Here is a 41,765-nt window from a genome sequence, read left to right on the forward strand (position 1 = left end):
AAAAAATTATGTATATCCGTTTTTACTCATATCGCTGTAATATTAGCAATAATGAGCCTTTCGAAAAGTTTGTCACCAAAATATCTTCGGTTTAGCTTATAGATAAACTCGTTGAGATATAGTTGAAGGTACTTTCTTTTGATTTTATGATAATTTCCTAATAGATTTCTTTTGGCGTTACTGATGGTAATATGAACCCATTTTAAGGTTTCATTGGTGGTTTCTTTATCAGATTTTTCCGTGATGTGTAGCTCAACAAAATCAGAAATATCAACGTAAGACGTGCTTTTATCTGTGAAAACAATGCTTTGATTATCAATCGATTCTTTGACGGTTTCGTTAATTTCCAAAGAAAGATGCGTTTCCAAAACCTTCGCCTTAAAATACCTGCAGGATTTTGATTTTTCACCTGTTTCCAGATTTTCCAAAGGAACTGATTCTGCCATTACCGCTACATTTTGCTTCCCTGCAGCACCTCTTCCGCGAAGACCTTTTTCTTGTTCTACCTCGCTGGATTCTACCGTAAAGTAGCCTTCATCAAACTCAATCATACCTTCCAGAGTATATTTTTCATCACGTGTTCCCATTGCTTTTCTTAGTTTATGAACCATTGCCCACACCGGTTCATAGCGCTTCAAACCCAATTGTTTCTGAATCTCCTTTGAAGAAAATCCTTTCTTGGTAACACTCATCAGAAACATCGTTTTGTACCAGATTAAAAAAGAAAGATTGGAGTTTTGCATGATTGTTCCGCTTTTCAAAGAGGTTCTGCTGCGGCATTTCTTGCATTCGTAAGTCCAAATGCTTTTAATCCAGAAATGCTCCTTGTGGCCGCATTTGCAAAATACTCCGATTTTGTCTCTCTGAGCCTTAAAATGAATTCTGCAATCTTCTTCTGTCCCAAAATGAGCCGTAAAACTAAATATATCCATATAATTACCTAAATTACAGTCAAATATAGTGAATTATTCCTAATTACGGATATTCATAAAAAAATTCCAAAAAAATCGTTTGGATTCATAATGATTTACGGAAAACGCACTTTCACAACTATACCGATGAAGAGATTCGGAAATTTTTCGGTTTTGATAAAATTTTGGTGATTTCTGAACAAATTAAAGCCGATTTTGAAAATTTAGCCCAAAATGAAGACCAAAAATCGCGAATTGTTCGAATTTACAATCCTTTAGACACGGAAGAAGTTATTTCTAAAAGTCAGGAAGTGGGAAGCGGGAAGTTGGAAGACCAACAACCCTTAACCAACAACGATCAACCGACTTTTGTTTCGGTGGGAACTGTTTTTCCGCAAAAGGGTTTTGATCGGTTGTTGAAAGTTCACAAACGTCTTCTGGAGGAAGGTTTTCAACATAAAATACAAATCGTTGGCGATGGTTACGATTTTGAAAACATCAAAAAATTACGATCGGAATTAGGCGTAGAAAACACTGCTGAAATGATTGGCTTTACCGATAATCCTTACCCTTATTTCAAAAATGCGGATTTTTATGTTTTGAGTTCGAGATATGAAGGTTTCCCGACGGTTTTGTTTGAAGCGATTACTTTAAAAAAGAAAATTATCGCGACAGAAGTTTCGGGAGTTGGTGAAATGCTGGAATACGGAAAATTGGGTCTCATGGTAGAAAATTCCGAAGAAGGAATTTATTCCGGAATGAAAAAAGCGCTTGAAAACCCTGAATTTTTCGAAAAATACAACCATAATTTGAATGATTACGAAATGCCATTTAATCTTGAAAATTCGGTAAAATCTATCCGAAAAATCATTGATAATCTTTAAATTTGTGTCATGCAAGGAAACCAATCGATCATCCAAAAAGATTTTTACCGGGAAAGCGGAAAATGGCTGTCTCCTGCACAAATTTGGGCAAAATGCATCAACCCGAACTTGCATTTTATTTATATTTTAAGAAAGGCTCAACAATACCGAAAAAACTCTATTTTGGGAGGATTTTGGCGACTGGTTTTGCGACATCATCAAATTAAATACGGTTTTCAAATCTATCCGGAAACGGAAATTGGGGAAGGTTTTTATTTGGGACATTGGGGAAGCGTCGTCATCAACCCGAAAGCGAAAATCGGGAAAAACTGCAATATCGCACAAGGCGTGACGATTGCGCAAGCCAACCGCGGAAAAAATGAAGGAGTTCCAGTGATTGGTGATGAAGTTTGGATCGGCACAAACGCGGTGTTGGTGGGAAAAATATCAATTGGCAACAATGTTCTGATCGCACCGAACGCTTATGTGAATTTCGATGTTCCTGATCATTCTGTGGTTATCGGCAATCCCGCAAGCATCAGTAGCAATACCAATGCTACAATGGGATACATTAATAATAAAATTTAATATTAAAATCTGTTAAATATTCGGGATTTAAATTTCTATACTTTACATTTGCAAAATAATTGATACCATCTATTGCTTTTGCAAATAACAACTACAAAATAGTATAATCCCACAAAAATTAAGCTATGAAAAAATCGTATGAAGTTATTTTCGAAAATAATAAAAAGTGGGTGGAATCTAAATTGGCCGAAAATCCAGATTTTTTCAAAATCCTTTCAGCCTCGCAAACTCCGGAATATCTGTACATCGGTTGCTCCGACAGCAGAGTATCGGCAGAGGAAATGATGGGAATGAAACCCGGCGAAGTTTTTGTAACCCGCAACGTAGCAAATGTTGTTAACACTTTGGACATGAGTTCAACTGCGGTGATTCAATATGCAGTGGAACATTTAAAGGTGAAACACATCATCGTTTGTGGACATTACGGTTGCGGTGGGGTAAAAGCAGCGATGACTGCAGAAGATTTTGGTTTGCTGAATCCTTGGCTAAGAACGATTCGGGATGTGTATAGATTGCACCAAGCCGAACTCGATGCAATAGAAGATGAAAATCTGCGCTACGAAAGGCTTGTAGAGCTAAATGTTCAGGAACAATGCATCAACGTGATTAAAATGGCCGTAGTGCAGGAACAATATTTGCTAGACGAATATCCGATTGTTCACGGTTGGGTTTTCGATTTGAAAACTGGAAAAATTATCGATCTAGAAATAGATTTTGAAAATATTTTGAAAGATATTCAGAAAATTTATAATCTGACGAACTCAAATTGGGTGATGAGCAGAAAAAACAATAAAAACTTCATTTGATAAAATGAAACTTTGGAGCATTATTACATTAACGGTATTTTTAAATTTCATGGCTTTACCAAGTATTGCCACGATTTTTAATTGGGATCTGCCCACCACCAATGTAATGATTTCCGAAGAAGAAACCCAACATTCGCCTTTGGTAATCAATGAAAAAACGATTCCGAAGACCCTATGTGTTCACGATTTTATCAAATTTCTTGATAGCGATCCGCTCAGCGCATCGTTTGTATTGACGGATGATTCTATTCATCTGACCCCTTTTCTTACCATATTTTCTCCGCCTCCAGAAGCTTAATTTTTTTAACGAAAATTAAAGTGCGATTCAACATGATATCTAATATCCTGTTGCTACGACTTTGTTTAAAAAAAATTACTTTTCACTTGCTTATTAAGTTGCTCGCCGAATTGTGCAATCCTAATATTTGGATTGTATGTAATCGCTTGGCTTGCAATTTAGCAGCACTATTTTTAATAAAAAAAAATGAAAAAAGCAATCTCATTATTTGGAGGAATTAAAGAAAATTTCCCTTCAGGACTTGTGGTATTTTTAGTGGCACTTCCATTATGTTTAGGAATTGCACTCGCATCGGGAGCTCCACCATTATCAGGAATTATCGCCGGAATCATCGGTGGTTTGGTGGTCGGTTTTTTAAGCAACTCCCATATTTCAGTTTCCGGACCGGCTGCCGGTTTAACCGCCATTGTACTCACCGCGATTACCGATCTTGGCGCATTCGAGCTATTTCTATGTGCCGGAATTATCGCCGGATTGCTTCAGTTAATTTTAGGATTTCTCCGTGCGGGAAGCATTTCAAACTACTTCCCGACTAACGTTATCGAAGGGATGCTTGCCGGAATTGGAATCATTATTATCTTAACCCAAATCCCTCACGCATTAGGTTATGACAAAGATTTTGAAGGAAACGAAACGCTGTTTGCCAACGGTTTTAACCCGAATTATTTCACTGAATTATTTTCCGCAATTCATCCGGGAGCTGTTATCGTAACTTTAGTTTCGGTGGCGATTCTTATCGCTTGGGACAAAGTTCCTGCGCTGAAAAAAATCAAAATGATTCCCGGTGCTTTAGTTGCGGTGGTAGCCGGAATTTCACTCAATTATATTTTTAAAATCACAGGAAGTTCACTGGAAATTGGCCCAGATCACTTGGTTTCTTTACCCGTGCCGCAAAGTGTAAATGATTTCAAAAATATGATCGTATTCCCTGATCTTCAAGGATTTTTAAACCCAAAAGTTTGGATAGTGGGAGCAACGATCGCCATTGTCGCTTCCATTGAAACCCTCCTTTGTATTGAAGCTTCGGACCGATTGGATTCTCACAGAAGAATTACCGATACCAACCTCGAACTTCGCGCTCAAGGAATTGGAAACCTCATCAGCTCAGCAATCGGTGGCTTACCGATGACTTCCGTAGTGGTGAGAAGTTCCGCCAACGCAAATTCAGGAGCAACGTCCAAACTTTCAACAATGATTCATGGTGCGCTTCTATTAATCTGTGTGCTTACTATTCCTTTTATTTTAAATTTAATTCCACTAGCTACTTTGGCTGCAGTGCTGATTTTAGTAGGGTATAAACTTGCGAAACCTGCTACCATTATGCATTTTTGGCATAAAGGGAAGTATCAATTTATTCCATTTATCGCTACCATAATTGCAGTAGTTTCATTGGATTTATTAAAAGGAGTTGGAATCGGATTACTGATTTCGGTATTCTATATACTTCAGGGAAATATGAAACGTGCATATTATTTAAGCCGCGAGGACTTAGATGATGCGGACGATATCACCATCAAGCTGTCCGAAGAAGTTTCCTTCCTGAACAAAGCCGCCATTAAGAAAACACTTAAAAACGTGAAACCTAACTCCAAAGTTTGTATTGATGCGAGCTCCACTTCTTATATCGCAACCGATATTTTGGAAATGATTCAGGATTTTGCAAATATTAGAGCCAAAGAAGATGATATCGAGGTACAACTAATTGGCTTCAAAACTTCCTACAAAGAATTTGATGAGGACAGTGATTCTCACATCATCGTTGCGCACCGACGTGCGATTTAATTAAAAAATTATTAAGAAAAGAAAATGAAAGCACATACTTTAGAAACTCAATCGACCACAACTCCCGAAAAAGCCCTTCAATTTTTACAGGAAGGCAATCAAAGATTTGTACATAATTTAAAAGTAAACAGAAATTTATTAGAACAAGTAAACGATACCAGAAGCGGACAGTGGCCTTTTGCAGTAATATTAAGCTGCATCGACAGTAGAACATCTGCCGAACTGATATTTGACCAAGGTTTGGGCGATATTTTCAGCGTGAGAATTGCAGGAAACTTCGTCAACCAAGATATTTTAGGATCGATGGAATTCGGATGTAACGTTGCCGGAGCAAAATTGGTCGTCGTTTTGGGACATTCGAAATGTGGAGCGCTGAAAGGTGGACTGGATGCAGCGAAGATAGAAAACCTGGGAATGGAAAATCTCAATCACCTGATCGGGAGATTCGATAATTGCATCAATCATGTGATCAAAGAAGATGAAGAAAGATCCTCATCAAACGAAGATTTGCTCGAAAGACTGAATATCTGCAACATCCAAAACGCCATTTCGGAAATTCGCAAACAAAGTTCCACTTTGAGCAAAATGGAAGAAGAGGGCAAAATAAAAATTGTTGGTGCCAATTACTGCGTTGAAAGCGGCGTGGTAACCTGGTTATAGGAGTTCTATTTCCCATTGAACCCTGTCATGGCATTTTGAATTCCCGCGAAAACAAAAGAAAGACATGCCTTAGAAAACTTCTCGATTCTTTCGGGAAGTTTTTCTTTTTCTACCTCATTCCATTTTCCTAAAACATAATCTACTTGTTTCCCTTCTGGAAATTCGGCGGAAATCCCAAATCGTAAACGTGGATAATTCTGCGTTTGTAATTGTTCCTGAATACTTTTCAGCCCATTATGTCCCGCATCGGAACCTTTCATTTTCATCCTTAATGTTCCAAATGGCAACGAAAGATCATCAGTGACAATCATTAAATTTTCCACCGGAATATTCTCTTTTTGAAGCCAGAATTTCACCGCATTTCCTGAAAGATTCATGTACGTATCGGGCTTCAAAACAAACACTTTTCGTCCTTTATATTTCCCTTCTGCTACAAGACCAAAATTGGCGGGTTTAAAAGAAACTTCCAACGTTTCCGCAATTTTATCCGCAATTTTAAAACCAATATTGTGGCGCGTTTCCGCATATTCATCTCCTTTATTTCCTAAACCTACAATCAGGTATTTCATGACAATAATTTATTTAATGTTAAAGTTCCAAAAATTATCCTTTTTGGGAATTTTCAAAGTAATTTGATGGCAAAATCCTGTTTTTACCGTTTAATTTGAGCAAAAGTAATCTTTTTCCGAAAACCGATTTTCCTAAAATTACTTGGTTAAAATTCGCTCCAAAACGGCATTCACTTCATCTACATGTTGCACATTTTCTTTTCTCATCATCAGTTGGCTGCCTTCCGCGGAATGTTTTTCTTTCAAAGTAGCCTCTTTCGGATTCTGGCTTAAATAAGAAATAAGATGTTTAAACTTATCGCTTTGGTAGAATTTATCCTGCGGATTTGGCGGGAAATACCCAAGGAAAATCCCGTTTTTCACCACAATTTTATCGAATCCAATTTCTGCGGCAATCCATTTTAATTCTACACTTTTCAAGAGGTTTCGCGCTTCAGCCGGAAGTTTTCCAAAACGGTCTTCCAATTCATTTTCAAACTTCTTCAGATCTTCTTTACTTTGAATTTCGGCCAGTTTTTGGTATAGCGAAAGTCTTTCTTCAATGCTTTGAACATAAAAATCAGGCAGCATCAACTCCAAATCGGTATCAATATTCACTTCTTTGGTCGATTTAAAGAGCTTTTTGCGGTCTTCTTCATTATCAAATAAATCAGAGAAATCATCATCATTTTGAAGTTCTTCCAACGCTTCCTGCATGATTTTTTGGTAAGTATCAAATCCCATTTCGTTGATGAAACCACTTTGTTCGCCACCCAACAAATCGCCTGCTCCACGGATTTCCAAGTCCTTCATCGCAATCTGGAAACCGCTTCCCAAATCTGAAAATTGCTCAATTGCTTCCAATCTTTTTCTCGCATCCGACGTCATCATATCAAAAGGTGGCGTAATCAAATAACAAAACGCTTTCCTATTACTACGCCCAACTCTACCGCGCATTTGGTGCAGATCCGCCATCCCGAAACGTTGTGCATCATTAATGAAAATGGTATTCGCATTCGGAACATCTACTCCACTTTCCACAATCGTTGTCGAAACCAAAACATCGTATTTGCCTTCCATAAAATCGAGGACATTTCGTTCCAATTGCTTTCCTTCCATTTGTCCGTGACCGGTAATTACTCTTGCATCAGGAACCAATCTTTGGATCAAACCAGCGATATCTTTCAGGTTTTCAATTCGATTATTGATGAAATAAACCTGTCCATCACGCTGAAGTTCGTAAGAAACTGCATCTCTGATGATTTCCTCATTAAAACCTATAATACTCGTATCAACGGGTTGCCTGTTTGGTGGTGGTGTTTTAATCACCGATAAATCCCGTGCGGCCATCAAAGAGAATTGTAACGTTCTCGGAATCGGTGTTGCAGTAAGGGTTAACGTATCAATATTATTTTTTAAAGTTTTGAGCTTGTCTTTTACGGAAACTCCGAATTTATGCTCTTCATCGATGATTAAAAGTCCGAGGTCTTTAAATTTCACACTATTTCCAACCAACTGATGCGTTCCGATGACAATGTCGATTTTCCCTTCTTCAAGGCCTTTCAAGGTTTCGTTTTTCTGTTTTGCTGTTCGAAAACGATTCAAATAAGAGATATTCACCGGGAAATCTTTCAAACGCTCCTTAAAACTTCGGTAATGCTGAAAAGCCAAAATGGTGGTCGGCACCAAAATCGCAACTTGCTTACCGTCTGTGGCGGCTTTAAAAGCGGCTCTCACTGCAATTTCAGTTTTCCCGAAACCTACATCACCGCAGATCAAACGATCCATCACGGTATCGTTTTCCATGTCTTTTTTTACGTCCAACGTCGCTTTTTCCTGATCCGGAGTGTCTTCATAAAGAAAACTCGCTTCCAACTCATTTTGTAGATAAGAATCGGGAGCGAAGGCAAAACCTTGCGCCGTTTTTCTTTGTGCATAAAGCTTGATGAGGTCAAAAGCAATTTGCTTAACCTTCGCTTTGGTTTTTTGTTTTAAATTTTTCCAAGCCGGAGAACCGAGTTTACTGAGCACAATTTCGCGTCCGTCGGGGCCGTTGTATTTGGAAATTTTATGAAGGGAATGAATCGAAACATACAGCAAATCACCGTTTTTGTAAACCAATTTGAAACATTCCTGAACTTTTCCGTTGTTGTTCACTTTCACCAAACCCATGAATTTTCCGATGCCGTGATCGATGTGGGTAATGAAATCGCCAACTTTCATTTGCATTAAATCTTTCAGCGTAAGTTGTTCGGATTTTGCAAACGTATTTTTAGCTTTAAATCTTTGGTAACGGTCGAAAATCTGATGATCCGTATACACCGAAATGCGGTGATGATGATCTACAAAACCCTCATGAAGTTCAGATTTAAAAGATTTAAAAGGAATTTTTTGATCCTCACCAAAAGCTCCAATTTCCTCAAAAATCGCTTTCAAGCGCTCTTTTTGTTTCTCGGTAGAAAAGGAAATCCAAAGATCAAAACCGGCATCTTTTTTCTCGTTCAAATCTTCAATCAGCAACTCGAAATTTTTATGAAAACTCGGTTGTTGCGTTTGTGGAATCTCTATTTCATAAATATTTAAATCATTAAATTTCAAAGGATTAATGGTAAAATCAATGCTTTTGAATTTCCGATAATCCGCCATCAAAACTTCTTCCGAAAGAAACAATTCTTCCGGTTTTCTATGACTGATTTCTTTGCTTAATGTTTCAAATTTTTCGCAGGCTTTTTCATAAAAATCTTTCGTTTTCCGAAATCCGAGAAATGCGTTTTTGGAAACCACCAAACTGTCTTTTGGCAACAAATCGAAGAAAGAAACTTTGCTTCCGGAAGCCGCAAAATTCATATTAGAAACCAACTGAAATTCGTTTACTTTTCCATTGGTAAGCTGCGTCTCAATATTAAAAGTTTTGATGCTTTCAATTTCATTTCCGAAAAAAGTAATCCGGTAAGGCTCTTCATTAGAATACGAAAAAACATCGACAATTCCGCCTCGAACCGAGAATTCGCCCGGCTCGGAAACAAAATCCGTCAAGCTAAATCCAAACTGTTGCAAAAGTTCTTCCGTGAAATCGAAATCCAAACTTTCGCCGACTTTTATTCGATGAGAAATTGCTTTAAAATCTTCCTTTTTCAATACTTTTTCCGTCAAAGCGGAAAATCCTGCCACGATAACTTTCGGTTTTTTTCCGGAGTTTAACTTATTGAGAACTTCTGTTCTTAAAACAAGATTTGCGTTTTGAGTTTTCTCGATTTGATAAGGCTCCAGATGAGTTGCCGGAAAATACAGCACGTTTTCTTTTCCTAGCAAATCCTCCATTTCAGCGGTAATATAGAGCGCCTCTTCCTTGTCTTCAATAAGAAAAAGAATCGTTTTTTGTTGAGACAGAAACAATTCGGCAGTAAAAACCGAAGGTGCAGATCCTGCAAAACCTTTCACCGATATATGCGAATGTTGATCTAAGTTATTGAAGATTTCTTTTCCGAATTCGTTGCGCAACGTATCGGGAAGAAATGTCTCATTGATGGGCTTTAACTGCATTTTTTATCATTAAATATAAACAACAAAAGCGATTTCGGGATAATTCCGAAACCGTTTTTCTGATCACAAATTTACGCATTATTTTCGAGTTTTGTTTTTTATTATGAATTGCATAAAACATAAATAATACACCCCTTTTTTAAACATTAATCTTTCATAATCACAAATAAGCATAATAAATGTTAAAACAAACCCATTATGATTTCGTGGCACAATGTTTGAAAAACTCCATCCTATCAACTTTAGTTGAAAAAAAAATATTATGAAATCTATTCTTCAAAAAAAACAAACCCGAAATTCAATTTTCAAAGGAACCGCAAAATTAATCGCATTATTCCTTTTAGTATTTTCTGTGTTTTCACTAAGTTCTTGCAGCCGTGACGATGATCCTGCTGACAACGATTTCTTCGCCGGAACTTACAAAGGAAGCATTAGTTACAACGACGGAACCAACTCGATCAGCAAAGACAACGGAAGTGTTTTCGTAACTAAAATCGCGAGCGGAACCAAATACAACTTCAGATTTTCCGATTCAATTCCTGATCTTAATGGAATAGAATTCGAAAAAAACGGTGACAACGTTTTGGTAATGGTGGGTTCTACCGCAACTTCTTATATTAGAATCGACAACAATGAGTTGAAGATTTTATACATCGCAGATGGAAAAACTTGGACTGCAAACGCAACCAGATAATCTCAATTCATTTAAAAAGAAAAAACTGTTTCAGCGATCTGAAGCAGTTTTTTTGTATTTTTAGAAAAAATTATTTGATGAATTTCTCTTTAAAATTAATAACATTCTTGGTGTTGATTTTTGCCATAACAAGCTGCAGAAGCGACTCCCAAGAAAATTCACGAGCTTATGCGGAAGGAAAAATTATCTTCAACAACATCGATTTGCAAAATTATCGACTGAAAATTACCGTTCAAGACAAAATTGTTGCCGAAACCATGATCGATGCAGACGGAAGCTTCAAACTTTCGGGACCGATTTCTGGCGAAGGATTTTCCATTGTTTCAACAGAGAAAATTAGGTCTTTTAATACAGATAAAACCGGACTAACTTTATCGGCAGATTCCTTTAAAATAAATGTTCCGAAAGGAATTACTTACCTGAAGTTTAACGAAATTGTACTGGAGAAATGAGAAAATTTGCTGCTTTATTTTTATTTTTTTCGTTGATGGTTTTTTCTCAAAGGAACAAAAACAAACTCGACGTGGTTTCTAATATCGATGTGAAAGTAATCGCGATGAAACCTCTTGGAAACAATTCTTTGGCTAAAGATCTGCAGCCTTTTTACGGATTTAGTTTCGGTGGAAATCTGATGACGCCGATTAATTTTGGAATTGGGATTGATTACAGCGAACTTTTCTCGAATGTGCAATATGGTCATCAAAATATTTATGGAAACATCGGATCGCCTAGACTGAGCCAGTTTGAGGTTTTCCTCACTCATCGGGAAAATATTTCTGAAGAATTTATGGTCGAAGAAATGGCGGGTTTCAGCTACTACCGTTTTTCGAATACTTTCATCAATCAACAAATGGAAAAACACAAGGATCAAGCAATGGGCTTCAACCTTGGTGGTAAAGCGATTTATGTTTTAGATGGGCCACAACAGGTTTTCGTAGCCGGAAAAATCAATTTTTATAACGGTAATGTTTACAATGAAAATCCGGAAATTGAGAAATATTATAACCGATCAACTTTCTTGAGTTTGAGTTTGGGTTATCGTTATCAATTTTAAAATTTAAACTTCAATAGAAATATTTCCAAAAACCTTTAAATTTGCTTCATGCTAAATTTCATTAAGAAAAAAATCGCTTTAATCTGGGCAAAAAAGCACGTGAAAGAAGCCGAAATATACAAACAAAACGCCGTTGAAGATCAAGAAAAACTCTTGTTATCTTTAGTAAAAACTGCGGAAAAAACCTTGTTCGGAAGAGAACATCAATTTGAAAATATTCAGGATGTTCAGGATTTTCAAAAACAGGTGAACATTGCCGATTATGAAGAACTGAAACCCTACATCGAACGCGTAAAAAAAGGACAACGAAACATCTTCTGGACCGAAACTCCCGAGTATTTTGCGAAAACTTCGGGAACTACTTCCGGCGCGAAATACATCCCGATTTCTAAAGAAGGAATGCCTTACCAAATTGCGGCAGCGCAAAGTGCGATTTTTCATTATATCAATCAGAAAAACAATTCTGATTTTGTTTCCGGGAAAATGATTTTCTTGCAAGGAAGTCCGGAATTAGAAGAAATCAACGGCATCAAAACGGGAAGACTTTCCGGAATTGTGGCACATCATGTCCCGAATTATCTTCAAAAAAACCGTTTACCAAGTCTGAAAACCAACCTCATCGAAGATTGGGAAACCAAAGTGGACGAAATTGTCAAGGAAACCGAAAAGGAAAACATGACGCTGATTTCGGGAATTCCACCTTGGTTGATCATGTACTTCGAAAAACTCATCGAAAGAAATGGAAAAAAAATCACCGAACTTTTCCCAAATCTTCAACTCATCATCACCGGCGGCGTGAATTTCGAACCTTACCGCGAAAAAATGAACGAACTTTTGGGAAAACCCGTGGATACGATTCAAACTTTTCCGGCGAGTGAAGGATTTTTTGCATTCCAAGATGATTACCAAAAAGAAGGTTTACAACTTTTGACCAATCACGGAATTTTCTACGAATTTGTTCCTTTGGAAGAATACGGAAAACCGGATGCGAAAAGATTGACTTTAAAAGACATCGAACTTCACAAAGATTACGCATTGATTTTAACGACTAATTCCGGACTTTGGGCGTATTCGATCGGCGATGTGGTACGTTTTATTTCAAAAAAACCGTATCGAATCGTAGTTTCAGGGCGCACAAAACATTTTACATCAGCTTTTGGTGAACATGTAATTGCGTTTGAAGTCGAGGAGGCGATGAAAGCTACGGTGGAAAAATTTCCGGCGCAAATCACAGAGTTTCATTTGGCTCCGCAGGTGAATCCACAAGAAGGTTTGCCTTATCATGAATGGTTTATCGAGTTTGAAAAAGAACCGGAAAATTTGGAAGATTTCCGCCAAAACCTGGATGCTGAAATGCGAAAAAGAAATGTGTATTATGATGATTTAATAACCGGAAATATTTTGCAAGTATTGAAAATCACCAGATTACAGAAAAACGCTTTTCAGGATTACGCAAAATCGGAAGGAAAACTCGGGGGACAAAACAAAATTCCAAGATTAGCAAATGATCGAAAAATTGGGGATTTTTTGGAGACACGATCTTATTTAGATTTTAAATAATTTTCTATCTTTGATCAATATTCCATTAAAATGAATTTAGATATTAACATAGAAACCAAAAAATTGGCACTTATTCAGTGGTTAACTTCATTGAACGATGTTTCTATGATTGATAAGATCATGGAACTCAAACAAGAAGAAACGAAAGATTGGTGGAACGAAATTTCTGATGAAGAAAAAGAATCGATTGAAAAAGGCTTATCAGATGCTGAATCTGGAAAGCTAACACCGCATTCTGAAATAATAAAAAAGTATGAAAAGTGGTTATAGAATTTTTTGGACTGAACATGCATCCTCTGAATTAGATCAAACCATTCAATATTTACAAACAGAATTTTCTGCTAAAGAAATTTCAAAACTTTTAATTAAATTAGAAGAAACTTTAGAACTAATTTCTATTAATCCTAAAATATTTCCCATTTCTGATAAAAAAGGAATTCGCAAAGCAATCCTGCTTAAATACAATTCCATCTATTACCGCGAAATCAATAATACTGTAGAAATTTTATCTTTCTTCTCTAACAGACAAAATCCTACAAAGAGAAAAATTTAATTATGCACTCACAAACTTTAGTCCGACAACGGAAGCAATTAAAGTACACACGAAAAAAATTCGCCAAAAAGTAGCAGGTTCATTAAAAATAAATATTCCTGCTAAAACACCGCCAACAGCGCCAATTCCTGTCCAAACCGCATACGCAGTTCCTATCGGAATAGGATTGTGGCCAATGGAAATCGCTTTGCACATCAAATACATACTGATGAAAAGCGAAAGCACAAAACCGCCCCACCAGAAATAACTTTCGCGGCCGGTGGTTTCCTGCGCTTTACCAAGACAAGTCGCAAAACCGGTTTCAAATAAACCTGCGATGATGAGGATAATCCAATTCATGCTTCAAAGATAAGTTTTTAAAAAATTCCCAAAAACTCTTCGTCAAGATTTACTTAGATTAATTCTGAAAAATTACATTTGCAAAATGATTTCACTCACGCCCGTACAAACGTTAAAGATACCAGAATTTCGAAACTTAATGTCCGGAAGATTTTTCCTGGTTCTTTCGTTCAGAATGCTTGCAACATTGATGGGATGGTGGATTTATCAACTCACCAAAGATCCTTTTGCTATCGGGCTTATCGGCTTGTCGGAGGTTATTCCTGCAGTTTCAACCGCTTTGTACGCCGGACACGTGATTGATAATTCGGAGAAAAAGAAATTGCTGTTAATCTGCAATTACGCTTATGTATTCCTGATCAGTTTATTGATTATTCCGGCATTTTTTGGTAATGAATTATTACATTTCGACAATAAAGAAATTTCGTATTTCATTTATGCAGTCATCTTTTTCACCGGATTTTGCAGGGCTTTTTTAGGACCAATTATCCCCTCGATGATCCCCAAAATCGTATCCAAAGATGTTCTTCCGAATGCCATTACCTTAAATCAAGGAACTTTTCTTACGGCATCGGTAGTTGGTCATGCTTTGGGCGGTTTTCTAATTCATTGGATTGATATTTCCGGAACCATTTTGGTGGTGGTGGGTTTAATGATTTTTTCATCGGTTTTCTTTTGGATGATCAAAAAACACCCATCAGAAAATACTCAGAAAGAAATTGGGGTGATGCAAAGTATGCGAGAAGGAATTACCTATATTTATAAAACGAAAGAAATTCTAGGCGCACTTTGTCTGGATATGTTTGCGGTACTTTTTGGTGGTGCTGTGGCAATGATTCCTGTTTTTGCAACAGATATTTTGAAAGTCGGTGCAGAAGGTTTCGGTTTGCTGAATGCGGCATCAGATATTGGTTCAATGTGCATTATTGCGTTTCTGGCTTTTGTTCCTTTAAAGAAAAACCAAGGTAAAATTCTTTTGGCTGCAGTTGCAGGATTTGGGTTGTGCATCATTGGTTTCGGACTGTCAAAATGGTATTGGCTTTCCTTCTTTTTTTTGGTTTGCAGCGGAATGCTCGATGGTATTTCTGTGGTCATCCGTGGTACTATTGTGCAGCTGAAAACACCAGATTATATCCGCGGAAGGGTTTTAAGCGTGAATTCAATTTTTATTATGTCGAGCAACGAAATGGGCCAGTTTGAAAGTGGACTCGCAGCGAAGCTTTTGGGCGTCGTACGATCGGTAGTTTTCGGTGGAAGCATGACGATTTTAATCGCTTTACTCGTAGGAATCACCGTTCCAAAGCTCAGAAAAATGCAATATTAAACCGAACTTTTTCTTGACTTTTATTTTTCTTTTCCTTAAATTCTTCTTGATTTATCAACATTGTAAATTATTGATAATTAAATATTTAATTACTTAAAAAAGAGAATTGTTGATTACTATCTGATTTTAATTTTTTAAAAAAACTATCTTTGCCCTATGGCACAAAAGGAAACATTATCTTCACTCATTCACGGCAATTTCGCAAAAGAACTCTCTATTTCGGATGGTAAAATGCCACCGAACGCTGTAGAATTCGAGAAATTGGTAATCGGTACCTTCTTGATCGACAAGAAAGGTCTCGATTATTCCATCGATCTCCTTACGGCCGATGTATTCTATGATCCTCGTCATCAGGAAATCTTCAAAGCCATCCTCAAATTATACGAAGGAAACCATCCTGTAGATTTGATGACCGTTATTCAGGAACTCAAAAAAACCGAAAGATTGAGCTCTGCTGGTGGCGATCATTACATTATTGATTTAACGATGGGTGTTTCTTCCAGCGCTCACATTGAATATCATGTTCGTGTAATTCTTGAAAAATTTATTTTAAGAAGTTTAATTAATGTTTCTGCCAACGTTATCGACAGTTCTTACAAAGAATCTACCGATGTTTTTGAACTTCTCGACAAAGCGGAACAATCGTTTTTCGAAATCACAAACGGAACCATCAAAAAAGGTTTCGACACAGCAAATACTTTGGTAAAACAAGCAATTGAAACCATAAAATCTTTAAAAGACAAAGAAGGAATCTCCGGAATCCCATCTGGCTTCAGAGATATCGACAAAGAAACAGGTGGTTGGCAAAAATCGGATCTCATCATCATAGCGGCGCGTCCTGCGATGGGGAAAACTGCATTTTTGCTTTCTATGGCGAGAAACATCGCTGTTCAGCACAAAATTCCATTGGCTTTATTTTCATTGGAGATGGCGTCGGTACAATTAATCACCCGGATGATTGCTTCCGAAACCGGAATTTCATCGGAAAAATTAAGAAAAGGACAAATGACCGATGAAGAGTGGCAAAGGCTTTTCAGCAACGTATCCGAACTCGAAAACGCGCCTTTGTATATCGACGAAACGCCTTCGCTTTCTGTTTTTGATTTCAGAGCAAAATGCCGAAGATTAGTGATGCAACATGGGGTAAAAATCATCATGGTTGATTACCTTCAACTGATGACTGCGAACAGCGGAAAAGGCGCCGGAAACCGGGAACAGGAAATTGCAACCATTTCTCGTTCCTTAAAAGCCATCGCAAAAGAACTTGATGTTCCTGTAATTGCGCTCTCGCAACTTTCCAGAAGTGTGGAAACGCGTCCCGGAAAAAGACCGATGTTATCCGACCTTCGTGAATCCGGAGCAATTGAGCAGGATGCGGATATCGTGTCTTTTATTTTCCGTCCGGAATATTATAAAATCACTACTTGGGACAACGATGAAGACGGGGCAGAAACTTCTACCGAAAATCAAGCCGAGTTGATTATCGCAAAACACCGAAATGGTGCTACAGCAGACGTGAGAATGTCTTTCTTTAAAAATATTGCAAAATTCGCCGACCTCGATTTATTCGGAAACAATTTCGGTTATCAATCATCGAATTTCGGACAACAGGATCAACCAAGCGGTTTTGAAAAAATAAAAGCAACCATCGATCCGGGAGCAGCTTTCGACCTTCCAAATAATCAAAATTTGTCGGGTTCCGCCATGAATGATGACGATGATTCTGATGAGTTTCTTTATTAAAATTTAATCGATTTCATTTTCATTATAACTCACCACTTTTTTTATTAAATCTAAAACATCAACTCAATTGAGGATAGAAATCTTTACAGATGGTGCCTGCAGCGGAAATCCAGGAAAAGGAGGGTACGGAATCGTGATGAAAGTTCCTGAAAAAAACTATGAAAAAAGATATTCTAAGGGTTTTCGGCACACCACCAATAACCGGATGGAACTTTTGGCTGTAATTACCGCTTTGGAAAAACTGAAATCAACCGAACACGATATCCATATTTACACCGATAGCAAATACGTTTCCGATGCCATCAACCAGAAATGGATTTTTGGTTGGATAAAAAAAGGATTTAAAAATGTAAAAAACCCTGATCTGTGGAAAAGGCTAATTCCGTTATTAAAAGCCCATAAAATTACTTTTCACTGGGTGAAAGGCCACGCCGGACATCCCGAAAACGAAATCTGCGACCGGCTCGCCGTGGAAGCCGCGCAATCCTCTGACCTCGAAATTGATGCATATTTCGAACGTCCAACGGATGAAGGGTTGTTCTAAAATTACAACATCGCGCTTCCGTCTTCCTACTTTTTTCTATCTTTGAAATATGAATTACATCGAGGCGTTGCAGAAACGGTATTCTGTAAAAAAGTTTAACAAAGAGATGAAAATTTCAACGGAAGTTTTACAAAATATCCTTGTCGCCGGTCAACTTTCGGCAAGTTCCCTGGGACTTCAACCGTACAAAATTTTTGTAGTTGAAAGCGAAGAGATTAAAGAAAAACTGGTTCCGGCATTCAGAAATACCTCTCAGATTTCCACTTGTTCACATTTAATCGTACTGGTTTCTAAAAAAAGCATCGAAGAAAAATATTTGGACGGATATTTCAAACATATCACCGAAGTACGTTCTGTTCCCCTCGAAAGCCTTGATCTTTTCCGAAAAAGCATCGATTTTTATATTAATTCTCTTTCGCAAGAAGAGCAACTACAGTGGAACGAAAAACAAGCCTATATTGTTTTGGGACAGCTGATGTTTGCGGCGGCATTGGAAGAAGTTGATAGTTGCCCAATGGAAGGTTTCGACGAAAATATCATGAATGAGATTTTGAATCTCGATTTCGCTACAGAAACTGCTACTGTAACATTGGCTTTGGGATACCGCGCTGAAGACGACCATTTTCAAAATTTAATAAAAGTGAGAAAACCGAACGAAAAACTTTTCAAGTTTTTGTAACTTTATTCTTTCACAAATTTAAGGCACATAAAAAATGATAAAATCTGATGTATTGGTAATAGGTTCGGGAATCTCTGGGTTGTCTTACGCCATCAAAATTTCTGAACAGATGCCCGATGCCAAAATCATCATCGTTACGAAAGCCGATGAAGACGAAAGCAACACCAAATATGCGCAAGGCGGATTAGCAGTGGTAACAGACTTCGATAAAGACAATTTCCAAAAGCATATCGACGACACCATGCGTGCCGGGGACGGTGAGAACAACCGCGAGATTGTAGAAATGGTGATCAAGGAAGGACCTGCGAGATTCCAAGAGTTGGTGGAATGGGGAACACAATTTGATAAAGAAAAAGACGGCGACTTCAAACTCGGGCGCGAAGGCGGACATACCGAAAACCGCATTGTCCACCACAAGGACATCACCGGTGCAGAAATTGAACGCGCATTATTGGAGACCATCCGAAAATCCGAAAACATTGAAATGCTCGCCCACCATTATGTGATTGATCTAATTACCCAACACCATGTTCCGGGAAAAGAACTCAACACCGATGACATTTCCTGCTACGGTGCATATATCTTGGATGAAAAATCGAGAAAGATTAAAAAAATTACCGCAAAAATCACCTTGGTAGCAACGGGTGGAGCCGGACACGTTTACAAAAACACCACCAATCCCATTATCGCTACAGGAGACGGAATTGCCTTTGTACATCGTGCTCGCGGAAAGGTTTCTAATATGCAATATTATCAGTTTCACCCTACGGCACTGTATTCCAAAAGAGATGGTATGCTTTTCCTGATTTCTGAGGCGGTTCGTGGTGATGGAGCAAAACTTCGCCTGAAAAATGGTAAAAAATTCATGCATAAATATGATGAACGCGAGGAACTGGCTTCCCGCGACATTGTAGCAAGAGCAATAGACAACGAACTGAAAATCAGCGGTGATGAATTTGTAGGACTCGATTGTCGCGAGATGAATCAGGAAAAATTCAAGGAGCATTTCCCAAATATCTACCAAAAATGCCTGGACGAAGGAATTGATCCGTTTAAACAACTGATTCCGGTAGTTCCTGCTTGCCACTACCTTATGGGCGGTATAGAAACCGACCGCAATGGACAAAGTTCCATAAAAAATCTCTTTGCAGTAGGCGAATGCACCAATTCCGGACTTCATGGAGCGAACCGACTGGCGTCCAATTCACTATTGGAAGGATTGGTTTTCGGACATAACGCAGCCATGAAAACGGTGGAACTGTTGAATATTAATGATTTTAATTTTGACGATCTAAAAGCCGTACCGGAATGGAACGAAGAAGGTATGAAAATGATGGACGAAATGGTGATGGTTTCCTATCTCCGCAGACAGCTTCAGGAAATGATGAGCGACTTAGTAGCCATCGTACGGAGTAACGCCCGTTTGGAACTGGCACAAAAAAAACAGCGTGAAATATACGAAGCCGTAACAGAACTCTACAACTATTCCATCATGTCCCCACAGCTTTCTGAACTTCGTAACCTAGTGAATGTAAGTTATTTAATTATAAAACATTCCCTTCAAATGAAAGAAAATAAAGGAAGTTTTTATAATAAAGATTTGGCACAAAAGCCGTTGACTATTTCAAATTTATAACGACCAGTTCCACCAAACTAATAGATAATAGACTTCCGTACCTATAATTTACAAATATGAAAAGACCATCTTACGCAACCGATAAAGCTTTAAAACAATTTATAAAATCTGCACTGGAAGAAGACATCCGCGATGGCGACCACTCTACCCTTTCCACAATTCCTGCGGATTTGGAGCAGCAGGCAAAACTTTTGGTAAAGCAAGACTGCATCCTTGCGGGAGTTGAACTGGCAGAAATAATCTTCAAAACTTTCGATAAAAATATGAAGGTTGAAGGATTTATTAAAGATGGCGAACCTGCGAAAGTGGGCGATATCGCTTTCATTGTCAGCGGTAAAGCTCAATCGATACTCCAAACCGAGCGCTTGGTGCTGAACTGCATGCAACGAATGAGCGGAATTGCGACTCTTACCCACGACTGGGATTCTAGACTTTTAGGAACCAAAACCAAACTTTTAGACACACGCAAAACCACTCCCAATTTCCGTATCTGTGAAAAATGGGCAGTTGCAATAGGTGGCGGAACCAACCATCGATATGGGCTTTACGACATGATTATGCTGAAAGACAACCACATCGACTACAACGGAAGTATTACCAATGCCGTAAAAATGACAAAAGAATACATTAAAAAAAATAAATTGAAACTGAAAATAGAGGTCGAAACCAGAAATCTAGAAGAGGTAAAAGAGGCTATTGATGCTAAAGTGGATCGCATTATGCTCGACAACATGGATGTTCAAACCATGAAAAAAGCAGTGGAAATTATTGGTGGAAAATGCGAAAGCGAGGCTTCAGGAGGAATCACAAGAGACATGCTCAAAGATGTTGCTTCTACTGGAGTAACCTACATTTCCGCAGGAGCACTTACTCATTCGGCAGAAAACATGGATTTAAGCTTAAAAGCAATGAAATAAGCGATATTATTTTCTGCATAATTTGTAATTTTTAGCATTTTTTTTTAAAATATTTATTGTTCATAAATTTTTGATTAAAGCAAGATAACGAGAGCAACCTATTGTATAGTAATAATTTAGGTGATTACAAAACGCAATTTCAAAATTTAACAATTTGTTAATCAATGTTAAATTTATTTATCATATTTTTGCGCCATCAAAGAAAATTTATAAACTAATCTATAATCAAAAAAATGAATTTCAAACCTTTGAAAAAATCGATGCTTACGGTAGTACTTACACTATCTACAGCAAGTGTTTATTATGCACAATCTGCTAAAGACACTGTGAGCAGAGAAAAAGACATTGAGCAGGTTGTTTTAACGGGTGTTGCAGACCTCGCGAAGGACAGAAAAACTCCGGTTGCTGTTTCTACAATCAAAGAAGCCCAAATCATTGAAAAACTAGGAAATCAGGAATTCCCTGAAATCCTTAACACTACACCTTCTGTATATGCTACTAAAGGCGGTGGGGGATTCGGAGATTCCAGAATCAACGTAAGAGGATTTGATCAGGTGAATACTGCAGTTCTAATCAATGGGGTTCCTGTAAACGATATGGAAAACGGAGCTGTTTATTGGTCTAACTGGGCAGGACTTTCTGATGTAACTTCAGCAATGCAAGTACAAAGAGGTCTTGGTTCTTCTAAGTTAGCGATCGCTTCTGTTGGTGGAACAATTAACGTTTTAACAAGAGCAGCTGACAAGAAAAAACAAGGAAACGTAACTGTTGGTATTGGTAACGATGGCTATCACAAGTCATTATTTTCTTATAACACCGGGAAATCAGACAAAGGTTGGTCTTCTTCATTCTTAATGAGTAGAACCGCTGGATCAATGTATGCTGATGGAACTGAATTCGAAGGGTATAACTACTACTTCGCTTTAGGTTTCAATCCTAATGCTAAACATGATTTACAATTTACTATTACCGGTGCGCCTCAATGGCACCACCAAAGATCTTATTCTCCAACAATTGCAGAATATTTGAAATATGGTGAAGACGGGGAACCTAACAGAAAATATAACTTAAACTGGGGATATTTAAACGGGAACGAGTATTCTTTCGCTAGAAACTATTACCACAAACCAGTAATGTCTTTGAACTGGGATTGGAAAATGTCTGATGCATCTAAATTATCAACCGTTGTTTATGCTTCTTTCGGTAGAGGTGGTGGAACTGGTACTTTGGGTAGAGTAAACAACAAAACAGAAAACGGCTTTAGAACGGCTGAAGGCTACATCGATTTTGATCAAATCGTAAGAGAAAATGCTGCAATTGCAACTCCTGGTTCTGGTGCTAATTCTGTTTTTACAAGAAGAGCATCGATCAACTCTCACAACTGGGTTGGTTTAATCTCTAGTTTCAACCACAAGATCAATGACAAATTGAATTTCTCTGTTGGGGTAGACGGAAGATATTACAAAGGTATCCACTATAGAGTTTCTTCTGACTTACTTGGAGCAAACAGTATTTTAGATAATTCAGATATCAATAATCCTAACAGAAGATTAACCAATACTTATGCAGCGAATCCAAACTGGAATCCTTTCGGAAGTAAAACAAACGAAGAAAAAATCGTTTATTACAATGATGGTATCGTAAATTGGCTTGGTGGGTTTGGTCAACTAGAATATTCTAATGACAATCTATCTGCATTCGTTCAAGGATCTGTATCTAACCAAAGTTTCCAAAGAATTGACTACTTCTTGTATACACCAGAATTACAAAAAACTGATAAAGTAGATTTAACAGGTTACAATGTTAAAGGAGGTGCAAACTACAACATATCAGAAAAAAGCAACGTATTTGCTAACATCGGATATTACGAAAGACAACCATTCTTCGGAGCTGTTTTCTTAAACAACAGAAACGACATTAACCAAAACCTTACCAACGAGAAAATCTTCTCTACTGAAGTAGGTTACGGATTCAGATCAACTTTCTTAGATTTAAACGTAAACCTTTACAGAACTTCTTGGGATGATATCTATAAAAGAATCTCTTACAGAGACGCTGTAGCTAACAAAACATACTACGCAAGTGTATTGGGAATTAATGAAATTCACCAAGGTGTAGAATTGGATTTTGTTGTAAAAGCTATCGAAAAACTTAGAATTAATGGTATGCTTTCTGTTGGAGATTGGTATTACAACAAAGACGTTACCGCTTCTTTTGTTGATGATGAAACAAGAGAAGTTGTAAGAGAAGGTAAACTTCTTATTAAAGATGTAAAAGTTGGTGATGCTGCACAACTTACAGCTTCATTGGGTGCAGACCTAGATGTAACAGATTGGTTTGCCTTAGATGCTAGCTACAGATATGCAGATAACTTGTACTCAAGCTATGATCCTGCTGCAAGTGTAGATAACAGAAGAGAAGCTATCAAACTTCCTGGTTACGGTTTATTAGATGCTGGTGCTTCTTTCAGATTCAAATTAAACAACCAAAACGGTTTAAAATTCCGTGTAAATGTTAATAACATTCTAGATGAAACTTATATTGCAGAATCTAGAACAAGTATCTTACCTACTGATAAAGTAAGTTCAGCAGCTAATGCACAAACTTATGAACAAGCAGGAAGATTATATGATGGAATCGCTGATGGAAACCAAGTATACTTCGGATTCGGAAGAACTTGGAACGCTTCAGTAACCTTTACTTTCTAAGAAATTAACACTTATAAAACTCCAAATCCCGGCTATCAGTCGGGATTTTTTATATCTTTGTAAATAACTAAAATTAATTATTATGGATTTCAACACTATGCTTCAGGCACATCGCGGCTTTGCTTATTTAATCTTATTGTTAACCGCTGTGTTCGTAGTAGCTTTACTCGTAACCATGTTCGGATATTCTGGGAAAATCTCAAAGCTTCTTAGAAAATCTACACTTTTTACCATGATTTTCTTTCATACCCAAGCGTTAATCGGTTTGGTAATGCTATTCTTCTTCTCTCCGGGCTTTAAAGCGGCTAAAGAAGCAGGAACTTTAATGAAAGATGCCGTTTCCAGAAACACCTACGTTGAGCATCCAACGGCCATGATTATTGCAGCAGTATTGCTGACAATCCTTAATAAAAAATTCAAAACCAACGATACCTTGAAAATGAGCTGGGTAATTCTTGGCTTTGTAGCCATCGCATTGATGCTTTGGGCTTTTCAATGGAACCGACTTTTCGGAGCCTAATTTTTTTTACAATTAACTCTTATTAAATCAATGAAAATAGCTGTAGTAGGCGCCACAGGAATGGTGGGCCAAGTGATGTTAAAAGTATTAGAAGAAAGAAATTTCCCCGTAACTGAACTTATTCCAGTTGCATCTGAAAAATCTGTTGGTAAAAAAATCAGTTTTAAAGGAAAAGAATATTCCATCGTTTCTATGCAAACTGCGATCGACATGAAACCGGAAATCGCGCTTTTTTCAGCTGGTGGATCTACTTCTTTGGAGTTCGCACCTCAATTTGCTGAAGCAGGAACTACGGTAATCGATAATTCATCAGCATGGAGAATGATAGCTGATAAAAGATTGGTAGTTCCGGAAATCAATGCGGATATCCTTACCAAAGACGATAAAATTATTGCCAACCCGAACTGCTCAACCATTCAATTGGTGATGGTTTTACATCCTTTAAATAAAAAATACAACCTGAAAAGAGTTGTTGTTTCCACTTACCAATCGGTTACAGGAACCGGCAAAAAAGCCGTAGATCAGCTGAATGCAGAAATCAACGGTAATCAAGGTACGGAAATGGCTTATCATTATGAAATCTTCAAAAACGCATTGCCACATTGCGATGTTTTTGCGGAAGATGATTATACCAAAGAAGAATTAAAACTTATGACTGAACCTAAAAAAATCATGGGGGATGATAGTTTCAACCTTACCGCAACAGCAGTTCGTGTTCCTGTTCAGGGCGGACATTCCGAAAGCGTAAACATCGAATTTGAGAATGATTTCGATTTGAATGAAATCCGCAAAATACTTTCAGAAACTCCGGGCGTTGTAGTAATGGATGATGTGAAAAACAAAATCTATCCGATGCCACTTTATTCCGAAGGAAAAGATGAGGTTTTTGTTGGAAGGATCCGCCGGGATTCTTCCCAACCCAATACCCTAAACTTGTGGATTGTAGCAGATAACCTCAGAAAAGGAGCTGCAACCAACGCCGTTCAAATCGCAGAGTACCTCTTGGAAAACAAACTCATTTAATAACAATGCTCAGGTTTCTGAGCATTTTTTTATTATTAGACCCATCAAACAATATTCATTACTTCAATCGAACATCATGTCAGAAAATCTGAATTCTCCTAAAAACAATTTTAATTTTCAAAAGACCGTAGCCATTATCGGCATCGTTCTTTTCATTGGGAAATTGGTTGCTTGGCATCTCACCAATTCTGATGCGGTTTTTTCTGATGCAATGGAAAGTATTGTGAATATTATCGCCGGTTTTATGGGGCTTTATTCACTTTACCTTGCGGCAAAACCTAAAGACGAAGAGCATCCTTATGGCCACGGAAAGGTTGAATTTGTTACTTCCGGAGTGGAAGGCGCGCTGATCATTTTTGCCGGAATTATCATTTTCATTCAAGCAATTGATTCACTTTTGCATGGAAATATTCCTAAAAAGCTAGACTGGGGAATGCTCATCGTGGCTTTAACGGCTGGAATCAATTATTTAATGGGGTATATATCTGTAAAAAAAGGAATTCAACAAAATTCTCTCGTTTTACAAAGTTCCGGAAAGCATTTGCAAAGCGACACCATCACCACTTTGGGAGTTGTACTGAGTTTGATATTGGTTTATTTCACCAAAATTTATTGGATCGATGCTGTTGTAGCGCTTATTTTCGGTGGATACATCATGTTTATAGGGTACAAAATTATCAGAAAATCATTGAGTGGAATTATGGATGAAGCTGACCTCGGAATGCTTACCCGACTATCTGAAATTCTCACAAAAAACAGAAAAACAGAATGGGTAGATATTCACAATACAAGGATTCAGCAACACGGAAGTGGGCTCCACATCGATGCTCACCTCACTTTACCTTGGTACTACGAACTTCGAAAAGCGCACGAAGAAATGGAAGAAGTGTATAAAATTATTGCAAAAAATTCTGATCGAACGATTGAATTTAATTTCCATTTAGATGACTGCAAACCTTTCTCATGCAAGATTTGTGAGCTTTCCGATTGTCCGGTAAGACAACATGATTTCCTGGGAAAAGTAAATTGGAATGCCGAAAACATTTCGCAAGAGCAAAAACACGATGAAAGTCTTTTGTCCTAGGATTGACTTAATGTATGTTTGCGATAATAAAACAATGGAATAATCAGCAATAAAATGAGTGGTTGAATAACGAATCTTCTCATATAAAACGAGAAAAGATACCCAATTTCAAATTTTGTGCTGATGGAATATAAGTAAAGTGGAAAAGTAATGGCAAAAACAATCAGCATTAAAATCATCGCCTGTATCGTCCATTGTTTATTTTCAAAAATAAAATGAACAACAACTGCTGACAGAATCAAATTAAGTAAAAACCGAAATAAATAGTTTAAAATTAACGGAAACCAAACGAATTCGGGAAATGCAGCATCCTTGTTGGCAAGATGAAAATAATCCAGAAAAGGATCATAAAACAGATGCTCTTCCATCACTCGAACCCCGATCAATCCAAAGATTCCCAAGATGATCACGAACCAGTTAAGCATTTTCATGGTGAGGATCTTTTAAAGCAAAAAACTTAATCCAACCCAACCAAAGCAAAACCACGCTGCCGTAAATAATGCCCGGGAAAAAATAATCGTGTCCTATTTTGGAATATTGTGGCAGTTCTCTCAAAAGTATATTCAATCCTACAATTCTCAACACGTTCATCAAATGAAGAAAACACAATCCTAAACCTGCGTAAACAAAGGTTTTCACACCTTTATAAAAGGCAAAAATAAAAGCAAGAAAAAGAATCATCACCGAAACCGCATTGCATCCTTCAACCATTCTCGAAACATATTTTCCTGTAACATAATACCACGCAGTTTCCTGTTCTGGCGTTCCGTGAACAATTTGCGAAGGATATCCTAAAATATTTTGCACAAAAACCGTCTGTTCAGCAACCCAAACAGAGATTGGATCCAACCCTAAGTGATGGAAATGATTAAGGTAATATTGATACCCAAAAACCATCACCACATAAATGATAATAAAGCGCAAAAGGATTTTCAGAACGGGTTTGAAATCATTGAACATATTGCAAATATATAATTTTAAAAAATCAATTTTCTTTATATTTGTAAAAGTATGAACAACGAAAACGTAAAACTTTTTTTCGAAGAGTATATTGGCGGGAAATCAACAGATTTTTTTTCTTTAGCGCAAAGCGGTTCGGCAAGACAAAACTTTGTAGGCGAAAATTCCAACCAAAAATTCATCATTACCTACAACGAAAATCTGGCTGAAAATGAAAGTTTCTACTACTTTTCGCAGGTTTTTTCTGCTTTAAAACTCAATTCACCTCAAATTTTTAAAATTTCTGAAGATCGGAAATTATACATTCAGGAATTTCTGGGAGAACTTACATTTTCTGAAATCATCGATAAAGAAGGCCTTTCCGAACGCGTGAAAACTTTAGTAAAGCAAACTTTGACGAAACTTTTCGAGCTGCAAACCAAAACCGAAAACCAAATTGATTATTCGAAAACTTTCGAATATGAAAATTACGATGAGCTGCCAATTACCAACGATTTATTTTATTTCAAAAGCTTTATCGCTGATGTTTTGGAAATTCCTTATCACAAAGCGTCTTTGTTGAAAGAATTCAAAAAAATAACAGAAATTCTTGAAAATACAGCTCCGAAAGGATTGATGATTCGTGATTTTCAAGCCAGAAACATCATGGTAAACAACGATGACAAAGTGTTTTTCATCGATTATCAATCGGCGATGAAAGGACCTTTAATGTATGATGTAATTTCGTTTTTGTATCAAGCTAAAGCCAATTTCCCGGAAGAATTCAAAGAAGAAATGTTGGCATTTTACTTTTCTCTTTGGGAAAATACGGAAACCAAATCTGAACTAAAACAATCGTTAAAACCAATTCTGTTAATCCGATTTATGCAGGTTTTGGGCGCTTATGGATTTCGTGGCTTGATCCAGAAGAAGCCTCATTTTCTGAAAAGTTTGGATCAGGGAATTGAAAATCTATATCAGTTTTCAAATCATTGGGAAGAAATGAAGGATTTTCCTGAGTTGAAAAAACTAATCAGCGAATTGAAATCAGAAACGTTTCAGAATAAAATTGAAGTAATATTAAGCCATTAAGAAATTAAGTTCATAACGAATTTTTACTTTAATGATTCAAAAAATTAAAATCTACCAAACCTTTAAAGGTTAAAAAAAATAAATAATAAATGAGTCTTACCATAGAAATCCACAGTTTTTCCTACAAAAAAGGAGGAATCCCGAAAGATACTTCCGGAAACGGAGGCGGTTTCGCTTTTGATTGTCGAGGAATTTTAAATCCCGGAAGAATTGAAGAATACAAGCAACAAACCGGTTGCGATGTCGGTGTACAAGAATTTCTAGACACAAAAACCCAAATGCCAAAATTTTTGGAATTGGTAAAAAGTCTCGTTTCCATCAATATTGATGATTATTTATCACGAGGTTTTGAGAACCTTCAAATCAATTTTGGTTGCACCGGCGGACAGCACCGATCGGTATATTCGGCCGAGAAAATTGCGGAGTTTATCCGTGAAAAATATCCTCAAACAACGGTAACGATCAACCATGACGAACAACCTCAACTTAATCACCAAAAATAATGAAGGCTCTGATTTTCGCTGCCGGAAAAGGTACAAGATTGAAACCATTTACAGATCATCATCCGAAGGCTTTGGCGATGGTCAACGAGGTTCCGTTGCTCGAAAGAAACATCCGATTTTTACAAAGTTTTGGAATCAATGATTTTGTGATCAACATTCATCATTTTGGGGATCAAATCGTTAATTTTCTAAAAAAAAGAGACAATTTCGGAGCGAAGGTCGAAATTTCTGATGAGCGAAATGAATTGCTAGAAACTGGTGGAGGATTGGTATTTGCAAGAAAATTTCTTGATTTTCAGGAAGATTTTTTAATCATGAATGCGGATATCTTAACCGACATGAATGTTGCCGACTTCGTGAAATATCATCAGGAAAAGAAAGATTTTGCTACATTAGCGGTTTCAGACCGAAACAGTTCCAGAAAACTGTTGTTTAATCCGGAAATGATTCTTCGTGGTTGGCTGAATGTACAAACCGGTGAACAACGGTTGGCGGAATTCAACAAAGGCTTTAAAGCATTAGCTTTTAGCGGAATCCATTGCATTAACCCCGAAATATTTAATAAAATAAAAAGAACCGGAAAGTTTTCGATTATGGAAGAATATTTGGATTTAATGCATTCTGAACAAATCCATGGATATGAGCACCAGGGAATTTTAATTGATGTCGGAAGACCGGAATCGGTTTTGGAAGCCGAAAAAATTTTTAAATAAAATCGCATGAGCAAAATAGAAAGAGGCAAAGGAACTACCAAAGCTGCCGCCGGAAACGAACTGGAAATTGACCAGAAAGTTCAGCGTTCCTTCAAAGAAAAAACTTGGGACGAAACAATTACCAAAGACAGCTGGATGGTTTTCAAAATCATGGCAGAATTTGTAGATGGTTACGAAAAACTTGCTAAAATAGGACCATGTGTGTCCATTTTCGGTTCTGCGCGACTTGCTCCGGAAAACGAATACTATCAAATGGCGGTTGATATTGCCGAGAAGATAACTGAAATCGGTTTCGGCGTGATTACCGGCGGCGGACCAGGAATTATGGAAGCAGGGAACAAAGGAGCGAGAAAAGGCGGTGGAAAATCAATTGGCTTGAATATTGAGCTCCCTTTTGAGCAACATTTCAATCCATTTATTGATAAAGGTTATAGTATTGATTTTGATTATTTCTTTGTCCGAAAAGTAATGTTCGTGAAATATTCTCAAGGATTCATTGTAATGCCGGGCGGATTTGGAACTTTGGATGAATTAACAGAGGCGATTACTTTAATACAAACCAACAAAATTGGCAAATTCCCTATCGTATTGGTAGGTTCTAAGTTTTGGGCCGGCTTACTGGAATGGTTCCAAAATACACTTTTGGAAAACGGTTTAATTTCTGAAAATGATTTGAATCTGTACCGGGTTGTAGATACTGCGGAAGATGCTGTAGCACACATTAAAGCATTTTACGACAAATATACCGTAAATGTAAACTTCTAAATTGGCATTATATTTGAAACTTAACTTTGTACACAATATAGAATGAAAAAGTTTTTACAAATTACAGGAATTTTTGTATTGATGATTCTGATGAGCTTTTCGTTCGCAGATTTTTATTCATCAATGACAAAAGTAGATTATGTTGAAGGAAGCAAGACTCTAAAGTTTACAACAAAAATGAACACGCAACATATTTCTGATGCCATCAAAATCAATCCGAATACCGCAGGATTTGAGGCCGAAGTAAAGAAATATGTGAATAATAATTTCGATTTGTATATCAACGGCAGTCCAAAGACGCTCACCTTCACAGGAAGCCAGGTTAACGGAGAATCCGTTTGGGTTTATTTCGAAACCGGCGGAGTAACGGAAATTGGTTCAATTAAAATTAAAAACACCATTTTGCTAAGTACTTTTCCAAAACAATTTAATATCGTAAACATCGCCTACAAAGGAATCCAGAAAACAATGAATTTCCAGCGAGGAAAAGAGGTAAACGAAGTAAGTTTTTAAGAAGTATTAGAACCAACTAAAAAATAGGAAGGCTGCAAGAAATTGCGGTCTTTTTTTCTTTTTATTAAGTGAATTCTCCAGTAATATTTCTGGTGCTAATTTCTTAATCTCCGTCGAGCGATCAAGCCAAAAAGCATGAAAAAAGCAGCCTCAATTGAGACTGCTTTATGTTTAAAATGAGTTAATTAAATTTAAGGCTTAGCTTTAATTTTAACATTATCAATTTCCCATGTGTTTGCTGCTGATGTAGTAGAAACATATTTGAATGCGATTCTCACTTTTTTACCACTGAAGTTATTAAGACTTACATTTCCTGAACTGACAAAACCAAATGCTCCGGAATTGGTATCGAAAGTCGCAGAAAGCTGAGTCCATGTAGTTGTTGTAGGATCTCCGGAATAGTTATCGGTAACAAAAGCTTTCAATACAGTTCCATTGTCTCTCACATCACTATCAAAAGTAAGGTTGATTTGAGAATAACCATTCAAGTCGATTTCTTTAGAGATCAACCAATCTTCATTTTCGTTAGAACCATTAGCGAATCCATTCATCACCGCATAATAGTTGGTTCCTGTTCCTTGCTTAGAGGTAGTCCAAACTTGTGCACCGGTAACGCTTACTGCGGTCCAGTTAGTAGCATTTAAAGTAGTTCCGAATTCATCGGAGAACAGAATCTTAGGAGCTACAGCGCCATCACATCTTTCATTATCGAAATCAGCATTCACTTGATAAGGAATCCATAGCTGGTAAGTTCCATTATAGTAACTTAAAACTGCATATACATCACCTTGTCCTGCATCAATGGTATTGTTTGCAAACGATGCGAAATTGCTTGTTCTAAGGATTACTTGGTTACCAGAACAATCTTTTAAAGTTCTGTTGGTAGTAGTTCCGGCTGCGTAGGGCTCGCCAAGATCGCTTTCTACAAACTGTACATTTTTAATCTTAACCCATTTACCTACATCTTCGAAAGAAAGTTGAGGAATGGTTTTTTCTGTAGCAGTAACTGGGGTAATATTTTCTTTGGAATCTATGAAGAATTTATAAACATCCTTTTCTTCAACCTGACCAATATTTCCGTTGAATGGAGCTCCTAATTGGAATTCTCCGCCGGATTTCCCGATATAAAGATCTTTTAATTTAATAATCAAATTCTTACCAACACGGAATCTTCCATCCTGATAAAGATTAAGTTTATTGATATTCACACGGATTCCTCCGGTTGCATCTTCGATATAAACGTATTTGTAAAGGTTACCCGTTTCGTCGTTTGCAATGACTTTGGCTTTAAGATAAGCATCTTGGGTAATTTGAGTATAATTTCCGCTGGTGTACATTTGCTTCACTTCTGCAACTGTTTTTTGAGCAGAATTTGCAGGATTAAATGAACAAGGATCTGCAGTGATTCCATCTTTTCTAGGGAAGGTATTCATTTCCAAATCCGTATCTCTTACGATATACATTTGGTAAGTAGTGTTGAATTTGCTGTAGATTCCAACAAATTTTCCTTTTCCGGCTGGTAATGTTTTGGTAGCAAAAGATGCATAACCACTGTTTCTTACCACTCGTGAAGTTGAAGTACTTGGATCATTAATTGCACGATCAACAGTTGTAGAAGGAGGTGCAAATGTTGAACAAAGCACTTTGCTGTCGAATTCGGCATTATCTACTTGAATTAAACATCCTAAATATTTATCATTCGCAGAAACCATTTGAGCCAATGTCATCACTTTTGGTACAATTTGCTGTAATGGATCACATGATCTTTTGATATGCTCGGTAACCATTTTCTCAGGAATCCTGTCGAAAGCTCCGTTCACCATCGCTCCCAACTGAGTTACTCCTCCGTAAGCTCCTACTGCCAAATCTTTCACCTCGATGTAGATTTTTGAACCTTGAGGATAATTGGCATAATTGCTCAAAGAGTTTACACTAATGGTGAAACCTTGGGTTGGATTCTCCGGTGCATCTTGAATGTAGATATACTTATAGATATTCCCTGTTTCATCAGAAGAAGAAACATAACCTTCGATATAAGCTTTATCGGTGATGGTTTGGTTTTGAGGTTTTGCTTTAACTTCTTGCAAAGTCCATTTCGTGAAACCATTTGCCGGATTTTCGTAATAGGAAGCCTCCGTACAAACCAATAAATTGTCGGCATTTGGGGCATCATACTCATCATCGTGTACGCAACTATTGAAAAGGAACGCACTGAAGACAAGGGTGAATAATTTTATTAAAGAAAAGTATTTTTTCATTTTTTTTAATTTAAATATTAGAATCTTAAATAAACATTAGCGAAGAAAGTAGTCCCTCTGTCATACCAAAGTTTCGGTCCGAAAAGAGCATAACCGCCTTTTTCCGCATTCAAATTGTCTTCATAAGATGCTGCGAAGTTGGATTTTCTACCTTGTTCAAATCCGCCTGTTACGTAATCTCTGTTGTTTAAGATATTATTTACACTTACACTTACTCCCATTCTGTATTTACCGATAAGGAAAGATTTTCCTGCATTGGCGTTCAACATAAATTGGTCATCAAATTTTTGTTGTTTAAGGAGAGCAGCTACATTTTCTGCATTCGCTTCAGGGATATCAAATCCTGTGTAGTCGCCGGTTGTAGCGGTATATATATCTCCGGTTCTAGGATTGGTATAGAAGTTTGCAGTTCTGTTGATAACGGAAAAATCCAAATACTGATCCATCAAATAGTTGGCAGAAACACCTAACCACCAGAATTTCGTAGAGTTATATTTCAATCCTAATGAGAAAGCTTTCTGTGGAGTTCCAGCTACTTTCAGTCCTTTGATATTAGCTTCACCAAATTCTTGGTCTGCAGCGAAATAGGTTCTGTCCACATCACTATATGAATAAGCTTTTGGGTTATTGGTGTATTCATAATCTCCCACACTTGCTACAAAATTTGCGTTCAATGTTGGGGTTACTTTTACGTCTAGACCTAGTTCAGCTCCCATATATCTCTTATCAGCACCACTTAGCACTTCAGCGATGAATGCATTTGGAGCTCCAATTGCAGAGTTATCATCACCTCCACCTTCTAGGTAATATCTGGAAATATCGGTACTATTGCTGATGGTAGTGTAATATCCTGAAAGTCTAATTTTCAAAACCTGACCTCTGTGGATATAGCCCAAATCGTTTGAATTAATTATTTGGTTCGAAACACCCGGCGTCATTCTTTCATTTACCCTAGGATTTACAAAAATTTCGTTGAGCGTAGGAGCTACACTGAAAAATGCTCCGTTATAAACGATGAAGTTTCTACCATCGATTTTGTAGGTTACTCTACCTTTCACCCCTCCGTCTAAAGCATCATAAATCCCGCTTTTTCCTTTGGAAGTATTGAGGTAGTAATGGTGTCTGTATTTTCCGTCTCTTTGAGATTCCGAATAAGAGGAGAAAATAGAACCCATAACGTTCCATTTCGGTAAATCGAGTTCTGTAGAGGCATTGAATGCGTACGAGGAACGATATAAAAGATAGTTGTATTGGGTACGGTCTCCTTCTCTTACTTCTACATTTGGATCATCTACGTTATATGGATTATCGCCTCCGAAGGCATTCAGGTTATAAGCGAAATCAGCGCCTAATAAATCGCTTACTCTTCGGAAATTGTCTGATTTTAAATTTTGATAATTGAAATTAAGGTTCAATTTCCAGTTAGGTTGCAACATAGTATCAAAATGTGAAGCATAATTGAAAGTTTTATCTTCATTTACATCTTCTACCATTGTATAGATTGCGCCTCTATTTTCACCGTTCATTCCGGTTTTATTCAAATAGTTGGCTCTGTATAAAGCATCCCAATTAATTTGACTAACGTTGCTGTCATTTTTCCAGCTATTTCTTACTGCTTCAATCTCAGCCAATTCGTCTGCGGTGATATCGTTTCCTCCATCGCTTTCTAATTCTAAAGCTTTAGAGAAGAAATAGCTTGGTAATTTTCTGTAGTAAGTAGGGTTAGGATCTGTTCCGTGGAACCAATCCAATCTGCTTCTCGCGTCGCTTCCGAATTGATAAGAAAAAGTGTTGGTCCAGTTGGATGTTTTACCTAATTTCAAATAATCGGTCAACATAAATATTGGCTCGAAAGTTTTTCTAATTCTAGAATTTCTTTTTTCACCATCTTGCCATCCCCAATACGAGTTGTAATTCTTGCCCATTAAGTCATAAACTTCTTGCGTATTTGGTGCATTGCTCGCTCGGTAAGTTGGCGCTCCGAAAGCAGTAATGTTAATGGCGTGTCTGCTTGAAAATTGTTTTTCAATTGCCCCAAAATATGCGTAGCTGTTTTGTTGCGTTCCATCAATAACTCCTTCTTCAGCCCATCTTCTACTTGCGGAGAATGTGAACGCCCAACCGTTTTTGCTTAATCCTGAAGAATAAGTAGCCATGGCTCTGTGACGATAACTTCTGTTGGTGAATGAATATGCTAAAGATGTTTGCTTTCTGTATGAAGATGCTCTTGTGTTATAATAAACAACGCCTCCTAAATTACCGAAAGTGTAAGCCGACGGAGTAATATTATCGACAGATTCGTATGGATAACGGGTTACGTCGTTCAATCCTCCCCAGTTACTGAAATCTACCCTTCCATCATCATTTTTCGACATAGAAACACCGTTGAATAATACATCTTCGTAACGATTATCCACTCCTCTTGGTCTAAACCAATAAGCACCCAACTCGAATGCCGTCACACTTTGGAAAATGTCTCTTCCCGAGTTCAGCAAACCGATGGTTGGTTGCATAGAAGATCCGTCTTCATCGCTATCACTCGCTGCATCATCTATTACTACTACACCAAGATTATTATTCGCAGGAGCCAAAATGATCACTCCTAAATCTTTTCTTTTTTCATCAGAAGTTACATCAAATTCAATAATTTTCTGGTCAAAACTTTGTTTGGAAACGGTAATTAAATAATGACCCGGTTGCAAATCGACAAACTGAAAATAACCAATTTTGTCGGCTTTCACGTTTTCAGTAGACGCTCCAAGTTCGATCTCAGCACTCTCTACTGGTTTTCCTTGTTGATCTTTAACATAAGCATACACAGTGGTTTGCGCAAAATAAAAAGATGCAGGCAACAAAGTAAACAATGAGATTAAGGATAATTTTTTTATCATAACAAATTATTTATTTTTCCCTATTGATAACAGTTTTTAAGGGGGCAACAAATTTAAACTTAATTTTTGTTAAGTTAAACATTTTTAACACTTTATTCGCAATAATTTCAGTTAATTATTCTTAATATGTTTATATATCGAAGGTGGACTGCTGTTTTCTAACCAACATGTTCATTCAATTTTTTTTAAGCTTTTACATTAGAAATTATTAGTATTTTTACGCTCTTAAAATTTTCAAATGAAAAAATATTTTATCTTATTCGCTGTTTTGAGTTTTGGGCTATTTTTTTCCCAACAAAAACAGGTGCAAAGAGCTACTGTAGCGTTCCTAAACGTTGAAAACCTTTGGGATACGATTCCTTCCGCTGATTACATCGATGGGACCAAAGATTTCAAAAATCCTGCTTTTCACAGAAGTGTTCCTATTGATTCCCTAAAATACCTTGAAACTACCGAAGAATACAAAGGAGAATGGAGCGATGAATTGCTGGTAGGAAAAAAGGTAATCCGCCACCAAATATTAGCAACTGATTTTACCGCAAACAGTCCTAAAAACTGGAATACCGCAAAATACAACCAAAAAATCTCCAACGAAGCTAAAGTTATTTCCGAACTTGGTCGCCAATATACGAACGACAACCCTGTTGTAGTAGGATTAATCGAGGTGGAAAACAGGCAGGTCGTGCAGGATCTCATCGAGCATCCTCTATTGGCAAAAAGTAATTACGGAATTGTGCATTACAATTCTTACGATGCAAGAGGGATTGATGTGGCCATCATTTACCAAAAAAACAGACTTCAAGTAACCGATCATTATGTAAAAGACATTAAAATTTTCAATGAAGAAGGAAAAAGATCTTACACCAGAGGAATTTTGGTTGTGAAAGGCCTTTTGGATGGTGAGAAAGTTGCTTTCTTTATGAATCACTGGCCATCAAGAAGTGGTGGCGAAGCGGCTTCGATGCCAAGACGTGCTGCTGCTGCCAAAGTTTTAAAAGATGAAATGGACAAAACCCTCGCTGAAGATCCGGATAGAAAATTATTCGCAATGGGAGATTTCAATGATGATCCGGTAAGCCCTAGTTTAAAAAAACTTCTGGGAGCTGTAGGAGATCCTTCTCAGCTTTCCGAAAAAACTCCTTACTATAATTTGATGTACAAACACTACAAAGCGGGAGTTGCATCTTTAGCATATCGCGATGCTCCAAATCTTTTCGACCAGATAATTGTTTCTAAAAACCTTTATTCAACCGAAAAACTTACCCCAACTTACAGTGTTTACAAAGCAGAAATTTTCGCGCCTTCATACCTCGTAAATACTGAAGGACAATGGAAAGGCTATCCTTTAAGATCTTGGGATGGCGACCGTTTCACAGGTGGATATAGCGACCACTTCCCTGCCGTTGTTGTAATCCAAAGAGAATACAAAACTGCTAAATAAGTTTTCTTAAAATCAATATAAAAACCGGACTTTTATAAGCTCCGGCTTTTTTTTCATAACTTTATCTAAAAATAATACCATGAAAAATTTTGTTTCTTTATTAATGATCCTATTCTTGGCTTTCAGTTGTTCCCCGCAGAACAAAACGGCCAACAATAAAGAAAACACAGCCATTAAACCTGAAAAAAATGCAGATGGCGAATGGGACATCGAAGTTTTGGATTCCCAATACGATTACTTCCTGAATGCGATTGCTAAACCAATGAACATGTATTCTGAAAGTTATTTGAAAAATAAAAACACTTTTTTGGTCTCCGAATGGAATTCCTATTACTTTTCCGGAAGGTACCGAAATGTGATTCAATCTTCGATCGATTATGATCCTCAGGAAAATTACGGATTGAAATTCGAGTATAAACTCTATCAGGTTTTCGCGTTTGTTCAGTGGAAATACGGTTTGAAAATGAATGGCTTAAGCCAAGCCGACGTTCGATAAACTCAATAAAAAAAAGGTTCAGATAATTCCTGAACCTTTTCTATGGTAGTTTAAGTGAAATTATTTATTGAATTTCTCCTCCACTTTATCCCAATTTACCACATCAAAAAACGCTGAAACGTAATCTGGTCTTCTGTTTTGGTACTTTAAATAATAAGCATGTTCCCAAACGTCCAAACCTAAAACCGGAGTTCCTTGACAATCAGCAACCGGCATCAGTGGATTGTCCTGATTTGGAGTAGAACAAACCGCTACTGAACCATCTTCTTTTTTGCACAACCAAGCCCAACCGGAACCGAATCTTGTTTTCGCTGCTTCAGAAAAATCTGTTTTGAATTTTTCGAAACCTCCGTACGCTTCAATTGCAGCTTTCACGTTTCCTACCGGCTCTTTGCTTCCTCCCGGAGTTAAAATTTCCCAGAAAAGCGAGTGGTTATAGTGACCACCTCCGTTGTTTCTTACAGCCGCTTTATCAGATCCTGTTTTGCAGATTTCTTCAATAGATTTCCCTTCCAAATCAGTTCCCTCAATCGCTTTGTTCAAGTTGTCAATATAAGCTTGATGATGCTTTGTATGGTGAATTTCCATTGTTTTTGCATCTATAGTAGGTTCTAATGCATCGTAAGCATAACCTAATTTCGGTAATTCGAATGCCATAATTTTTTATATTTAAATGTTAATACCCAAATTTAATGATATTCTGACCGACAAGCAAAATTGAGCATCTACTTTAATAAATCTTTAACATTGATAAAAACAAAAAACCGCTCAACAGAACGGTTTTTATGATTTCAGAGCATGTAAATTATTTATTCATACTCATCAGGAACTCTTCATTATTCAATGTTCCTTTGATGTTTTTGCTTACAAATTCCATTGCTTCCACCGGATTCATATCAGCAAGATATTTTCTGAGGATCCACATGCGTTGCTGCGTGATATCATCCAAAAGCAAATCATCTCGTCTTGTACTGGAGGAAACCAAATCGATCGCCGGATAAATTCTTTTATTGGCAATTTTTCTATCGAGTTGAAGTTCCATATTACCGGTTCCTTTGAATTCTTCAAAAATCACTTCATCCATTTTAGAACCCGTATCAATCAAAGCAGTGGCAATTATGGTTAAAGATCCACCACCTTCGATGTTTCTAGCTGCTCCGAAGAATCTTTTGGGTTTATGAAGCGCATTTGCATCAACTCCACCGGAAAGAATTTTCCCTGAAGCAGGCGTCACGGTGTTATAAGCTCTCGCCAAACGCGTAATCGAATCCAACAGAATCACCACATCATGGCCACATTCTACCATTCTTTGCGCTTTCGAAAGAACCAAATTTGCAACCTTCACATGTTTGTCGGCTGGTTCATCAAAGGTAGAAGCAATTACTTCTGCATTTACACTTCTTTCCATATCGGTTACCTCTTCCGGTCTTTCATCGATGAGTAAAATCATCATGTACGCTTCCGGATGATTGGCAGAAATTGAATTGGCAATATCTTTCAGCAACATGGTTTTACCGGTTTTTGGTTGCGCCACAATCATTGCTCGCTGGCCTTTACCAATCGGGGTAAATAAATCGACAATTCGGGTGGAAAGGGTAGAATTTTGTCCTGTTAAATTAAATTTTTCCTCAGGGAAAAGTGGAGTAAGAAACTCAAAAGCAACACGATCTTTGATGAATTCTAGATCACGACCATTCACTTCCGTTGGCTTTAAAAGAGAAAAATATTTTTCACCTTCTTTCGGCAAACGAACAATTCCACGAACGGTATCTCCGGTTTTCAAACCATAATTTCTGATCTGGTTGGTCGAAACATACACATCATCAGGAGAGGAAATATAAGAAAAATCTGAGGACCTAAGGAAACCGTAATTATCCGGAAGTATTTCTAAAACACCTTCAATGGTCACCAAGCCATCGAAATTGAATTCTTTTTTAGGTTGTTCCTCCTGCTGATCAGCGATATGCTGATTCCGATTTTGGTTAGGATTTTTGTTCTGGTTCTTTTGGTTAGGATGCTGAGGTTTGTTTTGATTGGGATTTTTGTTCCCATTCCCGTTTTGATTGGGATTATGATTAGAATTTTGATTTTTCTGCGGTTCCTGTTTCACTTCCACCTCGGGAGCCACTTCTACTGCAACACTTTCAGCAGGAGCTGCTTCTTTCGGGGTATTTATACGCTGTCTTTTCTTCCTTTGCTGAGGCTTTTGAAGTTCAGCTTCCTGGTCTTCAACTTTATCCGCTGACGGAATTTCTGCAGGTTTTTCAGCTACAATTTCTGCAACAGGTGCTTCTGTGTTTTCCAATTGAATTTCTGCGGAAACTTCTACAGGTTTTTCTGTTTTCTTTTTCGCGGCAGGTTTTCTGGTCGCTTTTTTGGGTGCCGGAGCTGCATTTTCTTCTTTAGTCATAGGGAGTTCTGTGGCGTTGAAATAATCTTTTGCAACTTTCGTATTGGAAGCCTGAAAATCCAGGATAGCAAAGATTTTATCATTATCGGAGCTATTTCTAGCAAGTTTAACGCCTAAATCTTTCGTGATTTTGGTCAATTCCGATTCGGATTTCGACCGTAACGTTTCAATGTTAAACATAAATTGTTATGTAAAAAGTATTTTTATAAGTAGGTGTAAGTAAGAAAGTTAAGCCGGACGGCTTTTCTTATTGAAGCATTTGTACTGCAAATCTACATTAATTTTTTATTTATGCAAAAAATTATTATTATTTTTGCACCTCATTCTCAACGATATGCTGCAAAGAATACAAACGGTTTGGATATTTTTGGCGATTTTAGGCGCAATTTTTTTGTTCTTCACCGGACAAGATTTTTCACTTTTCGGAGCCATTCCATTCGTAACTATTGCATGTGTAGCGTTGGTTTTATTAGGATTATTAAGCATTTTCAGCTACAAAAACCGCAAAAAACAAATTCTGCTGAACCTCATCAGCATTATTATAAACGCTTTGTTGCTCGGTTTATTGGCGTATTGGCTACTCAATTTATCTGGAGGAATTAATTTTCCTGAGAAAGGTATTGAGCCGTTTTTCCCGTTTTTATCGGTGATTTGTTTGTTTATCGCAAATATTTTTATCCGAAAAGACGATAGGCTCGTAAAATCAGTAGACAGACTCCGCTAAACTCACAACGATTTTTTTTGAGTAAAACAGTTCCTTCGGGAGCTGTTTTTTTTATTCCAATGGATGAAAATATTTAATGAATATCCGTAATTTATCATAATTTTTGTATATTTGTAGTAATCAAACAATTAGATATGAATTTATTCAGTTTTTCAGCACATTTTGGGACAGAAGATGATTGTATAAATCATTTTAAATCTGAGAGAGATAAAATAGGACTCACGTGCAAATGTGGAAGCACAGAACATTTTTGGATAAAGAGCAGATTAAGTTATGAATGCAAAAAATGCAGAAGTCGAACTTCTTTGAAAAGCGGAACCATCATGAAAAATTCGAATTTGTCTTTTCTAATTTGGTACAAAACCATGTTTTTGATGAGTGTTACCAAGAAAGGATTTTCAGCCAAAGAAATCCAAAAACAATTGGGATTAAAGAGGTATGAACCAGTTTGGGCAATGGTTCATAAGATAAGAAAAGCCATGGGAAACCGAGATGCACAATACACTTTGGAAGGGATGATAGAATTTGACGAAGCCTATTTTACAGTAGAATCTAGCGAAATAGAGCAGAAAAAAGGAATTCGTGGAAAAGGTTCAGTTGGGAAACAAAATGTAGCGATGATAGCAGAATCAACACCGTTAGA

Annotated in this window: 41 protein-coding genes; 31 read left to right on the forward strand and 10 right to left on the reverse strand. The window is 37.3% G+C overall.

Annotation, left to right across the window (positions count from 1 at the left end):
- Nucleotides 1-26 precede the first annotated feature (26 nt).
- A complete protein-coding gene (locus tag AP75_RS10020) occupies nt 27-932 on the reverse strand; it encodes an IS1595 family transposase (RefSeq protein ID WP_031501506.1) in 906 nt (301 codons plus the stop codon).
- A gap of 167 nt (nt 933-1,099) precedes the next feature.
- Between AP75_RS10020 and AP75_RS10025 the strand changes: the two genes are divergently transcribed.
- From AP75_RS10025 to AP75_RS10050, 6 genes are all read left to right on the forward strand, one after another.
- Nucleotides 1,100-1,795, forward strand: coding sequence for a glycosyltransferase (locus AP75_RS10025; protein WP_242589801.1), 696 nt, complete (start codon nt 1,100-1,102; stop codon nt 1,793-1,795).
- A gap of 9 nt (nt 1,796-1,804) precedes the next feature.
- Nucleotides 1,805-2,362, forward strand: coding sequence for a serine acetyltransferase (locus AP75_RS10030; protein WP_088264538.1), 558 nt, complete (start codon nt 1,805-1,807; stop codon nt 2,360-2,362).
- A 125-nt stretch (nt 2,363-2,487) separates the two neighbouring features.
- Nucleotides 2,488-3,168 carry a carbonic anhydrase gene (locus AP75_RS10035; RefSeq protein WP_031502773.1) on the forward strand — a complete coding sequence of 227 codons (681 nt, stop codon included), beginning with the start codon at nt 2,488-2,490 and terminating at the stop codon, nt 3,166-3,168.
- A gap of 4 nt (nt 3,169-3,172) precedes the next feature.
- A complete protein-coding gene (locus AP75_RS10040; RefSeq protein ID WP_031502771.1) occupies nt 3,173-3,466 on the forward strand; it encodes a hypothetical protein in 294 nt (97 codons plus the stop codon).
- 186 nt (nt 3,467-3,652) lie between these two features.
- Nucleotides 3,653-5,248: a SulP family inorganic anion transporter gene (locus AP75_RS10045; RefSeq protein ID WP_031502769.1), complete on the forward strand. Its 1,596-nt coding sequence runs from the start codon at nt 3,653-3,655 to the stop codon at nt 5,246-5,248.
- 24 nt (nt 5,249-5,272) lie between these two features.
- A complete protein-coding gene (locus AP75_RS10050; protein ID WP_031502767.1) occupies nt 5,273-5,908 on the forward strand; it encodes a carbonic anhydrase in 636 nt (211 codons plus the stop codon).
- A 5-nt stretch (nt 5,909-5,913) separates the two neighbouring features.
- Here the strand turns inward: AP75_RS10050 and pth are convergent, their stop codons facing one another.
- Together pth and mfd are read right to left on the reverse strand one after the other, a co-directional pair.
- Nucleotides 5,914-6,477 carry an aminoacyl-tRNA hydrolase gene (gene pth / locus AP75_RS10055; protein WP_031502765.1) on the reverse strand — a complete coding sequence of 188 codons (564 nt, stop codon included), beginning with the start codon at nt 6,475-6,477 and terminating at the stop codon, nt 5,914-5,916.
- Nucleotides 6,478-6,615: 138 nt separating this feature from the next.
- Nucleotides 6,616-9,999 carry a transcription-repair coupling factor gene (gene mfd, locus AP75_RS10060; protein ID WP_031502763.1) on the reverse strand — a complete coding sequence of 1,128 codons (3,384 nt, stop codon included), beginning with the start codon at nt 9,997-9,999 and terminating at the stop codon, nt 6,616-6,618.
- A gap of 262 nt (nt 10,000-10,261) precedes the next feature.
- Here mfd and AP75_RS10065 point away from each other — a divergent pair, with 262 nt between their 5' ends.
- From AP75_RS10065 to AP75_RS10090, 6 genes are all read left to right on the forward strand, one after another.
- Complete coding sequence (locus AP75_RS10065) at nt 10,262-10,693, forward strand: hypothetical protein (RefSeq protein WP_185116479.1); 432 nt, start codon at nt 10,262-10,264, stop codon at nt 10,691-10,693.
- Between the two features lie 77 nt (nt 10,694-10,770).
- Nucleotides 10,771-11,145 carry a hypothetical protein gene (locus AP75_RS10070; RefSeq protein WP_088264540.1) on the forward strand — a complete coding sequence of 125 codons (375 nt, stop codon included), beginning with the start codon at nt 10,771-10,773 and terminating at the stop codon, nt 11,143-11,145.
- 35 nt (nt 11,146-11,180) lie between these two features.
- A complete protein-coding gene (locus AP75_RS10075) occupies nt 11,181-11,747 on the forward strand; it encodes a hypothetical protein (RefSeq protein ID WP_143755852.1) in 567 nt (188 codons plus the stop codon).
- A 48-nt stretch (nt 11,748-11,795) separates the two neighbouring features.
- A complete protein-coding gene (locus tag AP75_RS10080; protein WP_088264541.1) occupies nt 11,796-13,307 on the forward strand; it encodes a GH3 auxin-responsive promoter family protein in 1,512 nt (503 codons plus the stop codon).
- A gap of 30 nt (nt 13,308-13,337) precedes the next feature.
- Nucleotides 13,338-13,577 (forward strand): hypothetical protein, encoded by a 240-nt coding sequence (locus AP75_RS10085; protein ID WP_088264543.1) that lies wholly within the window; start codon nt 13,338-13,340, stop codon nt 13,575-13,577.
- Nucleotides 13,561-13,860, forward strand: coding sequence for a type II toxin-antitoxin system RelE/ParE family toxin (locus AP75_RS10090; RefSeq protein WP_031502755.1), 300 nt, complete (start codon nt 13,561-13,563; stop codon nt 13,858-13,860). The genes AP75_RS10085 and AP75_RS10090 overlap by 17 nt, the downstream gene beginning before the upstream one ends.
- On the opposite strand, the gene AP75_RS10095 is transcribed toward AP75_RS10090, so the two are convergent.
- Complete coding sequence (locus AP75_RS10095) at nt 13,861-14,199, reverse strand: DMT family transporter (protein ID WP_031502754.1); 339 nt, start codon at nt 14,197-14,199, stop codon at nt 13,861-13,863. It lies immediately after the preceding gene.
- Nucleotides 14,200-14,284: 85 nt separating this feature from the next.
- Between AP75_RS10095 and AP75_RS10100 the strand changes: the two genes are divergently transcribed.
- The 10 genes from AP75_RS10100 (at nt 14,285) to AP75_RS10145 (ending at nt 26,377) form a co-directional block, all read left to right on the forward strand.
- Complete coding sequence (locus AP75_RS10100; RefSeq protein ID WP_088264545.1) at nt 14,285-15,523, forward strand: MFS transporter; 1,239 nt, start codon at nt 14,285-14,287, stop codon at nt 15,521-15,523.
- Nucleotides 15,524-15,679: 156 nt separating this feature from the next.
- Complete coding sequence (dnaB, locus tag AP75_RS10105; RefSeq protein WP_088264547.1) at nt 15,680-17,266, forward strand: replicative DNA helicase; 1,587 nt, start codon at nt 15,680-15,682, stop codon at nt 17,264-17,266.
- Nucleotides 17,267-17,333: 67 nt separating this feature from the next.
- On the forward strand, nt 17,334-17,810 hold the full coding sequence (gene rnhA, locus AP75_RS10110) for a ribonuclease HI (RefSeq protein WP_031502174.1): 477 nt from the start codon (nt 17,334-17,336) through the stop codon (nt 17,808-17,810).
- 49 nt (nt 17,811-17,859) lie between these two features.
- The gene (locus tag AP75_RS10115; RefSeq protein WP_031502175.1) at nt 17,860-18,489 is read left to right on the forward strand and encodes an NAD(P)H-dependent oxidoreductase; all 630 of its coding nucleotides are present in this window, start codon (nt 17,860-17,862) and stop codon (nt 18,487-18,489) included.
- A gap of 34 nt (nt 18,490-18,523) precedes the next feature.
- Nucleotides 18,524-20,125: an L-aspartate oxidase gene (gene nadB, locus AP75_RS10120; RefSeq protein WP_031502176.1), complete on the forward strand. Its 1,602-nt coding sequence runs from the start codon at nt 18,524-18,526 to the stop codon at nt 20,123-20,125.
- 56 nt (nt 20,126-20,181) lie between these two features.
- Entirely contained in the window at nt 20,182-21,042 is an 861-nt protein-coding gene (gene nadC / locus AP75_RS10125) for a carboxylating nicotinate-nucleotide diphosphorylase (RefSeq protein WP_088264549.1), read from the forward strand.
- 233 nt (nt 21,043-21,275) lie between these two features.
- A complete protein-coding gene (locus AP75_RS10130; protein WP_031502665.1) occupies nt 21,276-23,750 on the forward strand; it encodes a TonB-dependent receptor in 2,475 nt (824 codons plus the stop codon).
- 82 nt (nt 23,751-23,832) lie between these two features.
- Nucleotides 23,833-24,270, forward strand: a complete 438-nt coding sequence (locus AP75_RS10135) for a hypothetical protein (protein ID WP_031502663.1) — start codon at nt 23,833-23,835, stop codon at nt 24,268-24,270.
- Between the two features lie 30 nt (nt 24,271-24,300).
- Nucleotides 24,301-25,293 carry an aspartate-semialdehyde dehydrogenase gene (locus AP75_RS10140; protein WP_031502661.1) on the forward strand — a complete coding sequence of 331 codons (993 nt, stop codon included), beginning with the start codon at nt 24,301-24,303 and terminating at the stop codon, nt 25,291-25,293.
- Nucleotides 25,294-25,369: 76 nt separating this feature from the next.
- Nucleotides 25,370-26,377, forward strand: coding sequence for a cation diffusion facilitator family transporter (locus AP75_RS10145; RefSeq protein WP_185116480.1), 1,008 nt, complete (start codon nt 25,370-25,372; stop codon nt 26,375-26,377).
- Here AP75_RS10145 and AP75_RS10150 read toward each other — a convergent pair.
- Nucleotides 26,374-26,808, reverse strand: coding sequence for an exosortase F system-associated membrane protein (locus tag AP75_RS10150; protein ID WP_031502659.1), 435 nt, complete (start codon nt 26,806-26,808; stop codon nt 26,374-26,376). The genes AP75_RS10145 and AP75_RS10150 overlap by 4 nt on opposite strands.
- A complete protein-coding gene (xrtF, locus tag AP75_RS10155; RefSeq protein ID WP_088264550.1) occupies nt 26,795-27,337 on the reverse strand; it encodes an exosortase family protein XrtF in 543 nt (180 codons plus the stop codon). Before xrtF ends, AP75_RS10150 begins: the two co-directional genes overlap by 14 nt.
- A 51-nt stretch (nt 27,338-27,388) precedes the next feature.
- Between xrtF and AP75_RS10160 the strand changes: the two genes are divergently transcribed.
- The 5 genes from AP75_RS10160 to AP75_RS10180 all read left to right on the forward strand — a co-directional run bounded on the left by AP75_RS10160 (nt 27,389) and on the right by AP75_RS10180 (nt 30,902).
- Complete coding sequence (locus tag AP75_RS10160) at nt 27,389-28,408, forward strand: aminoglycoside phosphotransferase family protein (RefSeq protein WP_031502656.1); 1,020 nt, start codon at nt 27,389-27,391, stop codon at nt 28,406-28,408.
- Between the two features lie 89 nt (nt 28,409-28,497).
- Entirely contained in the window at nt 28,498-28,911 is a 414-nt protein-coding gene (locus tag AP75_RS10165) for a RapZ C-terminal domain-containing protein (RefSeq protein WP_031501965.1), read from the forward strand.
- On the forward strand, nt 28,911-29,624 hold the full coding sequence (locus AP75_RS10170) for a nucleotidyltransferase family protein (protein WP_031501963.1): 714 nt from the start codon (nt 28,911-28,913) through the stop codon (nt 29,622-29,624). Before AP75_RS10165 ends, AP75_RS10170 begins: the two co-directional genes overlap by 1 nt.
- A 6-nt stretch (nt 29,625-29,630) precedes the next feature.
- A complete protein-coding gene (locus AP75_RS10175) occupies nt 29,631-30,389 on the forward strand; it encodes an LOG family protein (RefSeq protein ID WP_084186056.1) in 759 nt (252 codons plus the stop codon).
- Nucleotides 30,390-30,431: 42 nt separating this feature from the next.
- The gene (locus AP75_RS10180) at nt 30,432-30,902 is read left to right on the forward strand and encodes a DUF6702 family protein (protein ID WP_031501959.1); all 471 of its coding nucleotides are present in this window, start codon (nt 30,432-30,434) and stop codon (nt 30,900-30,902) included.
- A gap of 191 nt (nt 30,903-31,093) precedes the next feature.
- On the opposite strand, the gene AP75_RS10185 is transcribed toward AP75_RS10180, so the two are convergent.
- The gene (locus tag AP75_RS10185; protein WP_088264552.1) at nt 31,094-33,160 is read right to left on the reverse strand and encodes a DUF5689 domain-containing protein; all 2,067 of its coding nucleotides are present in this window, start codon (nt 33,158-33,160) and stop codon (nt 31,094-31,096) included.
- A gap of 17 nt (nt 33,161-33,177) precedes the next feature.
- Nucleotides 33,178-36,051, reverse strand: coding sequence for a carboxypeptidase-like regulatory domain-containing protein (locus AP75_RS10190; protein ID WP_088264553.1), 2,874 nt, complete (start codon nt 36,049-36,051; stop codon nt 33,178-33,180).
- Between the two features lie 238 nt (nt 36,052-36,289).
- On the opposite strand from AP75_RS10190, the gene AP75_RS10195 reads away from it, so the two are divergent.
- Both AP75_RS10195 and AP75_RS10200 read left to right on the forward strand, forming a co-directional pair.
- Nucleotides 36,290-37,492, forward strand: a complete 1,203-nt coding sequence (locus AP75_RS10195) for an endonuclease/exonuclease/phosphatase family protein (RefSeq protein WP_031501949.1) — start codon at nt 36,290-36,292, stop codon at nt 37,490-37,492.
- Nucleotides 37,493-37,571: 79 nt separating this feature from the next.
- A complete protein-coding gene (locus tag AP75_RS10200) occupies nt 37,572-37,988 on the forward strand; it encodes a DUF6146 family protein (protein WP_031501950.1) in 417 nt (138 codons plus the stop codon).
- Between the two features lie 60 nt (nt 37,989-38,048).
- Here the strand turns inward: AP75_RS10200 and AP75_RS10205 are convergent, their stop codons facing one another.
- Together AP75_RS10205 and rho are read right to left on the reverse strand one after the other, a co-directional pair.
- The gene (locus AP75_RS10205) at nt 38,049-38,645 is read right to left on the reverse strand and encodes a superoxide dismutase (protein ID WP_031501952.1); all 597 of its coding nucleotides are present in this window, start codon (nt 38,643-38,645) and stop codon (nt 38,049-38,051) included.
- Nucleotides 38,646-38,793: 148 nt separating this feature from the next.
- Entirely contained in the window at nt 38,794-40,578 is a 1,785-nt protein-coding gene (rho, locus tag AP75_RS10210) for a transcription termination factor Rho (RefSeq protein WP_088264555.1), read from the reverse strand.
- Between the two features lie 154 nt (nt 40,579-40,732).
- Between rho and AP75_RS10215 the strand changes: the two genes are divergently transcribed.
- On the forward strand, nt 40,733-41,122 hold the full coding sequence (locus AP75_RS10215; RefSeq protein WP_031501954.1) for a DUF4293 family protein: 390 nt from the start codon (nt 40,733-40,735) through the stop codon (nt 41,120-41,122).
- A 134-nt stretch (nt 41,123-41,256) separates the two neighbouring features.
- A partial coding sequence (locus tag AP75_RS10220) for an IS1595 family transposase (RefSeq protein WP_143755854.1) occupies nt 41,257-41,765 on the forward strand: 509 nt, incomplete at its 3' end.

Source organism: Kaistella haifensis DSM 19056, from assembly GCF_000735695.2.
In the GTDB taxonomy this organism is placed as follows: domain Bacteria; phylum Bacteroidota; class Bacteroidia; order Flavobacteriales; family Weeksellaceae; genus Kaistella; species Kaistella haifensis.

Coding starts and splice junctions, on each gene's coding strand:
- AP75_RS10020 (WP_031501506.1), bottom strand. CDS start 932: ATGGATATATTTAGTTTTACGGCTCATTTTGGGACAGAAGAAGATTGC.
- AP75_RS10030 (WP_088264538.1), top strand. CDS start 1,805: ATGCAAGGAAACCAATCGATCATCCAAAAAGATTTTTACCGGGAAAGC.
- AP75_RS10035 (WP_031502773.1), top strand. CDS start 2,488: ATGAAAAAATCGTATGAAGTTATTTTCGAAAATAATAAAAAGTGGGTG.
- AP75_RS10040 (WP_031502771.1), top strand. CDS start 3,173: ATGAAACTTTGGAGCATTATTACATTAACGGTATTTTTAAATTTCATG.
- AP75_RS10045 (WP_031502769.1), top strand. CDS start 3,653: ATGAAAAAAGCAATCTCATTATTTGGAGGAATTAAAGAAAATTTCCCT.
- AP75_RS10050 (WP_031502767.1), top strand. CDS start 5,273: ATGAAAGCACATACTTTAGAAACTCAATCGACCACAACTCCCGAAAAA.
- pth (WP_031502765.1), bottom strand. CDS start 6,477: ATGAAATACCTGATTGTAGGTTTAGGAAATAAAGGAGATGAATATGCG.
- mfd (WP_031502763.1), bottom strand. CDS start 9,999: ATGCAGTTAAAGCCCATCAATGAGACATTTCTTCCCGATACGTTGCGC.
- AP75_RS10065 (WP_185116479.1), top strand. CDS start 10,262: ATGAAATCTATTCTTCAAAAAAAACAAACCCGAAATTCAATTTTCAAA.
- AP75_RS10070 (WP_088264540.1), top strand. CDS start 10,771: ATGAATTTCTCTTTAAAATTAATAACATTCTTGGTGTTGATTTTTGCC.
- AP75_RS10075 (WP_143755852.1), top strand. CDS start 11,181: ATGGTTTTTTCTCAAAGGAACAAAAACAAACTCGACGTGGTTTCTAAT.
- AP75_RS10080 (WP_088264541.1), top strand. CDS start 11,796: ATGCTAAATTTCATTAAGAAAAAAATCGCTTTAATCTGGGCAAAAAAG.
- AP75_RS10085 (WP_088264543.1), top strand. CDS start 13,338: ATGAATTTAGATATTAACATAGAAACCAAAAAATTGGCACTTATTCAG.
- AP75_RS10090 (WP_031502755.1), top strand. CDS start 13,561: ATGAAAAGTGGTTATAGAATTTTTTGGACTGAACATGCATCCTCTGAA.
- AP75_RS10095 (WP_031502754.1), bottom strand. CDS start 14,199: ATGAATTGGATTATCCTCATCATCGCAGGTTTATTTGAAACCGGTTTT.
- AP75_RS10100 (WP_088264545.1), top strand. CDS start 14,285: ATGATTTCACTCACGCCCGTACAAACGTTAAAGATACCAGAATTTCGA.
- dnaB (WP_088264547.1), top strand. CDS start 15,680: ATGGCACAAAAGGAAACATTATCTTCACTCATTCACGGCAATTTCGCA.
- AP75_RS10115 (WP_031502175.1), top strand. CDS start 17,860: ATGAATTACATCGAGGCGTTGCAGAAACGGTATTCTGTAAAAAAGTTT.
- nadB (WP_031502176.1), top strand. CDS start 18,524: ATGATAAAATCTGATGTATTGGTAATAGGTTCGGGAATCTCTGGGTTG.
- nadC (WP_088264549.1), top strand. CDS start 20,182: ATGAAAAGACCATCTTACGCAACCGATAAAGCTTTAAAACAATTTATA.
- AP75_RS10130 (WP_031502665.1), top strand. CDS start 21,276: ATGAATTTCAAACCTTTGAAAAAATCGATGCTTACGGTAGTACTTACA.
- AP75_RS10135 (WP_031502663.1), top strand. CDS start 23,833: ATGGATTTCAACACTATGCTTCAGGCACATCGCGGCTTTGCTTATTTA.
- AP75_RS10140 (WP_031502661.1), top strand. CDS start 24,301: ATGAAAATAGCTGTAGTAGGCGCCACAGGAATGGTGGGCCAAGTGATG.
- AP75_RS10145 (WP_185116480.1), top strand. CDS start 25,370: ATGTCAGAAAATCTGAATTCTCCTAAAAACAATTTTAATTTTCAAAAG.
- AP75_RS10150 (WP_031502659.1), bottom strand. CDS start 26,808: ATGAAAATGCTTAACTGGTTCGTGATCATCTTGGGAATCTTTGGATTG.
- xrtF (WP_088264550.1), bottom strand. CDS start 27,337: ATGTTCAATGATTTCAAACCCGTTCTGAAAATCCTTTTGCGCTTTATT.
- AP75_RS10160 (WP_031502656.1), top strand. CDS start 27,389: ATGAACAACGAAAACGTAAAACTTTTTTTCGAAGAGTATATTGGCGGG.
- AP75_RS10165 (WP_031501965.1), top strand. CDS start 28,498: ATGAGTCTTACCATAGAAATCCACAGTTTTTCCTACAAAAAAGGAGGA.
- AP75_RS10170 (WP_031501963.1), top strand. CDS start 28,911: ATGAAGGCTCTGATTTTCGCTGCCGGAAAAGGTACAAGATTGAAACCA.
- AP75_RS10175 (WP_084186056.1), top strand. CDS start 29,631: ATGAGCAAAATAGAAAGAGGCAAAGGAACTACCAAAGCTGCCGCCGGA.
- AP75_RS10180 (WP_031501959.1), top strand. CDS start 30,432: ATGAAAAAGTTTTTACAAATTACAGGAATTTTTGTATTGATGATTCTG.
- AP75_RS10185 (WP_088264552.1), bottom strand. CDS start 33,160: ATGAAAAAATACTTTTCTTTAATAAAATTATTCACCCTTGTCTTCAGT.
- AP75_RS10190 (WP_088264553.1), bottom strand. CDS start 36,051: ATGATAAAAAAATTATCCTTAATCTCATTGTTTACTTTGTTGCCTGCA.
- AP75_RS10195 (WP_031501949.1), top strand. CDS start 36,290: ATGAAAAAATATTTTATCTTATTCGCTGTTTTGAGTTTTGGGCTATTT.
- AP75_RS10200 (WP_031501950.1), top strand. CDS start 37,572: ATGAAAAATTTTGTTTCTTTATTAATGATCCTATTCTTGGCTTTCAGT.
- AP75_RS10205 (WP_031501952.1), bottom strand. CDS start 38,645: ATGGCATTCGAATTACCGAAATTAGGTTATGCTTACGATGCATTAGAA.
- rho (WP_088264555.1), bottom strand. CDS start 40,578: ATGTTTAACATTGAAACGTTACGGTCGAAATCCGAATCGGAATTGACC.
- AP75_RS10215 (WP_031501954.1), top strand. CDS start 40,733: ATGCTGCAAAGAATACAAACGGTTTGGATATTTTTGGCGATTTTAGGC.